At 41.7% G+C, this 56196-nt stretch carries 63 protein-coding genes and 2 riboswitches (1 of these 65 only partly in view); of the genes, 24 read left to right on the top strand and 39 right to left on the bottom strand.

Annotated features, from left to right (window positions below; all coding sequences use genetic code 11):
• Nucleotides 1-156: 156 nt before the first annotated feature.
• The 4 genes from ACQKL6_RS17890 to hemE form a co-directional block, all read right to left on the bottom strand.
• Nucleotides 157-732, bottom strand: coding sequence for a TetR/AcrR family transcriptional regulator (locus tag ACQKL6_RS17890; protein ID WP_402955787.1), 576 nt, complete (start codon nucleotides 730-732; stop codon nucleotides 157-159).
• Between the two features lie 142 nt (nucleotides 733-874).
• On the bottom strand, nucleotides 875-2314 hold the full coding sequence (hemY, locus tag ACQKL6_RS17895) for a protoporphyrinogen oxidase (RefSeq protein ID WP_402955784.1): 1440 nt from the start codon (nucleotides 2312-2314) through the stop codon (nucleotides 875-877).
• Between the two features lie 21 nt (nucleotides 2315-2335).
• Nucleotides 2336-3268, bottom strand: coding sequence for a ferrochelatase (hemH, locus tag ACQKL6_RS17900; protein WP_402955781.1), 933 nt, complete (start codon nucleotides 3266-3268; stop codon nucleotides 2336-2338).
• Nucleotides 3269-3342: 74 nt separating this feature from the next.
• On the bottom strand, nucleotides 3343-4392 hold the full coding sequence (gene hemE, locus ACQKL6_RS17905; RefSeq protein ID WP_427651652.1) for a uroporphyrinogen decarboxylase: 1050 nt from the start codon (nucleotides 4390-4392) through the stop codon (nucleotides 3343-3345).
• 275 nt (nucleotides 4393-4667) lie between these two features.
• Between hemE and ACQKL6_RS17910 the strand changes: the two genes are divergently transcribed.
• Complete coding sequence (locus ACQKL6_RS17910) at nucleotides 4668-5186, top strand: antibiotic biosynthesis monooxygenase family protein (RefSeq protein ID WP_427651653.1); 519 nt, start codon at nucleotides 4668-4670, stop codon at nucleotides 5184-5186.
• A 97-nt stretch (nucleotides 5187-5283) separates the two neighbouring features.
• On the opposite strand, the gene ACQKL6_RS17915 is transcribed toward ACQKL6_RS17910, so the two are convergent.
• Complete coding sequence (locus ACQKL6_RS17915) at nucleotides 5284-5925, bottom strand: phosphatase PAP2 family protein (protein WP_427651654.1); 642 nt, start codon at nucleotides 5923-5925, stop codon at nucleotides 5284-5286.
• 94 nt (nucleotides 5926-6019) lie between these two features.
• Between ACQKL6_RS17915 and ACQKL6_RS17920 the strand changes: the two genes are divergently transcribed.
• A complete protein-coding gene (locus ACQKL6_RS17920; RefSeq protein ID WP_427651656.1) occupies nucleotides 6020-7234 on the top strand; it encodes a M20 family metallopeptidase in 1215 nt (404 codons plus the stop codon).
• 124 nt (nucleotides 7235-7358) lie between these two features.
• Here ACQKL6_RS17920 and ACQKL6_RS17925 read toward each other — a convergent pair whose 3' ends face one another.
• The 4 genes from ACQKL6_RS17925 to ACQKL6_RS17940 all read right to left on the bottom strand — a co-directional run bounded on the left by ACQKL6_RS17925 (nucleotide 7359) and on the right by ACQKL6_RS17940 (nucleotide 10656).
• Nucleotides 7359-7799: a cell wall hydrolase gene (locus ACQKL6_RS17925; RefSeq protein WP_402867719.1), complete on the bottom strand. Its 441-nt coding sequence runs from the start codon at nucleotides 7797-7799 to the stop codon at nucleotides 7359-7361.
• A 96-nt stretch (nucleotides 7800-7895) separates the two neighbouring features.
• Complete coding sequence (locus ACQKL6_RS17930) at nucleotides 7896-8606, bottom strand: EcsC family protein (RefSeq protein ID WP_427651658.1); 711 nt, start codon at nucleotides 8604-8606, stop codon at nucleotides 7896-7898.
• 105 nt (nucleotides 8607-8711) lie between these two features.
• Entirely contained in the window at nucleotides 8712-9920 is a 1209-nt protein-coding gene (locus ACQKL6_RS17935) for an ABC transporter permease (protein WP_427651659.1), read from the bottom strand.
• Nucleotides 9913-10656: an ABC transporter ATP-binding protein gene (locus ACQKL6_RS17940; RefSeq protein ID WP_402990130.1), complete on the bottom strand. Its 744-nt coding sequence runs from the start codon at nucleotides 10654-10656 to the stop codon at nucleotides 9913-9915. Before ACQKL6_RS17940 ends, ACQKL6_RS17935 begins: the two co-directional genes overlap by 8 nt.
• A gap of 661 nt (nucleotides 10657-11317) precedes the next feature.
• On the opposite strand from ACQKL6_RS17940, the gene ACQKL6_RS17945 reads away from it, so the two are divergent.
• The 5 genes from ACQKL6_RS17945 (at nucleotide 11318) to ACQKL6_RS17965 (ending at nucleotide 15440) form a co-directional block, all read left to right on the top strand.
• Complete coding sequence (locus ACQKL6_RS17945; RefSeq protein WP_402955763.1) at nucleotides 11318-11740, top strand: HIT family protein; 423 nt, start codon at nucleotides 11318-11320, stop codon at nucleotides 11738-11740.
• A 202-nt stretch (nucleotides 11741-11942) separates the two neighbouring features.
• Nucleotides 11943-13046: a 3-phosphoserine/phosphohydroxythreonine transaminase gene (gene serC, locus ACQKL6_RS17950; RefSeq protein ID WP_402867714.1), complete on the top strand. Its 1104-nt coding sequence runs from the start codon at nucleotides 11943-11945 to the stop codon at nucleotides 13044-13046.
• Nucleotides 13047-13170: 124 nt separating this feature from the next.
• Complete coding sequence (locus tag ACQKL6_RS17955; protein WP_402867713.1) at nucleotides 13171-13689, top strand: tryptophan transporter; 519 nt, start codon at nucleotides 13171-13173, stop codon at nucleotides 13687-13689.
• A gap of 621 nt (nucleotides 13690-14310) precedes the next feature.
• Nucleotides 14311-14673: a YtxH domain-containing protein gene (locus tag ACQKL6_RS17960; RefSeq protein ID WP_402867712.1), complete on the top strand. Its 363-nt coding sequence runs from the start codon at nucleotides 14311-14313 to the stop codon at nucleotides 14671-14673.
• Nucleotides 14674-14861: 188 nt separating this feature from the next.
• A complete protein-coding gene (locus ACQKL6_RS17965) occupies nucleotides 14862-15440 on the top strand; it encodes an HTH-type transcriptional regulator Hpr (protein WP_402867711.1) in 579 nt (192 codons plus the stop codon).
• 2 nt (nucleotides 15441-15442) lie between these two features.
• Here ACQKL6_RS17965 and ACQKL6_RS17970 read toward each other — a convergent pair whose 3' ends face one another.
• Entirely contained in the window at nucleotides 15443-15769 is a 327-nt protein-coding gene (locus tag ACQKL6_RS17970) for a DUF1878 family protein (RefSeq protein ID WP_402867710.1), read from the bottom strand.
• Between the two features lie 375 nt (nucleotides 15770-16144).
• On the opposite strand from ACQKL6_RS17970, the gene ACQKL6_RS17975 reads away from it, so the two are divergent.
• Together ACQKL6_RS17975 and ACQKL6_RS17980 are read left to right on the top strand one after the other, a co-directional pair.
• Nucleotides 16145-16531, top strand: a complete 387-nt coding sequence (locus ACQKL6_RS17975) for a DUF3267 domain-containing protein (RefSeq protein ID WP_402990353.1) — start codon at nucleotides 16145-16147, stop codon at nucleotides 16529-16531.
• 98 nt (nucleotides 16532-16629) lie between these two features.
• A complete protein-coding gene (locus ACQKL6_RS17980) occupies nucleotides 16630-16812 on the top strand; it encodes a hypothetical protein (RefSeq protein WP_402867708.1) in 183 nt (60 codons plus the stop codon).
• Nucleotides 16813-16935: 123 nt separating this feature from the next.
• On the opposite strand, the gene ACQKL6_RS17985 is transcribed toward ACQKL6_RS17980, so the two are convergent.
• The gene (locus ACQKL6_RS17985; protein WP_402868526.1) at nucleotides 16936-17019 is read right to left on the bottom strand and encodes a YjcZ family sporulation protein; all 84 of its coding nucleotides are present in this window, start codon (nucleotides 17017-17019) and stop codon (nucleotides 16936-16938) included.
• Between the two features lie 179 nt (nucleotides 17020-17198).
• On the bottom strand, nucleotides 17199-17282 hold the full coding sequence (locus ACQKL6_RS17990) for a YjcZ family sporulation protein (protein WP_402868524.1): 84 nt from the start codon (nucleotides 17280-17282) through the stop codon (nucleotides 17199-17201).
• Nucleotides 17283-17485: 203 nt separating this feature from the next.
• Between ACQKL6_RS17990 and ACQKL6_RS17995 the strand changes: the two genes are divergently transcribed.
• Nucleotides 17486-18346 carry a peptidylprolyl isomerase gene (locus tag ACQKL6_RS17995; protein WP_427651660.1) on the top strand — a complete coding sequence of 287 codons (861 nt, stop codon included), beginning with the start codon at nucleotides 17486-17488 and terminating at the stop codon, nucleotides 18344-18346.
• A 53-nt stretch (nucleotides 18347-18399) separates the two neighbouring features.
• On the opposite strand, the gene ACQKL6_RS18000 is transcribed toward ACQKL6_RS17995, so the two are convergent.
• The 5 genes from ACQKL6_RS18000 to ACQKL6_RS18020 all read right to left on the bottom strand — a co-directional run bounded on the left by ACQKL6_RS18000 (nucleotide 18400) and on the right by ACQKL6_RS18020 (nucleotide 22350).
• On the bottom strand, nucleotides 18400-18567 hold the full coding sequence (locus ACQKL6_RS18000) for a sporulation YhaL family protein (protein ID WP_402867706.1): 168 nt from the start codon (nucleotides 18565-18567) through the stop codon (nucleotides 18400-18402).
• Between the two features lie 97 nt (nucleotides 18568-18664).
• Entirely contained in the window at nucleotides 18665-19606 is a 942-nt protein-coding gene (yhaM, locus tag ACQKL6_RS18005) for a 3'-5' exoribonuclease YhaM (protein ID WP_402867705.1), read from the bottom strand.
• 127 nt (nucleotides 19607-19733) lie between these two features.
• Nucleotides 19734-20432, bottom strand: coding sequence for a (2Fe-2S)-binding protein (locus ACQKL6_RS18010; protein ID WP_402990138.1), 699 nt, complete (start codon nucleotides 20430-20432; stop codon nucleotides 19734-19736).
• On the bottom strand, nucleotides 20425-21249 hold the full coding sequence (locus tag ACQKL6_RS18015) for an ABC transporter ATP-binding protein (protein ID WP_427651661.1): 825 nt from the start codon (nucleotides 21247-21249) through the stop codon (nucleotides 20425-20427). The genes ACQKL6_RS18010 and ACQKL6_RS18015 overlap by 8 nt, the downstream gene beginning before the upstream one ends.
• Nucleotides 21250-21372: 123 nt before the next feature.
• Nucleotides 21373-22350, bottom strand: a complete 978-nt coding sequence (locus ACQKL6_RS18020; protein WP_402990143.1) for an ABC transporter substrate-binding protein — start codon at nucleotides 22348-22350, stop codon at nucleotides 21373-21375.
• A 197-nt stretch (nucleotides 22351-22547) separates the two neighbouring features.
• Between ACQKL6_RS18020 and ACQKL6_RS18025 the strand changes: the two genes are divergently transcribed.
• Entirely contained in the window at nucleotides 22548-23552 is a 1005-nt protein-coding gene (locus ACQKL6_RS18025) for a FecCD family ABC transporter permease (RefSeq protein ID WP_402990146.1), read from the top strand.
• Complete coding sequence (locus ACQKL6_RS18030; RefSeq protein WP_402990150.1) at nucleotides 23549-24604, top strand: FecCD family ABC transporter permease; 1056 nt, start codon at nucleotides 23549-23551, stop codon at nucleotides 24602-24604. Before ACQKL6_RS18025 ends, ACQKL6_RS18030 begins: the two co-directional genes overlap by 4 nt.
• 25 nt (nucleotides 24605-24629) lie before the next feature.
• Here ACQKL6_RS18030 and ACQKL6_RS18035 read toward each other — a convergent pair whose 3' ends face one another.
• From ACQKL6_RS18035 to cysK, 4 genes are all read right to left on the bottom strand, one after another.
• Complete coding sequence (locus ACQKL6_RS18035; protein ID WP_427651664.1) at nucleotides 24630-25025, bottom strand: hypothetical protein; 396 nt, start codon at nucleotides 25023-25025, stop codon at nucleotides 24630-24632.
• A gap of 78 nt (nucleotides 25026-25103) precedes the next feature.
• Nucleotides 25104-28100 (bottom strand): AAA family ATPase, encoded by a 2997-nt coding sequence (locus tag ACQKL6_RS18040; RefSeq protein ID WP_427651665.1) that lies wholly within the window; start codon nucleotides 28098-28100, stop codon nucleotides 25104-25106.
• Nucleotides 28101-28125: 25 nt separating this feature from the next.
• Nucleotides 28126-29355 (bottom strand): metallophosphoesterase family protein, encoded by a 1230-nt coding sequence (locus tag ACQKL6_RS18045; protein ID WP_427651666.1) that lies wholly within the window; start codon nucleotides 29353-29355, stop codon nucleotides 28126-28128.
• Between the two features lie 157 nt (nucleotides 29356-29512).
• Nucleotides 29513-30436: a cysteine synthase A gene (gene cysK, locus ACQKL6_RS18050; RefSeq protein WP_402955726.1), complete on the bottom strand. Its 924-nt coding sequence runs from the start codon at nucleotides 30434-30436 to the stop codon at nucleotides 29513-29515.
• A gap of 296 nt (nucleotides 30437-30732) precedes the next feature.
• On the opposite strand from cysK, the gene ACQKL6_RS18055 reads away from it, so the two are divergent.
• A complete protein-coding gene (locus tag ACQKL6_RS18055; RefSeq protein WP_427651667.1) occupies nucleotides 30733-30921 on the top strand; it encodes a YhzD family protein in 189 nt (62 codons plus the stop codon).
• Between the two features lie 93 nt (nucleotides 30922-31014).
• Here ACQKL6_RS18055 and ACQKL6_RS18060 read toward each other — a convergent pair whose 3' ends face one another.
• Together ACQKL6_RS18060 and ACQKL6_RS18065 are read right to left on the bottom strand one after the other, a co-directional pair.
• Nucleotides 31015-31806 carry an enoyl-CoA hydratase gene (locus tag ACQKL6_RS18060; RefSeq protein ID WP_402868522.1) on the bottom strand — a complete coding sequence of 264 codons (792 nt, stop codon included), beginning with the start codon at nucleotides 31804-31806 and terminating at the stop codon, nucleotides 31015-31017.
• A gap of 65 nt (nucleotides 31807-31871) precedes the next feature.
• Nucleotides 31872-33488, bottom strand: a complete 1617-nt coding sequence (locus ACQKL6_RS18065) for a long-chain fatty acid--CoA ligase (RefSeq protein WP_407407740.1) — start codon at nucleotides 33486-33488, stop codon at nucleotides 31872-31874.
• 177 nt (nucleotides 33489-33665) lie between these two features.
• On the opposite strand from ACQKL6_RS18065, the gene ACQKL6_RS18070 reads away from it, so the two are divergent.
• Nucleotides 33666-34544, top strand: a complete 879-nt coding sequence (locus ACQKL6_RS18070) for a dimethylarginine dimethylaminohydrolase family protein (RefSeq protein WP_427651668.1) — start codon at nucleotides 33666-33668, stop codon at nucleotides 34542-34544.
• A 43-nt stretch (nucleotides 34545-34587) separates the two neighbouring features.
• Here the strand turns inward: ACQKL6_RS18070 and ACQKL6_RS18075 are convergent, their stop codons facing one another.
• From ACQKL6_RS18075 to ACQKL6_RS18120, 10 genes are all read right to left on the bottom strand, one after another.
• Nucleotides 34588-35091, bottom strand: a complete 504-nt coding sequence (locus ACQKL6_RS18075; protein ID WP_402867696.1) for a DUF1648 domain-containing protein — start codon at nucleotides 35089-35091, stop codon at nucleotides 34588-34590.
• 31 nt (nucleotides 35092-35122) lie between these two features.
• Nucleotides 35123-35521 (bottom strand): hypothetical protein, encoded by a 399-nt coding sequence (locus ACQKL6_RS18080; protein WP_402955717.1) that lies wholly within the window; start codon nucleotides 35519-35521, stop codon nucleotides 35123-35125.
• A gap of 145 nt (nucleotides 35522-35666) precedes the next feature.
• Nucleotides 35667-36311 carry a sulfite exporter TauE/SafE family protein gene (locus ACQKL6_RS18085; RefSeq protein WP_427651669.1) on the bottom strand — a complete coding sequence of 215 codons (645 nt, stop codon included), beginning with the start codon at nucleotides 36309-36311 and terminating at the stop codon, nucleotides 35667-35669.
• Between the two features lie 26 nt (nucleotides 36312-36337).
• Nucleotides 36338-37153: an urease accessory protein UreD gene (locus ACQKL6_RS18090; RefSeq protein WP_402990169.1), complete on the bottom strand. Its 816-nt coding sequence runs from the start codon at nucleotides 37151-37153 to the stop codon at nucleotides 36338-36340.
• On the bottom strand, nucleotides 37150-37770 hold the full coding sequence (gene ureG / locus ACQKL6_RS18095) for an urease accessory protein UreG (RefSeq protein WP_402955708.1): 621 nt from the start codon (nucleotides 37768-37770) through the stop codon (nucleotides 37150-37152). The genes ACQKL6_RS18090 and ureG overlap by 4 nt, the downstream gene beginning before the upstream one ends.
• Before the next feature lie 46 nt (nucleotides 37771-37816).
• A complete protein-coding gene (locus tag ACQKL6_RS18100; RefSeq protein ID WP_402990172.1) occupies nucleotides 37817-38503 on the bottom strand; it encodes an urease accessory protein UreF in 687 nt (228 codons plus the stop codon).
• Nucleotides 38496-38942 (bottom strand): urease accessory protein UreE, encoded by a 447-nt coding sequence (gene ureE, locus ACQKL6_RS18105; protein WP_402867690.1) that lies wholly within the window; start codon nucleotides 38940-38942, stop codon nucleotides 38496-38498. Before ureE ends, ACQKL6_RS18100 begins: the two co-directional genes overlap by 8 nt.
• A gap of 10 nt (nucleotides 38943-38952) precedes the next feature.
• Nucleotides 38953-40662: an urease subunit alpha gene (gene ureC / locus ACQKL6_RS18110; protein WP_427651670.1), complete on the bottom strand. Its 1710-nt coding sequence runs from the start codon at nucleotides 40660-40662 to the stop codon at nucleotides 38953-38955.
• The gene (locus tag ACQKL6_RS18115; RefSeq protein ID WP_402867688.1) at nucleotides 40659-40982 is read right to left on the bottom strand and encodes an urease subunit beta; all 324 of its coding nucleotides are present in this window, start codon (nucleotides 40980-40982) and stop codon (nucleotides 40659-40661) included. Before ACQKL6_RS18115 ends, ureC begins: the two co-directional genes overlap by 4 nt.
• A 12-nt stretch (nucleotides 40983-40994) precedes the next feature.
• Complete coding sequence (locus ACQKL6_RS18120) at nucleotides 40995-41297, bottom strand: urease subunit gamma (protein ID WP_402867687.1); 303 nt, start codon at nucleotides 41295-41297, stop codon at nucleotides 40995-40997.
• 235 nt (nucleotides 41298-41532) lie between these two features.
• Here ACQKL6_RS18120 and ACQKL6_RS18125 point away from each other — a divergent pair, with 235 nt between their 5' ends.
• The 3 genes from ACQKL6_RS18125 (at nucleotide 41533) to ACQKL6_RS18135 (ending at nucleotide 45037) form a co-directional block, all read left to right on the top strand.
• Nucleotides 41533-41988, top strand: a complete 456-nt coding sequence (locus ACQKL6_RS18125; RefSeq protein WP_427651671.1) for a DinB family protein — start codon at nucleotides 41533-41535, stop codon at nucleotides 41986-41988.
• Between the two features lie 419 nt (nucleotides 41989-42407).
• Nucleotides 42408-44312, top strand: a complete 1905-nt coding sequence (asnB, locus tag ACQKL6_RS18130; RefSeq protein WP_403123529.1) for an asparagine synthase (glutamine-hydrolyzing) — start codon at nucleotides 42408-42410, stop codon at nucleotides 44310-44312.
• A gap of 266 nt (nucleotides 44313-44578) precedes the next feature.
• Nucleotides 44579-45037, top strand: a complete 459-nt coding sequence (locus ACQKL6_RS18135) for a DinB family protein (RefSeq protein WP_402955670.1) — start codon at nucleotides 44579-44581, stop codon at nucleotides 45035-45037.
• A 47-nt stretch (nucleotides 45038-45084) separates the two neighbouring features.
• Here ACQKL6_RS18135 and ACQKL6_RS18140 read toward each other — a convergent pair whose 3' ends face one another.
• From ACQKL6_RS18140 to ACQKL6_RS18155, 4 genes are all read right to left on the bottom strand, one after another.
• Nucleotides 45085-45333, bottom strand: a complete 249-nt coding sequence (locus ACQKL6_RS18140; protein ID WP_402867683.1) for a transcriptional regulator SplA domain-containing protein — start codon at nucleotides 45331-45333, stop codon at nucleotides 45085-45087.
• A gap of 122 nt (nucleotides 45334-45455) precedes the next feature.
• Entirely contained in the window at nucleotides 45456-46322 is an 867-nt protein-coding gene (locus ACQKL6_RS18145) for a Cof-type HAD-IIB family hydrolase (protein WP_427651672.1), read from the bottom strand.
• A gap of 130 nt (nucleotides 46323-46452) precedes the next feature.
• On the bottom strand, nucleotides 46453-46806 hold the full coding sequence (locus ACQKL6_RS18150; protein WP_402867681.1) for a YlbF family regulator: 354 nt from the start codon (nucleotides 46804-46806) through the stop codon (nucleotides 46453-46455).
• A 75-nt stretch (nucleotides 46807-46881) separates the two neighbouring features.
• A complete protein-coding gene (locus ACQKL6_RS18155; protein WP_402867680.1) occupies nucleotides 46882-48021 on the bottom strand; it encodes a DUF445 domain-containing protein in 1140 nt (379 codons plus the stop codon).
• A 138-nt stretch (nucleotides 48022-48159) separates the two neighbouring features.
• Between ACQKL6_RS18155 and ACQKL6_RS18160 the strand changes: the two genes are divergently transcribed.
• The 6 genes from ACQKL6_RS18160 to ACQKL6_RS18185 are packed head-to-tail and all read left to right on the top strand — an operon-like array spanning nucleotide 48160 to nucleotide 53687.
• On the top strand, nucleotides 48160-49509 hold the full coding sequence (locus tag ACQKL6_RS18160; protein WP_427651674.1) for a YheC/YheD family protein: 1350 nt from the start codon (nucleotides 48160-48162) through the stop codon (nucleotides 49507-49509).
• 29 nt (nucleotides 49510-49538) lie between these two features.
• Nucleotides 49539-50609: a YheC/YheD family protein gene (locus tag ACQKL6_RS18165; protein ID WP_402867678.1), complete on the top strand. Its 1071-nt coding sequence runs from the start codon at nucleotides 49539-49541 to the stop codon at nucleotides 50607-50609.
• Nucleotides 50610-50612: 3 nt separating this feature from the next.
• On the top strand, nucleotides 50613-51980 hold the full coding sequence (locus tag ACQKL6_RS18170) for a YheC/YheD family protein (RefSeq protein WP_402867677.1): 1368 nt from the start codon (nucleotides 50613-50615) through the stop codon (nucleotides 51978-51980).
• The gene (locus ACQKL6_RS18175) at nucleotides 51977-53173 is read left to right on the top strand and encodes a YheC/YheD family protein (RefSeq protein ID WP_427651675.1); all 1197 of its coding nucleotides are present in this window, start codon (nucleotides 51977-51979) and stop codon (nucleotides 53171-53173) included. Before ACQKL6_RS18170 ends, ACQKL6_RS18175 begins: the two co-directional genes overlap by 4 nt.
• Nucleotides 53174-53233: 60 nt before the next feature.
• Nucleotides 53234-53437: a YheE family protein gene (locus ACQKL6_RS18180; protein WP_402867675.1), complete on the top strand. Its 204-nt coding sequence runs from the start codon at nucleotides 53234-53236 to the stop codon at nucleotides 53435-53437.
• Nucleotides 53438-53495: 58 nt separating this feature from the next.
• A complete protein-coding gene (locus ACQKL6_RS18185) occupies nucleotides 53496-53687 on the top strand; it encodes a hypothetical protein (RefSeq protein WP_402867674.1) in 192 nt (63 codons plus the stop codon).
• Between the two features lie 29 nt (nucleotides 53688-53716).
• Here ACQKL6_RS18185 and ACQKL6_RS18190 read toward each other — a convergent pair whose 3' ends face one another.
• Complete coding sequence (locus tag ACQKL6_RS18190) at nucleotides 53717-53941, bottom strand: hypothetical protein (protein ID WP_402867673.1); 225 nt, start codon at nucleotides 53939-53941, stop codon at nucleotides 53717-53719.
• 228 nt (nucleotides 53942-54169) lie between these two features.
• Nucleotides 54170-54371, bottom strand: a riboswitch (cobalamin riboswitch).
• Between the two features lie 95 nt (nucleotides 54372-54466).
• Nucleotides 54467-55288, bottom strand: coding sequence for an MBL fold metallo-hydrolase (locus ACQKL6_RS18195; protein ID WP_427651677.1), 822 nt, complete (start codon nucleotides 55286-55288; stop codon nucleotides 54467-54469).
• Between the two features lie 326 nt (nucleotides 55289-55614).
• Nucleotides 55615-55724: riboswitch (SAM riboswitch) on the top strand.
• A 69-nt stretch (nucleotides 55725-55793) separates the two neighbouring features.
• Here ACQKL6_RS18195 and ACQKL6_RS18200 point away from each other — a divergent pair.
• Nucleotides 55794-56196, top strand: the beginning of a protein-coding gene (locus ACQKL6_RS18200) for a methionine ABC transporter ATP-binding protein (protein WP_427651678.1). It continues 614 nt past the right edge of the window; only the first 403 of its 1017 coding nucleotides appear in the window; the start codon lies at nucleotides 55794-55796; the stop codon falls past the right edge of the window.

Raw genomic sequence — 56196 nt, forward strand, 5'->3', positions numbered from 1 at the left:
TTTTACTAAAAAGGGCGATTTTTTTGTGCATAAATTTCATAAAAAAAGGGTTGCCCTAAAAGTCATTTTCCTGACTTTTGGGACAGCCCCTTTTTATCTGTTCTTTTACAACAGATGAACACAGGTATGAAGGTCAAAAGACAAAAAAAAGAATTATCAAGTAACTGATAACCCTTTGAATAAATACACTTTGAATAACTCGGCAATTTCTTCTTTCCCTAATGGTTCATGATACCGTTCCCAATCAAAAATGAGGGCAAGATACATTTTTAACATGAGGAAAGCGGTTATCTCCGGGTCACAGTCCTGAATGTAACCCTTTTTAATCGCCGCTATTAGTTTTTCTTTAATATACGACACTATGGCTTCTTCCATTTCATTCACCATATCCTGAACAGCCGGCGTCCCAATTTCCCTTTCTTCCTGAAGAAGTTTCAAGGATAATTGATGTTCCTGCCTGAATTCCAGAATACGATACACAGCTCTATGCAGATTCTCGAAGAAGGGTAATTCTTGATCGAAGGATTGTTCAGCTTCATACTTCATTTCCTCTATCATCCGTTGGACAATTTCTTTGAACAGCTCTTCTTTATTCTTATAAAAGGTATAGATCGTACCTTTACCTACATTGGCAATTTTAGCTACTTGATCCATCGTCGTTGCCTTGTATCCAAAGAGAGAAAAGGATTTAGTAGCAGCTTCTAAAATCAATTTTTTACGATCAACAGACATTCCTCACCCCAAATCTGACCAAAATAAAGAAACGGTCAATAAGTTCTATTATATCTTACCAAAACATCTCTTGTAATTCAATCGATTTACCAATATATGATTCACTGGCCTTCCCGTTTATCAATAAAACAGTGACTACCCATCAATGGACAGACACTGTTTTTATGGGAGTGGCATCGACTTGTTGAATGAAGTCAAAGACCTCCTTCACCACTTTCTCGGATTGACCGATGCAGTCTGGCAAACTGAAACCATCATAAGAACTGCCGGCAAGAAAGACACCGGGTAGTTCAGTTCTGATGCTTTTCTTTAACTGTTCAACCTTTTCTTTATGACCGACCGTATACTGCGGCATGGTCTTTTTCCATCGACTGATCAATGCAAAGTCAGGTTCCTTGGTTATCGACATCGTTTTGTTCAGATCATCCAATACAATCCTTATGATTTCTTCATCTGATAAGTCTACCACCGTTTCGTCACCGGAGCGTCCGATGTAACAGCGAAGTAGAATTTTTCCGGCCGGTGTCATATGTGGCCACTTCTTATGAGTGTATGAACAGCAAGTAACTGTATAATCACTGTTTCGGGACACCACAAAACCGCTACCCACTAATTCCACATTAAATGCGTCTTCATCGAATGCCAAAGAGATTGTAGCCACACTGATGGCTGACATTTCCCTTAGCATATCAAAGTAGGGGTAATTCGCAAACATGTTATAGCTAGCCTGATGGGGCGTTGCCACAATGACTGAGGCGGCATGAACCGTAGAATTATTATTCAATTGAATGACGTATTCATCGTTCACTTTGTCAATTTCCCTTACCCTTACGCCCTTAAGGAAAGTTTCAGGGGCCAGTTTTCCTTCTATTGCCTGAATGAACGACTCCATCCCTGCCTTAAACGTTTGCTGGTCACTTCTTGTCGTGGAATGTTCCTTGGAAGCGGTATTTTTCTTCAAGCCCATGATGAGACTACGATGTTTTTGCTGGGTTTCGTAGAAATCAGGAAACGTGGAAATTAGACTGATTCCGTCCAGATCCCCCGCAACAATGTTCGATAACACCGGTTCTGTTAGGTTCTCAAATACCTCATCACCCAGTCGCCTTCTGATGAAACCGCCAAACGACTGATCCTTCTTTTCTTTAGAACGAGGCAGGATTAAATCAGCCACAGCTCTCAACTTTCCGAAAAGACTGATGGATTGGGTCCTTAAAAAGGGAGCAAGTTTCATCGGAATTCCTATTAAAGTACCCTTTGGTAAAGGATAGAGCGTTTCCCGTACTAACACGGAAAGACTGCCATCCTTCATGCTTACAAGCTGTTCCTCCATACCTACTTCTCTCGCTAGGCGGACTACATGTGAATTCTGGGCTGGAAATGATTCTGGTCCTCTTTCGATGATAAAGCCATCCTTTACGGTGGTCTTTATTTTCCCGCCCAAGCGAGGGTCAGCTTCTATTAAAAGCACTTCATGAGGAAGACCTTCCTGCCTCAACCTTTTTTGAAGATAATAAGCTGAAGCAAGTCCGGTTATCCCTCCGCCGATTATGGCAATCGTTTTTATAGGCTGATCCACCATTCATCGCCCTCTTTTTAAAAATTATTTCTCATCCAGCTTATTTAAAACAATGGTAGCCAAGGCATCGATAAATGCCGGTTTTACATTTGGCATATCCGGACGGTAATATCCAGCCCCGATTTCCTCAGTAACCACTTTACACTCATAATCATTATCGTATAGGACTTCAAGATGCTCCGCTACAAATCCTACAGGAATGTAAATGAAAGCCTTAAATCCTTTTTCATGATAAAGGTCTCTTGTAAGATCTTGAACGTCAGGGCCAAGCCAAGGTTCTGGCGTCTGTCCAGCACTTTGCCAACCTACCGCATAATTGGAGACACCTGCACCCTCGGCAATCAATTTTGCCGTTTCTTCAAGCTGCTTCGGATATGGGTCCCCCAATTGTAGAATCTTTTCCGGAAGACTGTGTGCCGAAACGATCAACGCATAATTATCACGTTCTTCTGAAGTCATTTTCCCGATTACGCCTTTTAATTGATCGACCCAATACTGGATGAATTTCGGCTCATCGTACCAGCTTTCAACGGATTGAATGCTCATGCCATATTTGGCCGCTTCATCCTGTGCCCGTCCATTGTAGGACTTCACACTGAAAGTTGAAAAATGGGGTGCCAATACGATACTGACAGCCTCCGTGATGCCGTCATCATGCATTTGTTTAACCGCGTCCTCGACGAATGGCTCGATATGCTTAAGGCCCAAATAAGCCTTGAATTCAATGTCGTCCTGGATGGAGTTCAATTGTTTTTCAAGCGCTTCAGCTTGTCCTGCTGTAATCTTTGCAAGGGGGGACAAACCTCCAATTGCTTTATATCTCCCTTTAAGGTCATCCATTAATTCATCACTCGGTCTTCTTCCGTGACGGATATGCGTATAGTATCTTTCAATATCTTCTTCTGTGTACGGAGTTCCATAAGCCATGACTAAAAGGCCCATTTTTTTCGTTGTCATGAAATTACACCTCTTTAGAAAATTTCGATCAATCTATTTTGCATCTTTTAGCCATTACGTTTCAAATGATTCGCTCAGCCTTTTTTCATGCTTGATGAATATTCATGTATAAAAGCGGTCAACTTCTTCAATGTTTCCGGGTTCACATCAGGAAATACTCCATGTCCCAAATTGAAGATATAGCCATCCTGCTGCATGCCTTGATCAAGGATTTGTTTAGCCCGTTCCTCTATGATATCCCATGATGATAATAAAATGGCAGGATCCAGGTTCCCCTGAACCGTTTTCTGAATGCCCATTTCCCTTGCTTGTGAAATAGGTAATCTCCAATCCAGTCCTACTACATCGATAGGAAGGTCATTCCATTCCAATGCCAAGTGGCTTGCCCCGACACCGAACATGATTAGCGGTACATTTTCCTCACGTAACGAAGTGAATATACGATTCATGATAGGTTTGATGAACACCCTATAATCCTCGACATTTAAAGCACCTACCCATGAGTCGAAGATTTGCACGGCTTTAACGCCAGCTTTAATCTGTGCCTTCACATAGACAATGATCATTTCCGCTAACTTGTCCATTAACGCAAACCATGCTTTTGGCTCGGAATACATGAATGCTTTCGTCTTATTATAGTTTTTCGATGGGCCGCCCTCAATCATATATGAAGCGATCGTAAACGGTGCACCAGAAAACCCTATCAATGGGACAGTCAATTGTTCGTTCGTCAATAATTTAATCGTATCCAGTACATAAGGAATATCTTCTTCCGGAGTCAATTCCCCTAACTTTTCAACATCTTTCAATGATTGTATTGGATTGGAAATGACCGGACCAATTCCTGACTTGATTTCTACATCCACGCCCAATGCTGGTAGCGGTGTCATAATATCTTTATATAAAATCGCTGCGTCCACATCATATTGTTCAACAGGCAATCTTGTTACAAAAGCGCATAATTCCGGCTGATGTGTAATTTCAAAAAGAGAATACTTTTCCTTCAATTTACGGTATTCCGGCTGTGAACGACCTGCCTGACGCATATACCAAACTGGCACATGATCCGTTTTCTCTCCTCTAGCAGCTTTTAAAAATGTATCATTCTTAATATCCATACTCATTAATATCCACCTTTCACACACTCAACGTTCCTTTTTTTATGTATCACTTACATAGAATATCAGATGGTAGTTGAATTTCAAATTGAATCTCCTTAAACTATAGCTTTTTCTAATATAGAAGTATAGCCAACCTATGTATTTGTCAGAAATTCGACCTTTTTCGAAAAAAACCTGAGCAAACGAAGTGACAAAACCAGTTGAAGGAACATGGTAAAAACATTACCTGTTGGGTAAAATGGGTATAGAGAATACTATTAACTACCGGAGGGGAAAATATGAATATATACATCACATCAGGCACATTCAATTTCATGAAAATAAAAAAAGATAAGCATCCAGCTGAAAAAATATTGCTCATGCAAAATGCGGAAACTACCGTTCTCTTACATGAGACAACAAGTAAAACCATTTTTGCCTCGCCACGTAAATACGAAGTCGTGGGTGGCACGGGCGAACTTCCTGAAAGCGGGTATGTCGTCATGAACAATATCCCTGTCAGCGAAGAGGGCCGTCCTGTATTCGAGCATCGCTTTAAAAATATTTCTGGTTTCATTGAAAAGGAACCTGGCCTTGTCGCCCTTCGTATCCTAAGGCCGATCCATTCCGAAACATACGTCATCTTGACCATTTGGGAAAAACAAACGAATTTTTTAAGTTGGAAGAACTCAAGCTCCTTCGAACAGGCCTTCCATAATAATGGATCAAATTCCCCGGTAACCAATTCAAGCCAGAAAATGTTCTCAGGCGAAGCCTATATGACCCAATACACTCTAGTGAAGGATACCGATGAATAGGCATCAACCATATATGAAAAGGCCACCCATTTTTGGGTATCGGCCTTTTCTTTTTTAAAACTGGCAAAAAACGGACGAATCACCCTTGCCCCTGGTTTCAAGGCCCCTCATTTCCCCTAACCTCTTTCCTCTTAAACCATTGATATATGGATAGACAACCTACGCTATACGCCACCCCGAGGGCAAAGCCAGCCAAGACATCGGTAGGAAAATGGACTCTAAGGGCGATCCTGCTCATTCCGATGAGAAGGATTAGCAAAAGAAATCCAATGCCGGCTACCCATTTCAGTGATTTGGACTTTATTGCTTTAATGGTGAAATAAGCAACCATACAGTAAAAGATCATCCCTACCATGGAATGCCCGCTTGGAAAACTGAAACCTGGAGCATCCACCAAGCTATATTCAGGACGATCTCTTTGGATCCATTTCTTTATCAATCTCTTTAAGAGGTCGCCTCCAGCTACTCCTATCGAGACGACTGCCATCGCCGTGTAATCCTTCTTTCCAAACCATAAATATAGGACGAGAACAAGACTGCCACAACCTATAAAAATGGATGAGCCTAGATAAGTGATTGTTTTAAAAAAAGGAAACCAATATGTAGTATCCACCCCTGTAAAGATTCTCGAAATAGTACTGTCAAAGGGTAATATGACTCCTTTTTCTACTTCGTTCATGATTATAATGAAAATGAACAAGCATATTAGTATGGCAGCAAGCTTCGAATATTTAATCATGATAAATGCTCCTTTATGTATGACCGATTTCCCTTTTACTCCCTCCAATTATGATATACTATTTACAAATAATCCAATGATTAGGAGGTTTGTGATGGTTGAACAATTAGATGTTCTTCTCGAGGAGTCCTACGGGGAGATGGTATCGATCCGACGATACCTTCACCAATATCCTGAGCTCTCCTTTCATGAAACCAAAACAGCTGCCTTTATCGCCGAGTTTTATCGGAAACTAGGGATAGATGTTCGAACCAACGTCGGGGGAAACGGAGTAGTGGCAAAGATCTATGGTAGTAAACCCGGTAAGACCATTGCATTGCGAGCCGATTTTGACGGACTTCCCATTCAGGATGAAAAGGAAGTTCCTTATAAGTCCACCGTTCCTGGCGTCATGCATGCCTGTGGACATGATGGCCATACCGCGACTCTTCTGGTTCTTGCCAAGACCCTTTATGCACTGAAGGATGAATTGGAAGGTGAATATGTCTTTATCCATCAGCATGCAGAGGAGTATGCTCCAGGCGGGGCTAAACCAATGATCGAAGCAGGCTGTTTAAATGGGGTGGACGTGATTTTCGGCACCCATTTATGGGCAACGGTCCCGACAGGAACCATTCAATACGCATATGGACCGCTAATGGCGGCAGCCGACCGTTTTGAAATCCTGGTACAAGGTCAAGGAGGACATGGTGCACAACCTCATAATACACGGGATGCCATCGTGACTGCCTCCCAGCTCGTGGTCGCTTTACAGCAAATCGTCAGTCGTCGCATTAACCCATTGGATTCAGCCGTCATCACCATCGGTTCCTTCGTCGCGGATAATGCCTTTAACGTCATTGCAGACAAAGCAAAGATAGTTGGGACAGTCCGAACTTTCAAAGAAGGTGTCCGTTCTTTCATTCGTGAAGAAATAGAAAGGGTCGTTAAAGGGATTTGCCTTTCTGCCGATTGCACCTATGACTACCAATTCCATCAAGGCTATCCAGCGGTCGTCACCCATGAAGAGGAGACCAGGTTCCTTATCGATTGCACCAGCTCAATCAAAGAAGTCCAATTCCTAGAGGAAGTTGAGCCAAATATGACAGGTGAAGACTTTTCTTATTATTTACAGAATGTTAAAGGAACATTCTTCTTTACTGGTGCCCAACCACGAAAAGACCCTACTTATCCACACCATCATCCCCTATTCGACTTTGATGAACGGGCCATGCTTATAGCTGCCAAAACATTAGGTAACGCGGCAATCACTTATCATAAGAAAAAACAACCCCACCAAGAACAAGACACCATTATGAATAAAGGATAGGCATTGACTTACCGGGAACAGCAAAAGGGAACCCCATTAATTCCAGGGGTTCCCTTTTGCACGAAATGAAGCACCTACAAGGGTGTTCTTTAAAAAACTGTAACATGGACGGAACATCCAAAAACTATCCCATATAAACACTTTCACATGTTCCAGGTTTTGGTTCATAAAAACAGTGATTTTTAAATTGGCCGGTGAAAGGCTGGTCATACCATGTTGGAGGGCACGCAGCATATGGATTAAAGTACCAAAGAGCATATTTCGCTGGGTGTTCTCTCCAACTTTCCAAATTCCTTTTTGCTAATCTTCTTTCAGCCTCTCTCGATCTTTGATAAAATACATTTCCTTTTTGAACCGCTTCGAAAGAATAATTCCCTCCTTGAACCTGATAGACGACTTCAGGGATTGTTCTAACATTTTTAAAGTCCAAACAATCTGCTACAGCACGATTCACAATGACATTCCCGACATATAACATCCCCTGGAGCCCTTCACCTTCGGCCTCTGCCCTCATCATCCTTGCCATTAAATCTACATCCGAACTTCGGTAAGTTACTCTTGGCATGTTTTCACCTCAATATATAGTATGAAAAATAACTATATTCATGTCTGTTCATAAAAGTGAAACGAAGTTTTAAATAGAAACCGACGGGTACTCTAATCATTCTTTACTGGATAAAAGACGAATCCGATAACAATTGATCGCCGTCTCCCCAAGCTGTCCAAGTAAATGGTGGTTTGCATAGGCACCGACGGCCGCGCCAAACCCCGGAACAAGCTGGAACATTTTGACCACATCAATATAATCGCGATATTCTTGCTGAAAATCCTGCCAATTGATTTCCGGGTGATTTCCCCTATTCCATTCCTGAATGACCCTTAAAGTCTCCATTTTCTTTTTCTCGCTTGAAAAAGCCATTTGGAAGACATGAAGGATGAACAAGCGTTCTTCATATTCGTTTGGGTCGAATCCATATAGGCGGGAAATCTCGAATAACAGCTTCATTTTTATGCTTAACAGCAGGGGGAAATCGACCATCCCAACCAATAGGCCTGCAGCACCCGTCCCCACCCCTTCAATGACCGCCGTTCTTCGATGGCTCGTGACCTTTTCTTTTACCCACTCTTCCTTTTGTTGCAAAGATAACAGCATGACGTTTTTTTCTTTGGATATATACTTAGATCCTGACAACACAGCCCCCACCATGCTTCTAATGCTCTCGGAAATCACTTTATGAACCCTTGACGGAATATAACTGTTCACTTTGAGTTGAACCTGTTTGGAAACCCTCTCAAACTTGCCTGACTTCTTATTGACTTTCTTTATCCATGAGGCGAGTTCAGATAGCGCCTTTTGCTCGTATGCATCCATATTTCCCACCTCCATATTTCATGTATATACCGTCCATACAAGTTTTAGCTTTCATTTCACAAAAAAAATGAAGCTGACTTTTCAAAAGAAAAATCAGCTTCGCGTTTAAAAGTTCTTGATTTTTTTGGTGGCGTACTTTTTGAATCCCAGAATGAAGATGATCCCTAGAACCAATACGGCTAAAGTGGAAAACCATTCTCCTTTTATTAAAAGGATGAGGGAAAACAGTACAGCCTCAAATAAAAGGAAATAGGATATAAGTTTAATGACTGCGGCTTCCCTCATTTTTGCGGGCAATGGATATAAGGATACCCAGACTTTCCATTCATGCACCTTCCAAACTGGTAAAAGCTGAAGGGCTGTCATGAATAGGAATAGGAAAGTGACGATTAAGTGCGCCCAGAGGTTTGTAAACACCATCAGAATGACGGCGCCTATTACCGTTAACCGTAAGCATAGACCTACATAATCATTCGATCTAAGCAATGTGCGGGCATACAGGTAATTGTAGGTGGATTTTTCACCGTATGGGATGAGGGCTAAAAGCCAGTCCATCCACTTCCTGCGTGCTACCTTCCCTTTCAAGTGAGGAACGTCCGTGAACATATTCGCGATTCTGTAAAAGGATGTCATCCGTTTGTTTTCAAGTTCCACCAAACGTTCCCACTTCAAAACAAGGCTTTTGGTGGCACTGCGGTAATACAGATATAGGCCAAACAGTAATACGAAGGTGACCAGTACATATAGGATATGGGCTCTGGAACATACAAAGTAAAGTATGACGCCATTAAGTACCAGGCGGAGAATCGAATCCCAGTGGCTCACTGATACATCCTGGTACTTCAGCACATGCCAGCGCATGGACAAATTCAGATACTTCAATACGAGTAACACAACGAGTATGAACCCTAGCTGCTTACCGCTTGCACCCGTAACTTTTGCATACAATGGTACGAATACGATTAACATGATTAATAGCAAAAATCCTTGCATGACCCAACTGACCATCAGAGAATTTTTGAAGTAGCTTTTCATCTTCGTTTCAAGCGGCAGTAAAAACACGGTATCCGGTTCTTTTAAGAATGTATTGATGGGACTTCTAGTTACAAGGATGCCCAACACAAAGGCCATGATCAGTTCAGCCGGAAAATCACCATCCAGTGTTTTCACCCAGTCACTGTAATAATAAGCCAAACCGCCTAAAACCAACACCATCACGAAAACGAGATGGCCGTTAAAAATGTAACGAAGGTATTTTTGCATTTCCTGGATGTAGAGAATATACCGTTCCTTCCAGAGACCTTGACTATTCATGACCGTTCTCTTCCTTCGTTAACTGGATGTATAAATCGTCAAGCGTGGCTCCAGGCATGGAGAATTGTTCGCGAAGCTGCTCCAAATTACCTTTTGCCCGTATTTCTCCGTTGTGCAGGATGATGAAAGAATCGCAATAACGTTCCGCAGTAGCCAGGATATGCGTCGACATCAATATACCTGCCCCACTCTCCTTCATTTTCCTCATCAAATCAAGCAAAGACTGAATGCCTAGTGGATCCAGTCCAACAAATGGCTCATCGATGATATATAATGATGGTTGTATTAAAAAGGCGCACATAATCATGACTTTCTGTTTCATGCCCTTAGAAAAATGGGCCGGAAACCATTTAAGCCTTTTCTCCATGCGGAATTCCTTCAAGAGACCGGTCATTCTCTCTTTATACTCGGATTCTTCCAGACCATGAGCCATGGCCGTTAGTTTCAAATGTTCCTCAAGTGTCAATTCATCATATAAAATAGGCGTTTCCGGAATATATGTAAATTGTTTCCGATATGTATCAGGATCTTGGGCAAGTGTTTTTCCATGAATCGAGACACTTCCACCTTTAGGCTCCATGAGTCCAATAATGTGTTTTATCGTCGTACTTTTCCCAGCACCGTTGAGTCCGATTAACCCAACAAGCTCATTAGGCTGAATATCGAAACTTATTCCTTTCAGTACGGGTAATTTCGTGTATCCCCCAACTAGTTGCTTAATTTCCAATAAGGACATATAAACGATCCTTTCTATATAAACGTTCTTTTTACCATTTTACCAAATTCTCCTGTTTTTATATAGTCGAGTGCACCCAATTTAAAATTTCCTGAAATAACCAATTATATTTTTCTTACTTCTGGGCCATCATAATTAAGGAAGAAGGGGCTAGTCATTGCAAGTGATTCACGTCATATTGTAAATGAGGTGTCAGTTAAAGACGTATAACACTGAAATACCCAGAAGTTCCATTACAATTTATTCACATTCAAAATTGTAAATGAGGTGTCAGTCAAAGACGTATAACTGAACGATACCAGAAGCTTCATTATTAAAATCGTTTCGAGCAAGGAGATGGTTCTCTTGCACGTAAAAGCTGAAAAATCATTCATTCATTATCGAATATACTTTGGAAGTTGAAAAAACTTTAAAGATATAGGAGATGGTTGGTTTGAATGCAGAATCTCTAATCAGATGACCAAAATTTTACTCTATTGTAGATGAGGTGTTTGTCGCAGAGAATTTAGATGCTAATGCGAATATATAATCGAAGCCCACTTCCCCTTTTTCAAACAGGCAGGGTGCAACGTTTTCGTTGCATCCTGTTTTTATGTTTTTTCTTTTCCTGGGGAATCATGCTATGGTACGATTAACCAAAATAGTGAATGGAGTGTTTTATATGAGCGATTGCATTTTCTGCAAAATCATCAATGGAGAGATTCCAAGTACGAAAGTATATGAAAATGAACATGTACTTGCCTTTCTTGATATCAGCCAAGTAACAAAAGGACATACACTGGTGATTCCGAAAGTACATAAGGAAAACATTTATGAGTTAACACCTGAGATCGCCAAGAATCTGTTTGAAGTCGTACCGGAAATTGCCCGTGCCATGAAACAGGAATTCGAGCCTGTAGGATTGAATATCCTAAACAACAACGGAGAGGCCGCCGGACAATCCGTCTTCCATTTCCATATGCACTTGATTCCACGCCATGGTGAGCATGATGGATTCGGTGCCGTTTGGAAAACCCATACAAGCGAGTATACTCCTGAAGCTTTAAAAGGAATTGCCGATTCCATTTCGCAACACATCAAATAACATTTCCCTTTTATGTTCATATTAGGAAAAACCAAGACCAAACAGGTCCCTGATTCCTTCAGGGGCCTGTTTTTTACATGTTTTCACATAACGATTTCCCACACTAAAAATTCTAAATTTTCCTCCTATTTAAATTCGTTTTCTGTTAGGATATATATAGTCTTACATACTTTCACACATTACTGTATAGGAGGAACACACATTGAAACGTGCACGTAATTTTAACGCGGGGCCTGCTGCCCTTCCATTGGAAGTTTTACAAAGAGCTCAAAATGAATGGTTGAATATCGAGGATTCTGGCATGTCTGTCATGGAATTAAGTCATAGAAGCGCAGAATTCGAAAAAATCCACAATCACGCGATCCAAACGCTGAAAGAAATCATGGAAATTCCGGACAATTACGAAATCTTGCTTTTACAAGGTGGAGCCAGCCTCCAATTTTCCATGATTCCCATGAACATATTGAAAGATGGGAAGCGTGCAGATTACGTCCTGACTGGTTCTTGGTCGGAAAAGGCTTTAAAGGAAGCGAAGAAAGTTGGGGAAACAGCGGTCGTTGCCTCTTCTAAAGATGATACATATACGTTCATTCCCAAAGTTACTGATATCGAAATGAATGAAGATGCTGCCTATTTGCACATTACAAGCAACAATACCATCTACGGCACGCAGTGGAAGGAATTTCCTGAAACAGGGAGCGTCCCACTCGTGGCAGATATGTCGAGCGATATCCTTAGCAGAAAAATTGATGTTAGTAAGTTCGGCATCATTTATGCGGGAGCACAAAAAAACTTGGGACCATCAGGAATCACGGTCGTGATTATCCGTAAAGACTTAATAACTGATAATGACAAGATTCCTTCCATGCTTAATTATTCTATTCATTCAAAAAATAACTCTTTATACAACACACCACCAACATTGGCCATATACTTATTATCCCTTGTATTGGATTGGGCAAAAGAACAAGGCGGTGTAGAAAAACTCGCACAAATCAATGAAGAAAAGGCTAAAGCCATCTACGATACCATTGATAACAGCAATGGCTTCTATAAAGGACACGCCCTTTCTGATAGCCGTTCACATATGAATGTAACGTTCACACTTCCAACAGAAGAAGCTGAAAAGCAGTTCCTTAAGGAAGTAAAAGAAGCTGGATTCGTAGGCCTTAACGGACATCGCTCCATCGGAGGTTGCAGGGCATCCATTTATAATGCCGTTCCACTTTCCCATTGTCTGGAACTTGCTGCGTTCATGAAAAAGTTCCAAGAATCTTACAGCGCAAAAGAAACTCAAGCCCTTTGATATGTAGGTAATTTTGACTTCTAAAAGGCTAGGTCCTATGATATAATATTTAAAACTTCTTGCAACAAGCAATAGTGCATTGTTGAAGAAATTTAGTTGAGATGAGAATAGGAGAGATGAATAAATGAAAACGAAAACCCTTGTGTCGATGTCCCTATTAATTGGGATTGGAGCAGCCCTCCATTTTATCATTCCTGGATTCTTCTTAGGAATGAAGCCTGACATGATGTTGCTGATGATGTTTTTGGCGATTGTACTGTTTCCCGAGAAAAAGAATGTATTCATCGTCGCCCTGGCTGCTGGAGCCATTTCTGCCATGACAACGACATTCCCTGGAGGACAAATCCCCAATATCATCGATAAGTTGGTCACAGCCTTTTTGTTTTACCTTTTATTCATCGGGATTAGGAAGTTTTCAACTTCCGTTATCAGCGTGAGTATCCTGACTGCCTTAGGAACCATCATATCTGGTGCTGTCTTCCTTGGTTCGGCTTATTACATCGTTTCCTTGCCAGGACCTTTCGTTGCACTATTCGGAGCTGTCGTACTTCCTGCCGTACTGCTTAACACAGTGGCAATCATCGTTATTTATCCAATTGTGAATGGCATTGTAAAAAAAACAAAGATACCCGTTCATGCTTAATCAGCAGGATTAACATACTTTAAAAAGCACCGGATGCCCGGTGCTTTTTTTTACACTCCTATATGGATTCGAACCAACACCCACTAGATTTCGCCAACTCATCCTAAAACCACTCGGGCGCTTAATGAACAAGCACCCATAATAACCAGACCAAAAGCAGAAAGGCACCTGGGACCCCCAGCATGACTGCATTGGACTGAAGCACCCTCTTAGGGGGATAACTCCCTGGATGTTTTGCTCTTGCTAAAAAATACCCCATCCCGCACAGGCATATTAGACCTAATAAAAATATCATTTTCATTGTAAACCCACCAATGCCATCAACAGAGCCGACAGCATGTTTTTTTATTATCTATATGCTGAACTTCCCTTTATATGTAAACTTCCAGAGTCTTCACGCTTGGTTTCCCTATCATTATTGAAAGAAAGAAGTTTAAAAAAATATTTTTGTGATATAAAGATAAAATGGTAGATCCTCTTCCATAAGGAAGAAAATTATGGTATTTTGTTATCAATAGCATTTATATCCCTATATAACATAATTTCCAATTGATGTTTTTCCTAGCAGGGATTTAGGCCATGTTAAGCGAAATGAATAATTATAAAATGAGGTGATTCTAAATGAAGGCAAAATCATTATTGATCGGCTTTATTACCGGAACAGTTGTAGCGGGTGCAGCCACATTACTTTCTACACCAACTTCAGGGAAAGACCTACGGAGTCGCATTAAAACAAATTCCGATGAAATTAAAACAACGATTGAAGAGTTGAAGGTTAAATTGCTGAATATTAAAGAGGACACGATGGAAGCGACTCAAATTAGCAAAGAAACGGTGAAAACTTTCATTTCGGATGTACAAGTCGTCATAGAGAACTGGAAGCAGGACATCGAACCGAATAAAACGGAGTTATTGAGGAATGTTCAAGAAATAGAGGAATCTTTAAGAGAATTGGAAACAACCATACCCTCTTCTAAAAACTGAAGGCAAAAGGAAGCACATTGTCGAATCTCCATTTTTACCATAAAAATACATCGTATTTTAGGGAAAAATGGAGAATTCATTGGCGATTATTAAATTTTCTAAAAATTTTGCTAATATTCTCTTTATTAATTTTTATTTTATTGTCATAATAATATATACAGAATCTGATAAGTAGGTGAGCCCATAAGATGCAGAATAAAAATTATTCTATGAAAGAAGCAATGATATTCAGTCAGCGAATCGCTCAATTAAGTAAAGCTTTATGGAAATCAATTGAAAAAGACTGGCAACAATGGATTAAGCCTCATGATTTAAACATTAATGAGCACCACATTCTATGGATTGCCTATCATCTTAATGGCTCTTCCATTTCCGATGTGGCCAAGTTTGGGGTCATGCATGTTTCTACTGCCTTTAACTTTTCCAAGAAATTGGAAGAACGTGGATTCTTGACATTCTCAAAAAAAGAGAATGATAAAAGAAACACGTATATCGAAATCACCGATGAGGGAGAAAAAGTCATACTTGATTTAATGGAGACTTATGAACCAAGTAATAACTCCGCTTTCTCCGGAGCGATGCCCCTTCGTGAACTTTACGGTAAGTTCCCCGAAATGATTGAGATGATGGCTGTCATCCGTAATATCTATGGGGAAGATTTCATGGAAATATTCGAAAAATCCTTTGCTAACATCGATCGGGACTTTACTGACGTGGAGGGCAAAATTACAAAAAAAAAGATAGAGAAAGAAACTGAGGCCGTTTAATCTCACATTTTAGCCATTTCCTTCATGAACGATACATATATACCTTGTGAGAGGCAAGCCTCAATGCATTCTTTTATAGTTGTTTTGGGATTCAAATTTTTCTCCAGTTGACTAAAAAGCGGTCGAAAATTCATGTACCCTTCCGCTTTTTCTATTTCAAAGCGTTTGCTCAATACATCACATAAGGCATGTAATTCTTCGGCTTCCCTCTTCGTAAAATTTTTTTCCACGAAAAGATAATCCAATTTTGCCTGTGGATTATGAATTAACTTTAGTAGCAGTCGCTGGTGAAAACGGAGTATTTCGATTTCCTCATTTACACTTCTCATTCTATAGTCCCCAATCAATCATTATTTAGCATATGCATACAAAATCCATTATTATTTTTTCAGTTAATTTTCGTTACTCCACGAAATGCCCCACCAATCCTGAGCCTGGAAACTCCATCCTTTTTTATCTAAAAACAAAATCCATAAAACCTATTGCTTTTTCCATTCATTCATCGTAATGTATGTAAGTAAATTTAAGGGTCTATGGAGGCTGATTTCAACATGAATTCATGGAAAACAATTGACCTTTCAAAACAGTATGGGAGTTGCCGTCTACTCCTATTTACAGTTTTCACTATAATGATGTCATTTGTTTTAATATATACATTATTAAGCGTATTTTCACCCCATGTCATTTTGTATGACGATCAAACGATGGGATTTTTTAGCTTATTGCTCTTATTATATCCTGTTCACAAATTATTACACTACTTACCTATGAGATTAATATGTAAAAAGGTAAAAACATCATGGTCCCTCAGGTGGCATCTCGTACTTACATGCAAAGTATACGTGCATCATCCGATTCGGAAAAATCTCTATCTTATCACCTTGGTTCTACCCTTTTTCATCATGTCCTTTATTTTTATCGGTTGCGCCGTGGCTTTCCCACACTACACCCATTATTTCACCATTTTACTATCTTTGCATACAGGTTTGTGCGTGTCGGATTTCATTTATGTCAAGAACCTGATAGGATCACCCGGGCGATCCTTCATTGAGGAGCACGGAGAAGGATACGATATCCTAGTCCAAAAATGAATATTGCCTCCTTCCGACGCTACCAAGATTTTTAGGTATCTTTTTTCATTAATATTTGGTATCGTATTTATACATGATGTTATGCAAGGAGGGATTTTTTGATCTCGTTCTGGTTTATTATTTTTGCTATTGTGATTCTTTATAATATTAATAGAATGACAAACTCTTTATGTATTCAAAAGGAAATCTCTGAAGAAAAGCAACCTAAAGTATTCAGGACCATTAATGTGTTGATCACTATTTTGTTATTATCCTCCTATATTGAAGTTTTATATGTGTAAAGGGAAGCCCTTGCGTATATACTGATAATAATCATTACATACCTGCATTAATGTGGTATTCCAACGCTTCTATCCACATAAAGAAAAAGGCGAAGCACACGGCTTCGTCTTTTTTGTCTTTTCTTATAACCAGGATGCGCCAATGATTACTAATAGGATGAAAAGAACGACTATTAGGGCAAAGCCCCCACCAACTCCTCCAGACATTGATCTTCCTCCTTCCCATTCCAGATTAAGATTACTTTCATGCACACTCTTATAACCCGTAAAAAAAATACATTTCATCAGGTTTATTCACCATGTGTAAATTTCATGAGCGGCTACCCTATCCTATTCATCTCCATTCCAAAAGGAGTGGGCACTTTTCATATTAATGTTGTGTTCGGCTAACAATATGCGACCGCAGCAATCATTAATAAGACGAATAAAACAACCAATAAAGCAAACCCACTGCCATATCGATTACCCATAAAACTACCTCCATTGTTGTCTTCGATTTATCATATGTAGGGATTCAGGATATGGGTGGGCATACACCCAGTTTTTTTGAAATTCTTAAAGGTACATCAATATATTATTTTTTGTAAAACAGCCAAAATATGTTATAGTTAGTTTTGTGGATAATCGAATAATTACAAAAAAAAGAAACTTAAAAATTAGGAGTTGTTACTAAATGAAGAAGTGGGCATTATCGGTTGCCGTAGCTGCTGGACTGATCGGACTTACAGCATGCAACAGCGACAAAGAAGCAGTAGTGGAATCAAAAGCTGGAGATATATCAAAAGAAGAGTTTTACAATGTGATGAAAGACAGATACGGTGACCAAGTCCTTCAGGAAATGGTATACGAAAAGGTTCTTTCAGATAAATACACGGTAACGGATAAAGAAGTTAAAGCTAAAGTAAAAGAGCTTAAAGATCAAATGGGCGAAAACTTCGACTCGGCTTTAGCTTCATCTGGATATAATAGTGAAGCAGATCTTAAGCGTGCACTTAGAATCGGCATGCTTCAAGAAAAAGCGGCCATCGCGGACATTAACGTGAAGGAAGCGGAAGTGAAAGAAGCTTACGAAAACTACAAACCAGACCTTAAAGCCAGACATATTCTTGTGAAAGACAAGAAAACGGCTGAAGAAGTCAAAGCTAAATTGGACAAGGGTGGAGACTTCGCCGCACTTGCGAAAGAATATTCCACTGATACAGGAACGGCTGCAAAGGGTGGAGATCTTGGTTGGTTCAGTACAGGTGAAATGGTTCCGGAATTCGAAACAGCTGCAGCTAAGCTGAAAAAAGACGAAATCTCCAAGCCAATAAAATCTGAATTTGGCTACCATATCATCCAATTGCAGGATAAGAAAGAAAAAGAATCGTATAAAGATATGAAAAAGGATCTTGAATATAAACTAAAAGTGGCTAAAATTGACCAAACTAAAGTTCAAAATATTTTAGATTCCGAAATTAAAAAAGCAGACGTGAAGGTCAAGGATAAAGAATTGAAAGATTCCATCACATCCGAAACTGCTACAGAAAAATAATAGTCACACTAAAAAGCGACAGGGACCACCCCCTGTCGCTTTTTACTATTATCTTAGGCCTCTTTTCGTTTCTCTCTTTCCTCTATCATACGGTCTATATATTTCTGCCCTTCCTTTTCAATCCACGCTTCGTCTATCATGCGTTCTTTCCTCGCTGTCCATATTGACATAACGGCACTGACAATGATTCCAATAAACACGAACCAGATCCATATTGGCATGTCCATTCTCCTTTCAAGATCCCCCATTGTTTTACTAGAGCATATGCAGGAGATAAAAAAATATGCTTCTTTCCAGGTTAGGAAAGAAGCATATTCATTATTTAAAGGTTGGTTTATAGAATGAACGATTATCCAGTGCAAAGACTCTTTCGGTGAATTCCCCTGGTTTCACTTTTTCAAGGGCCCGATCCATCATATTGATTTTGGCATCCATGTTATCTATATAATGAAGGACTTCCGCTTCCCTCACCATTGGCGGTTTCGGACTTCCCCATTCCGCTTTTCCATGATGACTCAAAACTAAATGTTTCAAAATCATTATTTCTTCGGTATCGATTCCAAGTTCTTCCGCAGCTTTGCCCACTTCATTCACCATGATCGTGATATGGCCAAGCAGGTTCCCTTCAACCGTATAAACAGTCGACACAGGACCCGATAGCTCATGGACTTTACCTAAATCATGTAAAATGACCCCGGCATATAGAAGGTCCTTATCAAGGGATGGATATAAGCCTGAAATGGCCTTTGCAAGCCCCAGCATGGACACGACATGGTAAGCTAGGCCCGACATGTACTCATGATGGTTCTTAGTGGCAGCAGGGAATGTTAAGAGTTCTTCCTGATACTTCTTGACCAGATGCCTAGTCACTCTTTGGATATTCGGATTTCTCATTTCAAAGATGAATTGGGTGATGGTCTCCATCATTTCTTCCTGACTTAGAGGTGCCGTTTGAATCAAATCGCCTTTTGTGACGCCATCAGCATCCGTAGTCAGTCTAAGATGACGAATCTTCAATTGACTCCGACCGCGATAATTCTGAACCTCTCCTTGTACCTTCACCGTAGCCTCGGCACTGTACGTTTTTTCATCAGCCTCTGATACATCCCAGAGTTTAGCCTCGATTTCACCCGTTTTATCAGACAAAATCAGCGTCAAAAATGGCTTGCCATTACTCGCAACCGCCTTTGTACTCGTTTTGATGTACATATATATATCTACTACTTCACCAATTCCATAATGAATGATCCCATTGTTCATGCGACTGCCTCCGTTCAATTAAATATCAACATTATAACATACCAATTTGGTTAGTGCGTTTAGTTTCTATTAAAGTGCACATAAGAAAACCAGGCTTTACTTACAGCCTGGTTCCTAGACAAATCATTCAACAGTTACTATTGGGACAATAAGGGCATTTCATTTGACCTTCGATTTGATAATATAAACAGCATGTCACACGCTTATAAGAATTCATGGATTCAGGTACCGTCTTTTCCCCGATGAAGCGTTTGAATGGTGACCGCTTTTCCATCCCCAGCCAGATTTCATCATCCAGCAGATTTTCGATATCGGCTTCCACTCTTTCTTTGATATCACATTGCTTCAACAACTCTGAATACATCCAGACCGTATACCCCCATATATTTTCCCAAAGTATAAGTCTTGATACTTTAGTAGATTTGGAAAGTGGGACAATGACATCAGCGCCAAATTTATTTAATACAGTATGTAATGCTTGTTGGCTTTCCTTCTCCGGAACATCGCTCCAACTATTTTCTTTCAGCCAGAATTTTGGAAACCATTGCACATCTGCAGGATCATCCAGAATGGCCAAATCAGAAAGCGAACCATTCCAAACAAGCCGATGCTTACTGATCATGTACAATTGTGCCGTAATAAAAAATGCATAACGCCTGAACCACATGGAAGCGGCAACCCTAGGAGTATCTGCTCCAGAGCGGATTATTGCATAACCAATCAATTCTTCGATATCCTCCACGTTTCTTGGATTGTTTATCTCCTCTTTAAAGGAAATCCGATACGTTTGCAGCTCTTCTTCGATTGAAGGTGACACCTCATGCATGGGCCAATACCTCCGCCGATTTTTTAGCATAACGGCCCTTTCCAAACGGGATACATATCGGGCTTCCAAAAATCGGATCCCTTGCAATTTGACACTTCATCCCGAACACTTGATAAACCATCTCAGGAGTGATGATATCTTCTGGACGTCCTTGGGCAAATATCTTCCCATCTTTAAGGGAGACCAGATTATCTGCATAACGGCAAGCTAAATTCAAATCATGGAGCACCATGACAATTGTCCTTTTTTCAGAATCATTCAATTCGAATAATAAATCCAGAATATCAATCTGATGGGCCATATCAAGATAGGTCGTCGGCTCATCCAATAAAATGATATCGGTATCTTGAGCCAGGGTCATCGCTATCCATGCCCTTTGCTTCTGACCGCCGGATAATTCATCAACAACCTGATCCTTCAAACCTGTAAGATTCGTAGATTCAATCGCCTTTTGGACTTTTTCCTCATCGAGAGAGCTCCACTGCTTCAACCAGCTCTGATAGGGATATCTTCCTTGCTTGACAAGTTGATAAACTGTCAGTCCTTCAGGAGCTTGAGGCGCTTGTGGCAGAATAGCCATCTTTCTTGCTATGTCCTTCGATGCCATTGAAGAAATGGCCTTTCCTTCAAGCAATACGGAACCGGAATGGGGCTTTAATAGACGGGCTACTGAACGAAGTAGCGTTGACTTCCCACATCCATTAGCTCCGATGAACACTGTAATCTTTCCATGAGGAATTTCGATATTCATTTCATTTATAATTAATTTATCACCATAGCCGAGCGCTAAAGACTGGGTGCTAATAGCTGGACGCATTATACTACTCCCCTTATTAGTCTAATAATCCTAGTTTAATGAAAATGATTCTCAATGTCAATTCAAAAAAAGACCTAAGCCTATCTTTTTGGCTCAGGTCTTTTTACCTTATTGAGTGAATGATTACTTCACTAACATCTTTTCAATGTCATCTAATACTTTGTGTGCAGCAAGAACGCCGCCTGCTGTATTCCAGATGGCATCGCTCACTTCATGGGCATTGCCCTCTTTCACAACATTTAATTTTTTCCATAATGGATCATTCGTCCATTCTTCAGCTGTTTTCACAGCCTCCTTATCGCCTTCAGGTGCATAGGTGAAATGGAAGAGTATATCAGCATTCATTGAAGGAATGACTTCTTTACCGACTTCTATCGCTAGCTTATTATCTTCAGTGAATAGCTTTTCTTGCCCTTCAACACGTTTAAACCCTAGTTGGTCAAGGATGACTCCCGAGAAGGAATCTGTATAGTAAAGACGTGAAGTCCCGGCCAAGAAACGCACAACAGAAACTTCTTGATTCACTTTATCTCCTAATTTACCTTTTAATTCTTCAACCTGGGTATCGAATTCACCAAGAACTTCATTTCCTTTTTCCTCAAGGTTTAAAGCCTTTGAATATAATTTGAAGTTTTCTTTCCAATCTCCCGTTAAATTCTCTGCGAATACAGTTGGAGCGATGGCGTTAAGTTTATCATATTGAGCCTCTTGACGGATTTTGTTGCCGATGATTAAGTCAGGTGCCAGTTCCGCAATTTTCTCTAAGTTTACTTCGGATTCTGTACCTACCACTTCTACTCCTTCCATATCAGCTGTAATATGCTCGTACCATGGATTCCCTAACCAAGATTGAACCGCCCCCACAGGCTTGACGCCTAAAGCAAGTAACGCTTCCGTTCCTTCATTAGTTAGAATGACGACTTTTTTTGGTGTACTTTTCATTTCAGCTGTACCCATAGCATGTTTAACAGTATAGCTTGTATCTTCTTTTGTCTTATCGTCTTTTTCATTTCCTGCAGTTTCTTTATCACTGCCACACGCCGCGAGCAACAGAATAGCGAATAATGAAAAAATTCCAAAAAGTAATTTAGAGCGTTTCATCCAAAAGTCCTCCAAAAATAAGCGATACTTAGTGATTGATAACTATTCTCACTAGCAAATCTATCATAATTAGTTTTTATTTTCCTGTCAATACTAATTGATAATGATTTTCAGAATCATTGACAATTTCATGCAATTGAAATTAAAATAGATTTGGATAAATTTTCTTAAATACTATTTTCTGAAAGGTTACTAATATGCTGTTGAAAAATAAAGTCCATAGGTGGACCGGATTATGGGCTGCCATTCTATTATTGCTTCTTTTTTTATGTTTTAGCCTGGTATATGGATATACAAGCACTACATGGAAAATGACCTTAGAGTCCTTCACTCATTTCGATTATTCCAATGAGCATATGATTATTCAAAGCGTGAGATTGCCCCGTGCTTTCATTGCAGCGGCAGTGGGTGCAAGTCTAGCTGTCTCTGGGGTTTTGATGCAGACGCTGACAAAGAATCCGCTTGCCTCACCCGATATACTCGGAGTGAATGCCGGAGCAAGCATGGCAATCGTTCTAGCTGTTACCTTCATAGGAATAAATAATCTTCAAGCCTTTACTTGGATTGCCTTTTTAGGGGCGGCCATAGCTGCCATTGGCGTGTATGCGATTGGATCGGCTGGTGGGGAAGGACTAACCCCCATGAAGCTAACACTGGCAGGTGCAGCCACGGCCGCACTTTTCGCTTCATTGACGCAGGGACTACTAGTTTCCAATGAGACAGCTTTGGAACAAGTATTATTTTGGTTGGCGGGATCCGTTTCAGGAAGAAAACTGGAGAATCTGACGGCTGTTTTGCCTTATTTAGTAGTTGGATGGATACTAGCCCAGCTGTTATCAGGAAAAATGAACGTCTTTTCGATGGGGGAAGATGTTGCAAAGGGACTCGGTTTAAAAACTATCCTTCTAAAACTAGTGATGGGCCTAGTTGTGATTCTGCTTGCAGGCGGTTCAGTTGCCATTGCCGGACCCATTGGTTTCATAGGGATTGTCATTCCCCATCTAACGCGTTATCTAGTTGGAACTGATCATCGGTGGGCGGTTCCTTTTGCTGCTCTCCTCGGTGCTATATTGCTCCTTGCTTCAGATATAGCTTCCAGATACATAATGATGCCAAGGGAAGTTCCAGTCGGAATCATGACGGCTATTATTGGGACCCCATTTTTCATTTACATCGCTAGAAAGGGGTTCAATGGTAAATGAAGAAATATAAAAGCGTCCGTTATTTTAACAATAGAGTGTCCTTTTTATTAAACTATCATTCTATATTCGTATTTATAGCGCTGTTAGTCCTTACCGTAGCAGTTTTCATTATCAGCATCGGCTTGGGTGAACTGAAAATCAACCCTTTACGTGTTCTACAGGTGATTTTTGGTGGGGGAAGTGATAGAGACAGACTCATTATCCAGTCTTTTCGTATGCCCAGAAGTCTAATCGCTTTATTGGTGGGCATGGGACTTGCTGTTGCTGGTGGAATATTACAGGGAATTATACGGAATCCGCTTGCCTCTCCCGATATTATCGGAATTACCGGGGGTGCATCTGTTGCTGTTGTATGTTTTTTAGCAATTTTCAGTGATGCCTCCCATTCTTTGACCGTCAGCATTAAATGGATGCCTATCGCAGCTTTTCTCGGGGCAACCTTGACAGCCTACCTCGTTTATTTTTTATCTTGGAAAAAAGGTGTATCACCCATCAGGCTCGTTCTGATTGGAATCGGGATTGCGACACTGATGAAATCTCTTACGACGTTAATGATTACGTTAGGACCCATCTATCATGCGACCCAGGTGAACATTTGGATTACCGGGAGTGTTTCTGCTAGCACTTGGGAAAATGTATCGATTTTAGCTCCATGGATTTCCTTATTTATACTCATTGTCATTATTTATGCCCGGAATATTAATATCCAGGAACTCGGAGATGACGTTGCGACAGGTCTTGGCGGAAGTGTACAAAAACAACGGTTTACTTTGTTGACGATCAGTACCGCTCTCATTGGAGGCTCAGTTGCTTTCTCCGGAGGGATATCCTTTGTAGGTTTAATGGCCCCTCATATGGCAAGAAGGCTTGTCGGTTCCTCATATGGAGCATTGCTTCCCGTATCGGCCCTCTTAGGCGGTATTCTAGTTATGCTAGCTGATTTGTTTGGTCGCACCTTCTTTTCACCACTTGAAATTCCTGCAGGTGTATTCACTGCAAGCATCGGTGCTCCATACTTTATTTATTTACTAGTAAAATCGCGAAAAAAATAAAAAACCCTCCAATTCCGAAGGGTTTTCAACCAACAAGTACGTCTTTTGTACAATAGCTCAGCGACTCATCCCTAACTCTACTAAATAAGCCTTGATCGATAAACGGAATCAATTCACCTGCAATGTTCCAGGCATTGAGTTCTATTTGATAGAGCGTTTCCCGTTTACTCGGACCAACTAATTCCATGCTCAACATGGAAAGGTCCGGGTCCAATGCATGGCCCATCTCATGGGCAAAGATGATCCATACATATTCCTCAAGCCTTTCGAGGGAACCGAGTAAACGTTTCACTTGGATTTCGATATCTTTTTTATATAACGTGATGGTATGATTCGAAACCGAATACTTTCCGCCAATACACCGTCTGTCAGGAAATTCATCCTCGATGAGTAACTGTAGCGAAGCATCATATCGTTTCAAAAAATCGTGCATGTCCAAATTCGTTCACTCTCTTTATTATAGTTTTTTTCATTTTATGTCGGGGAGGGTAAAATATGATCATTTTGGAGTCAAAACTTGCTTTGACAGATGAATCACGTCATTTCCCTCGAAATGGTGCAAATTATGCTCATGACACGTAAAAAATAAAACTTGACGCCTTTGGGATACCTTATTCAAAAGCTCAAGCATCCGTTTTGTCCTCTTCGCATCAAAATTAACAAAACTGTCATCGATGATAAGGGGAAAAGGATCTTCCGCAAAAGTATGATCGGCAAGTGCTAGCCTTAAGGACACATAAATCTGTTCAGCCGTTCCCCGGCTGACTTCCTCGGCCTCGAAATTCAAGCCATCGCTCCGCTCTACACGTAACCCTTCACCTTTTGGCTCCAGGATGATTCTTTGGTAGCGACCATTCGTTAAAAAAACTAAATGTTGCTCCGCTTCCACGATGACCTTTGGAAGCCTTTCCCTTTTATATCGGTGTAGGGTTTTATTTAATAAGCCTTTAGCCAATGCCAATTTTGCCCATTCCTTTGCTTCCTCGTTAAAAGCGGTTTTTGCTTCATGGAAACGATGCAGCAACTCCTCATAAACGCCATTTGCCTCCAACTGTTTGATCTTATATCGGGTATCAGCTTGGTTTTCCAGTAAAACTGTTTTTTCCTTTACTAGATCCTTCCGTCTTTGTTCCAAGTTTTCAACCGAATACACGCTGATTCCTTGTTCGGAAAATGTTTGGATTCGTTCCGGTGGCATATCCGCTTGCTCCAATTGAATGTTGAGTAACTCCCATTGCTTTTGCAACATGATTCTTTCATCGGCCAAAATGGCTTTTTCACGATATGCTTCTTCACTATCCACCTCAGCTTTCGTAAATAGCTGGGCCTTCTCCTTTTCAAGATAGTCTTTTTCCAGCATCAGGCTTTCTTTTTCACTCATTAAATCTCTGAGTACCTGCTTCCATTGCACCAACTTGGCTGTTTGTTCCGCCAGGAGCTGGACTTCCTTTTTCAACGTTAGGATGGCTTCCCTCCATGTGGATGGTTCTTTGCCTATCTGTAAGGCGTAATCAAATAATGCATCCGATATACTATGGAAATCGGCTTTTAATAAGCGATGGGTCTCGATATATTCATTCTTTCTTTCAACTGCTTCCTTCCACTTCACCAACTCGTCAAAGGTAGACTCCAGATTGACGTCCGAACCTGGATGCGGGAAGCCCCAAGAAGTCATGATGGCATTCACGGCTTCTTGTAGCTGTGCCTTTCTCTCCTCCCATGCGGCATATTCCTGGATGGTGGATTCGAAGGCATCCTCCCGTTCTTTATATTTAAACATTTCATGGTCCAGCTGTTTTTGAAGGTCATCATCTTGGTTGATGAGCCGCTCCATCGCCTCTGCACTCATGTCTCCGTGAGACTTATCGACCCGATCCAACGCTGCTCGTTTCCTTTTCGCTTGCTCAAGTTGCGCAGACTGTCCAACCAGACTATCGTCACCTTTGGAAAGGAACCGAGAAACAGCCAATACAATGGCTGCACTCAGTAAAATAAAGCCGCCTAGGCTCTGGCCTTTGACGAAGCTTCCTATCGCAATCACACATATGAGGACAATCAACCCGCCAGTTAGTAAGTGGAAGCGCTTACGATGATCCTGTCGCTTCTTCCGGGAGTCTAATTGGTCCTCCAGCTCTGAAATTTGCTCATCAAGAAATTGCCTTTTCACTTCGTCAAAGTTGGAATCCTGTCGTTTGTTGACGATGGCTTCCAACTCGTTTCTTTTTTCCGAAGGCATAAGTTTTGCCTTTAATTCCTTCATCCGTGCTTCCGTCGTGTCCAGGCCCACTTTTTGCCGACTGTATTTTTCATCAAGCAGATTTTCATTTTGGTGCAAATGATGCTTTTCCCTTTCCGCTCTCTTTATTTTTTCTTTCATGAACGTACTGGTATCAAGCTTACTGATATCTTGATCAGCAGCATCCCAAAATAAATCCTGCTTAATCCTTTCGATTTTTTTTGCTTCAGCCTGAATTTCATGTTCTACTTTCCTTATATCCAGCTCTAGCTTATCCAGCAGCGCCCCTTGTTCGATGGCAAATTCGACCTTTTCTTTATGCTCCCTAAGGAACGAACCACTTTCATTTTGCATAAGGTCCCTTTCGATTTGCCGCACCTTCTCATTCAAGGCCGCCAGTTGAGCATTTAATGGAACTTCAACGGCTTGCAGCTGCTCTAACCGCCTCAAACCATCCGAAGGAAAATTCATGTCCCCGATGTCATTCAATCTTGCTTCAATTTCCCGGCGTTCCTCGAATAATGGCTTAATTCGTAAAAAAGAACTCGATTCAACAAGTTTTCTCTCCATCTCTTGGATTTGTTCCAGACAGCTGGCCAGTTGACTATTCAGCTCTATTTCATCTTGGCACAAAACAGTATAAGACTGTTGTTCCACTTCGGCAGCTTTGACTTGTTTCTCCAATTCCTTAAGCTCTTTTATTTTCACGTTTAATAGTGGTTTCTGCCCGGAAGGTTTGAACCGGAAATCCATCTCCTTCTGTAGCTTCGTTTCCGCCTCCAGCAACCGATCATTTCCTATCAGGCCTGCCGAAAGTAAATATTTACTCATGTCCCCTTCACTAAGGGAAGACAAGCCTTGTAACCCCTGAAGGTCAAAAGAAAAGATGGACTGATAATAGTTTTTATCCATGCCATGAAGAATTTCATTGAGCTCTTCTTCGCCTCCGGTTCTCCCATCCTGGAATGTGATTTTCACATCTCCCGTTGCCTTCCCCTTCACCCGTTCAATGATGACTTCACCATCTTTTTTTGTAATAAGCGTGAGTCTCCCGCCATACTTGGCATGAAGTTTAGGCTCATATCGCCGAACATTTTGAACCTTTGTCGGAAAACCAAATAAAAGACTGTGTATGAATGACATGATTGTGGATTTACCTGACTCATTCTCCCCAAAGAAGACCTGCAGCTGCCCCATTTCTAAGAACCTCTGGTTTTCCAGTTTCCCATAGCCATAAACATGGAGGTCTTTAATTTTCAAATCGGTTTCCTCCTTCAATTGACCATTATGATTCAAATACCTGCAACAGCCATCTTTCAGCCTCATTCATGAGCTCTTGCTCCTCTTCCTGACTCAAGGCATCGAGAAATCTCCTTGATGCAGCCTGTTTATAAAGTGGCGCTAGGACCTTTTCTATATCGGCAAAATCAGCAGTCAATTTGGATATTTCATTTGTAAAAGGTGTCAGCCTTTTTCCCGCTTTACGTAAGGAAGATGGCTGAAGGGTGATCTTATGTACCCACACGAATGATTGCTCCTGCTCTTCCTCTTCCTGTAAAAGCCGGGTTAAATCTTCTAGTAATTCACGTGAGAAGACAAAAGGATCCTCGACATCCAGCTGGATGTCTATGAGATAACCCTTATCATCCGAACGTTTTTGCCCGATCATCTCCTTGCACTGCTTATAAAGATCATCAAAGCCAGCGGTTGCCGGGACCTTAAAGAGTACACTTTCCCATATCAGCTCGGATGTTTCGATAAAGGAGTGCCTTTTTTCTTCTCCGTCCATTTCGACCAACACACAGCCCTTTACACCCGACTCCTTCCGATTCCTCCCTTGTATATTTCCCGGATAGATGACAAGTGGATATTCTGAAACGACCTGGCGCTTATGTATATGACCTAATGCCCAATAATCAAAGTCCTTTTCAGTAAGCTCATTCAATGAAAAGGGAGCATAGTTTCCATGATCCGAATTTCCTTCTAAATTCCCGTGAAGAAGGCCGATATGATAATCGGCAGCTTCTGATTTTTCATACGATTCTATCATTCGTTCCGTTACATGCCTCCGTGGATAACTGAAGCCATATAAATGGACTGTTGTTCCGTCCATCTTGTCAAACCGCTTGACTTCCATTTCGTCTGAAAAAATATGCACATTTTCAGGAAAGTCCACCTTAATCCAAGAGCCATTAAGGTGATCATGGTTCCCATGAACGATGAAAACCGGAATCCCATGTTGCTGAAGTCTTTCCATTTCACTCCGAAAACGGACCTGTGTCCGAAGATTCCGATTTTCCCCATCAAACAAATCACCTGATATCACCATGAAGTCGACATGACGACAGATCGCATTCTCCACAATTCTTTGAAAAGACTTAAATGGACTTTCCCTGATGTCTTTTAATATGGATGCCGGCAAATCCCTCAATCCTGAAAAAGGGCTGTCCAAATGAAGATCTGCCGCATGAATGAACGTAACGGCACTCACCATAACCACCTCGTCCCCTAACATTTATTTACTTTTATTTTATCATATCCAGAACATACTTTCCCATTTTAATAACAGGAATGATTCCAGTTAGTTTAGGTGAAAACAGTATAGACCATTTTATAAATAAAAAGACCGAATCGCAGGCACTTTTTAGATGCACTCCATTCGGTCTTTGTTTTTATTTGAAGATATCCATGCTTAAATATCGCTCGCCATTATCCGGTGCAATACACAGTACGCGTTTTCCTTTTCCAAGGCGGCGTGCTTCCTGAAGGGCACCCCAGACAGCGGCCCCACCTGAAGGCCCAATTAAAATACCTTCCTTCGCAGCCATGTCCTTCATTGTCGATATGGCATTTTCATCCGTTGCTTGAAGGATTTCATCGAAGACATCCGTATTTAAAATGCTTGGAACAAAACCTGGGCTTGTTCCGACAAGCTTATGAGGACCTGGCTTTCCTCCTGAAAGAACAGGTGAGCCTTGAGGCTCGACGACAACAACCTTTAGCTCAGGCAGCGCTTCTTTCAAAGCTTCACCTGTTCCTGTAATTGTTCCACCTGTACCAGCAGTTGCGATAAACACATCGAGATTCCGATCCATTTGGTCCAATATCTCGACTGCAGTCGTAACCCGGTGAATATCTGGATTAGCCTTGTTTTCAAATTGCTGTGGGATAAAGCTATTAGGAATCTCTGCGGCTAGCTCCTCCGCTTTTCGAATCGCACCTGGCATCCGGTCTGCCGCTGGAGTAAGGACCACTTCCGCTCCATAGGCTTTCAGTATATTGATTCTCTCTTTTGACATATTATCCGGCATGACCATGATCGCGCGGTAGCCTTTGGCAGCAGCATTCATGGCAAGACCAATTCCCGTATTCCCTGAAGTCGGCTCGATGATCGTTGCCCCAGGTTGGATTAGCCCGTCCAGCTCAGCCTGACGGATCAAATTAAAGGCTGCCCGGTCTTTTACACTTCGGCTTGGATTGAAATATTCCAGTTTGACATATACATCCGCATCGCCTTCCGCGGTTAAACGATTAAGTTTTACGACTGGTGTATCCCCAATCAATTCAGTAACATTATTTACGATTCTTACAGTCATTTCTTAAAAATCCCCTTTCAACTCATTCACATTCATCATTTACTTACTTCTTCATTATTATATCATTTATAAATTTTTGTTTAGTAAAGGAAATACTTCATATTCTATAGGATTAATTTAGTTACCCAAGATATTCACATAAATTGGTACATTTACTTGCCTTCTCGGGAAAGATTCCACGTCCTTATATAATAATGGTCAAAAATGACATAAAATGATAAAATTTTCATTAACAGGTTATATGCTATACAGAAAAATGATTGAACGGTCATTGATGAGAAAAGGGGAGTTTTAACATGAGTAAAGTATACAAATTAACCGTTTTTGAACCGACAGGGGAAAAGCTTTTAGACGAATCATTCACTGCTGAAAGTGATCAACAGGCAAAAGAAATCGGTCAAAAAATTCTAAATGAAAAAAATTATCAAGATCAAACGCACCGCTGCACCTCACCTGCAGGGGCACTATTACTCTTTCATCGTTAAACGGTTGAAAAGTGGAAGCGCTTTTTTATATTTTGGATATTCTAAGAATGGGATAAAAATAGAGAGACCGTCATCCTGACGGTCTCTCTGATTTCATTTCCCGATAAAAACGGGTTTCCTTTTCTCGACAAAAGCACGGATTCCCTCTTTATGATCTTCTGTTTGACGCATTTTCATTTGGGCCGCTTTTTCAATTTCAAGCATTTTTATTAACAAGGGACGATTTTTTTCACTGAGAATCTTTTTCGTTTTAATCATCGCCTGTACCGGACTTTTCAGCCAGATCTGCACTTTTTTCTCGACCGCCTGTTCCAAGGACCCTTCCACCACTTCATGAATGAGGCCTTTTTCTTTTGCCTCATGGGCGGTAAGGACTTTTCCTTCCCAAATCAATTCCTTCGCCCCCACTTCACCAAGACGGCGTTCAAGGAAGAAGTGCCCTCCGCCATCTGGGATCAGTCCGATACCAATAAAGTTCATGGCCACCTTGCTTTGTGAGTCCGCAATGAGGTAATCCGTTGCAAGGGCAATGCTTAAGCCAAGACCTGCCACTGCACCGTGGATTTCACTGATGGTCAATTTAGGCATGAAATATAAGGTTGTAACCAATTCACTTATTCCATCCATGAGGCTATCAAAACCATTTTCCTCATCGGATCCAAGCATCATCTTGATATCTCCACCTGAAGAGAATGCCTTCCCATTCCCTTTTAAAATGACGACGTCAATATCTTCATTCTCGCCCACTTCCTTAAGGGCATAAATAAAGTCGTTTAGCATGGCTGGATTTATTGCATTCATGGACTCCGGGCGATTCAAAGTGACCGTCGCCGTTCTCTCCGTGCATGTAACTAAAACAGTACCTGTAGATGAAGTCGATTCAATATTCACTAATTTTCCTCCTCTTTTTCATTCCTTCATTTTTTTCCTATCCATGGTTCTCTTAGCGTTCAACTTTGCAGGTATGTATCCTTAAGCTGTTCACGAAGCGCCCTTTTCAAGAACTTTCCTACACCCGTTTTTGGGATTTCATCCATAAAAATGATTTCATCCGGTAGCCACCATTTCGCAAACTGTGGTTTTAAAAATTCAAGGATGTCTTCCTGCGTCACTTGGTCTTTGTACCCGTCTTTTAAAACGACACAGGCGACTGGCCGTTCCTGCCATTTTTCGTGCGGCATGGCAACGACAGCTGCTTCGAAAACCCCTTCATGGGCCATTAAGGTGTTTTCTATATCAACCGAGGAAATCCATTCGCCTCCACTTTTGATTAAGTCCTTCGTCCGATCGACAATTTTGACAAACCCTTCGTCATCGATTGTGACGACATCACCGGTATAGAGCCAGCCATCTTTAAAGGTTTCCTCTGATCGTTCATCCTTAAAATACTCATTGGCAATCCAAGGTCCTCTTATAAGTAACTCACCCATCTCTTTTCCATCGGGCTTCACTTCACCATCTTGGCCTACGACTTTAATTTCAATCATGGGCGCGACAAGTCCCTGTTTGGCCTTCAGGTCATAAAGTTCTTCCTCAGGCAGGTCATCCTGGTAGCTCTTCGGTTTCGCAACGAATACAAGCGGGCTTGTTTCAGTCATTCCATAGGCATGAAGGAATGGGATATTGTATTTTTGCTCGAATGTCCTGATCATGCTTTTGGGGGCAGCCGACCCACCGCATAAAATGGTGCGCATACTACTTGTGTCATGATTTCCCGTCTCAAGCTCCTTCAACAGCCCAAGCCAGATTGTCGGAACGCCGGCCGCAATTGTGACCTTCTGGGTTTCAATGAGCTCCGCCAAAATTTTCGGTGTGAAGTTCGGTCCCGGCAAGACCATCTTCGTTCCGAACCAAACACTTGCAAATGGCATGCCCCACGCATTTACATGAAACATCGGCACGACCGGAAGCGCTACATCCCGCTCGCTTATTGCCGTCGAATCAGCCAGGCCCAATGCAATCGCGTGCAATAAAATCCCTCGATGTGAATAAAGGACTCCTTTTGGGTTCCCTGTTGTGGCCGATGTGTAACACAAACCTGCTGGAGCATTTTCATCCAAATCCTTAATGAATGGCTGTGCTGGATTTCCTTCAGCCAATAATGTTTCATAATGATAGACGGGTGATAAAGTAGTCTCGGGAAGCGCCTCTTCATCGGTCATGATGATGTATCCTTCAACCGTAGTCAGCTCATCCTTGATCATTTCCAGTAATGGAATCACATCTGGATCTATAAGTAAAAGGCGATCTTCCGCACTATTGACGATATAAGAAATATGCTGAGGAGATAGACGCATATTGATTGTATGGAGGACTGCTCCATGACAAGGGATGGCAAAGTAAGCTTCCAGGTGTCGGTGATGATTCCATGCCAGTGTTCCAATTTTGTCACCGGTCTTGATGCCCATTTTTTCGAAAACGCTTGTGAGCCTTCTTGTCCGCTGGGCAGTTTCTGCATACGTAAATGTATGGACCCCGCCGTCCGTACGGGAAACCACTTCTTTTTTCGGAAAATACTTTTCAGCTCTCTCAATGATTTGCGTCATAATCAATGGAGTGTCCATCATAATAATCTCCCCCTTATATAGAAAACGCTTCCATTTATATATTCGACCACATCAAAAATAATCCTTTTTCAATTGATCAGGATTTTACATTTTATTTTATAAATCGACTTCTATTTTGTTTTTTTTATAGAAAATAGAGGTAAAGTATAGATAAATGATATGTAGAGGAGTTAATCCATGGCAAACAATCTTAATGAGGAACTCGATGCTTCCTGTACAAGTGAATACTCTATCCTTTCTCAGGTAATCGTCTGTGAACCAAGGTATATGGAAATACGCGAAGTCATCAATGAAACTCAAAAAGAATTTAAAGAGGAAAACATAGATAGGATACTAGCGATGAAACAGCATGCAAATTTTGTGACGGCACTTAGGAATGAAGGAGTGGACGTCATAAAACTACCACCCCAATCTACATATCCAGAACAGGTCTTCACAAGGGATATCGGCTTTACCATAGGTAATACTGTTTATGTTGCCGAAATGGCAAATGCGATACGTTCAGGAGAAGAACTATTATTGAAACTGTGGCTTGAATTAAATGAAATCCGTTATTTCAATGTAAGTAAAGGGAATATTGAGGGTGGTGATGTTATTCTTGATGGAAAAACGGTATATATAGGAATTAGCGATAGAACCAATGAGAAGGCCATTAATGAACTACAAGGCCTATTACCCGAATACGAGGTCATACCGGTTCCTTTCGTTGAAAAGTATCTCCACTTGGACTGCATATTCAATATTCTTTCACCGACCGAGGCTCTCGTTTTCCCTGATGCCCTTACCAAGAAGGAACTAGACTTTTTAGGTTCACGTTACGATCTGATCGAAGTGAACGGAGATGAACAATTCACAATGGGCACGAATGTTCTTTCCATCGGAAATAAGAAATTGTTCAGTCTTCCTTGCAATAAAAAGGTCAACAATCAGCTTCGAGAACGGGGATATGAAGTAATTGAAGTCGATATAAGTGAAATCATCAAATCCGGTGGCTCTTTCCGCTGCTGTACGATGCCACTTTTACGTTCAAAAAGTAAGGTCACTGAACTCAGTTAAAAACAGGGTGTTTAAACCGGGTCTTCATCAAGGCAGACCCGGTTTATTTTGCATTACGGACCGATTGGGTTACAAAGAAAGCGACGGAACCTAAAAGCAAGATCAGGAAAATGGACAGAGCTAATGTTCCGAGGCCTTCTTCCTTCCCCATCGCCACATGAACCGATTCCCAACTCGTATACAGGAAAAAGAGGATGATCTCCACCTTCAAAAACAAACTCATCATTCGAGCATTTCTATATTGAAATGCAGCATTTTTTTCGGTTATTTCGATTGGGTAATTAAAAAGGTGCGGGACCCTCTCCAACAACGTCAAGCCAACCCATAAAAAAAGGCTGATGGTAGGAAGGAGCCAAATCAACGCTCTTCCTCCCCATCCATCCACTTCTCCTTTTCCATTAAAGTGAATCGGGACTTCGGCGGGTAATGTGTTCCATACACTGATTAAATAAACCAGGTTGATTACGATGAAGAGAAGTGAAACGATATCCATCATTTTCTCAACGCCCGTCTTGGGAAAATGTAAAACCGGATGTTTACTTTTCATGTTTTTCTCCCCCATTTCTTATAAGAATCGGTTATTGTAGTAAGTCCAAGATGACAGCAGAGTCTTCTTCGTTTAATTGCACATACTTGTTTTGATCATCTTTCGTAACTTCCAGCGCATGTTCACCGGAACCCAACCACACAAAGTAAACAGGGATTTCATCCCCAAAGTTGCGATCATTAAAGTAGAAGATGAAGTCTGCTTTCCGGTCATCTTTCTCCATGGGATTTTCCTTCCACGTCACATTTTCCAAAATTTCTTTTGTTTTTACAGTCTTTTTCATATTTATGTTTTCTTTATAGGCTTCAAATCTATATGTATCTTTTCCTATTCGTTTTTGGATTGAAATACGTTCTTCCCTATCAGAACAACCCGAAGCAAACGTTAATGATACTAGGCATAGTGCAAATAACATTAATCTCCACTTCATTACCTCCACCCCCTATGCAAACTACTTTCCCATATAGTCATTATACTCGTTAACTTATGGAAAATAATAGGATTATTTAAGCTAAAAGAGGAAAAAACCCCCAAGCTGATTGCCTGAAAGTTTCCGACTCGAATATTTGAGTAAATCAACCAAACCAAATCGTAAATAGCTGTTCATTCACACCAAGGTTATACATATAATAAATTCCGAAAACCGTACTGACGACACCCGTCAACCGAACGAGAGAGCGATTCGTTTTTTTTGAGGAAGCGCTAGTCACAAACGGAATGCTCAATATGGTCGTAAACAAGAGCATGCCTAAACAGGTCCCCACCCCAAAAATAATGATATATAAAGCTCCCTGCCAGGCAAAATCTATCGTACTCATCGTAAGAAGGACCATGGCTGCACTTCCGGCAAGTCCATGGACGACCCCTATGAACATCGATTTCAGGTAGGTATTTCTTTCCGAATGGTCATGTTCATGAGCATTCTTCCAGGAAAAAATCGTGGTCATTCCTAGATACACCAACATGATTCCCACAAGAAACTCGAGCGACATTGCCCAGGCTTCCGGTATCTCATCTTTCAACAGGATCAGGACGACACCGAAAACCAGTAGCGTCAGAGTATGACCAATTCCCCAAAACACCCCGGCGAGCGACGACTTCCAGATTTTCTTGCTTCGGCTGGCAATGGTCGAAACAGCGATCACGTGATCCGGTTCAAGAGCATGCTTGATGCCTAATAAAAATCCGATTCCTAAAACTAGCAATAAACTCATTTCCATACCACTCAATCCCGTCTATTAATAAGTTAGTATTTACGATAAAACACAACATCTTTCTGCAATGCAAGGCTCCGTAAAAGATTCTCGGAAACGGCGAATATTTTCTCGATTAACTGAGTTTGATTCGCCAATACCCTTACCATCAGTCCTCGTATAGGCAATCTCGAAAAACCGATTCTTGCCTTTTGTCCGAAATCAGATAGCGATTCTTCTAATTGCGTTATCATGTCCTCACTTAGCCCATCATGTATGAACAATAATGAACCAAAATGGCTGTATCCTTCCAATAACAAAATGGATTCCATCTGATCGGATGGTTGCAATAATACATGATCCATAATCAGCCTTTTCCGATCATAAAACACATTCATTTTCGAACGAATCCAATCGTATGTAAAATCCTTGCCGCTCTTGGACCATCCCGGGGTGAAGATATCCGTGAGTAGTAGCCCTGACCCTTTATCCATATGTATGTTCGTATCTTGTATATATCGTGCACCTTCATATGCAATCAAGGGGTCCTGAACATAGGTGAGGAAGCTTCCCTTCCTTAATACCATTTCAGTCTCCTGCCTTGCCGGTTCTCCCGTAGTCTTATATACCTTTGTCGCAGACTGGGTCGTCAACGTCAAATGTGCCCCTTCTTCTAAACAGAAATGCTGTTGGTAGCAATCACCCCCGACATAACCACCCCCGACATGAATGAGAAAGTAGGTGGGTGAAGTTTCATCCAGAAAAACAGGACGGGACAGTTTGAAAGCACCCTCATGATAACTGTCCTTCACAATCGTCCGCCCCTTTTTAAGTACTGACGTCAAGCGGATGCTACCGGTCCAATTCATTGCTCTAACCCTATGAAAAAGGCCTCGGATTTAATCCAGTTCACCACATCCTCTAATCCTTTTTCATCTTTTAAATTCGTAAAAAAGAAGGGCTTATTTCCGCGTGTTGCCAATGTATCTCGTTCCATCACTTCAAGACTAGCTCCAACGTAAGGGGCCAAATCCGTTTTATTAATGATGAACAAATCCGATTTGATCATCCCCTGTCCGCCTTTTCGCGGGATTTTCTCCCCTTGGGCCACATCTATGATATAAATCGAAAAATCAACGAGCTCCGGACTAAATGTGGCTGCTAAATTATCACCGCCGCTTTCAACGAAAATTAAATCAAGATCAGGATGAAGGTCCTCCAATTCATCAATCGCCGCGAAGTTCATCGAAGCATCTTCCCGAATCGCCGTATGCGGACAGCCTCCCGTTTCCACCCCAATGATCCGATTTTCAGGCAACACACCGTTTTTCATGAGAAAAAGAGCGTCTTCCTTCGTATAAATATCATTCGTGACGACGGCCATGCTGAAATCATTTGCCATTGCCCTTGTCAACTTTTCGACGAGCATCGTTTTCCCGGCACCAACCGGGCCACCTACACCAATTTTCACAACCTGCTTCATCATAATCGGTTTGTCCCTTCTAGGAGCAAACCTGTCACCTCTTTTCTATTCAACTCATAAATAGCCTTACATGCAATTGCTCATGCCTCATTTGGGAGATTTCCAAACCCGGTAATGTCCTCCCAAGCTCATCCTCTGTCATTTCCTTAATTACCACCACCGCTGATTGTATGATGCCATGTGTCCATAACAACAATGATTGTCCAGCGGTCTGTCCTAACGGGATTCCTCTGACTGCATTTTGAATAAGGGAAGAAACGGCCGCATACAGGCAAGATGTGATGGCCATGTCCACGGAAATGCCAAGCTCCGTACAGACAAGTGCAAAGACGATTGCCGGATGACCGTAACATTTCTTTTCTTTGATTTTGATTAGATAGATTGACAACATATCGGATGGGTACAGTGTCATACAAAGCTTTGCCATCTGCTGCCCAATCCTTCTTGAAGCTTCCCTTGATTCTTTGGCAGAACAGCTCGCAAATAGCTTTTCATCCAAATCCCAAATCCCTTCCTCATCTTGATCCAGAATGAGTGCATATGCGATACGGCACCCCAGGCCATCGGTATAAGATAAGGACTTCAAAATATATACCTTTAAAAATTCTTCAAAAGAGTGCGCATCATGAATCTTCTCTTCCTGTATATAGGTCTCCATCCCAAAGGAGTGGGAAAACGAACCGGACGGAAAATTCGAATCACAAAGCTGGATGAGCGGAAACAACCGTTCATTCATGAGAATGTCCGATATGACGGAATGCCTGCTTTACCTTTCTTTTCTCACGGCGAAAGGGAATGCCTTGCTCTGCAAGCAGCTCTTCAACCAGATAATCATATTGAACCAGCATTTCATCCCCCTCAAATTGTGCCGGCAAATGGCGATTCCCCAATTGATGTGCGATATTGCCCATCTGCCCGACGGATGTAGGCGCGATGGTTAAGATATCGTCATCAATCGTCTGAACCACGATCATATTCTTTTCATCCATATACAAAATATCGCCATCCATTAACTCTTTGTTTTCCTTGAGCCTTATTCCAATCTCATTGCCATGATCCGTTTTCACACGTTGAATTCTTTTTCTTAAAGCATCGCTTTCTAGAAAAACCCGTTCCGTATGTTTTGGTTTATTTTGAATGGACTCAACGTTTCCTATCACCTTTTCGACAATCATGCTATTCACCTCAGAATAAAAAGTATCGCTGCGCCATTGGCAGGTCTTCTGCCGGCTCACACGTAATTAAATCACCGTCGACCGTCACTTCATATGTTTGTGGATCCACTTCGATGACGGGTGTTTCCCCGTTTAACTTCATGTCTTTCTTTGTAAGATTCCGGATATTCGAGACGGTTTTCACAATTTTCTTCAACCCGATTTCCTTATGGATTCCCGCTTCATAAGCAGCCTTAGATAGAAAGGTGATGGATGTACCAGAAACGGCTTGCCCAAAACTCGCAAACATCGGACGATACAAAACCGGTTGTGGGGTCGGAATGGAGGCATTGGGGTCTCCCATGATGCTGTGCGCAATCATGCCCCCTTTTACGATCATATCCGGTTTCACTCCAAAAAAGGCCGGGTCCCACACGACCAAATCTGCAAATTTCCCTTCTTCCAATGATCCGACGACATCGGAGATTCCATGGGTGATGGCTGGATTAATCGTATACTTGGCGACATATCGCTTCACACGGAAATTATCGCCATCCCCTTTCTCCTCCATCATCTTTCCCCGTTGTTTTTTCATTTTATCCGCCGTCTGCCATGTCCGCAGGATGACTTCTCCCACCCGGCCCATTGCCTGAGAATCCGAACTGATCATGCTGAAGACGCCTAAATCATGGAGAATGTCTTCAGCAGCTATCGTTTCCTTCCTTATCCGGGAATCGGCAAAGGCGATATCCTCCGGTACGGAGGGATCCAAATGATGGCATACCATCAACATGTCTAAATGCTCTTCCAGCGTATTGATGGTATACGGGCGTGTCGGGTTCGTCGAAGAAGGCAAAATATTCAGATAACTCGCCACCTTAATAATGTCCGGGGCATGTCCGCCACCCGCTCCCTCGGTATGATAGGTATGAATCACACGGCCCTTGATGGCTTCAATCGTATCCTCGACAAAGCCCCCTTCATTAAGGGTATCGGAATGGATGGCTACCTGGACATCATATTCATCCGCAACGGACAAGCTTGTATCGATGGCAGCTGCCGTGGTCCCCCAATCTTCATGCAATTTCAGCCCGATGGCCCCAGCCTTGACCTGCTCGATGAGTGGTTCTTTTGCCGAGGCATTGCCTTTTCCCAAAAACCCGAAATTCATGGGGAAATGTTCAGCCGCCTCAAGCATTTTATGGATATTCCAGGCTCCCGGTGTACACGTCGTGGCATTCGTTCCGGTTGCCGGTCCTGTTCCTCCGCCAATCATCGTCGTGATTCCACTCGATAACGCCGTCTCAATTTGCTGGGGTGCAATGAAATGAATATGTGCGTCAATGCCTCCCGCGGTCACGATCTTTCCTTCGGCGGCGATGATTTCAGTCGCCGCACCAATCGTCATGGTCACCCCATCCATCAATAGGGGATTTCCTGCTTTACCGATTGCCGCAATCTGCCCATCCTTCACCCCGATATCCGCTTTATAGATGCCCGTATAATCGACGATGATTGCATTCGTGAAGACAAGGTCCATGACCCCTTCCCTTTCAGCTGTTGGATGCTGTCCCATCCCATCACGTATGACCTTTCCCCCGCCGAACTTCACTTCATCTCCATATCTAGTGAAATCTTTTTCTATTTCTATGAAAAGCTCTGTATCTGCCAGTCTGACTAAATCCCCGGTCGTCGGACCGAACATGTCGGCATATTGCCTCCGTGACATTTCATGACTCATCCTTCACCCTCCACATCAAGCGGTCCGTTCGTTCGATTGCTTAATCCGTACACTTCCCTTTTGCCGCCAAAAGGAATCAGCTCCACTTCCTTTTCATCGCCTGGTTCAAAGCGGACCGCCGTTCCCGCAGGAATGTTCAACCGTTTCCCATAGGCTTCTTCACGAGTAAATTCCAACCCGTTGTTCACTTCATAAAAATGAAAATGGGAGCCAATCTGAATCGGTCGATCTCCCCGATTGATGACAGAAATGCCTGTCGCAAGCTTCCCTTCATTGCACACAATCGAATCTCTTTTCAAGATATATTCACCTGGTATCATGCCCCAGCCTCCTTACTGAATTGGATTATGGACCGTCACAAGCTTTGTTCCATCCGGAAACGTCGCTTCCACTTGAATATCGTGGATCATCTCCGGGATCCCCTCCATTACATCCTCACTGGATAGAATCATCCGGCCAAATTGCATAAGCTCCGCAACAGAGCGTCCATCCCGTGCCCCTTCCATGATTTCATACGTGATCAAGGCAATGGACTCCGGATAATTCAATTTCACTCCTCTCTCTTTTCTTCTTCTAGCTAAATCCGCTGCAACCACGACCATTAATTTCTCCTGTTCCCTTGCCGTTAAACGCATGACTTCTCTCCTTCTATCATTCTAAAAGAACTGATTTACAAACGAGTCAACCCACATATATAACACAGAAATGTAAGATTTTATAACATATTCTCATTATAAATAATTTTCTGACAATTTCAAGAAGAAAAATGAAAAACGTAAAAACCCTTTCACTCAAACTTGGTGAATATCCATAACCTTGTTATACTTTTATTTAGAAGAAATTTTCTAACAAGATGTGGAGGAATATAAATTGAATTACATAAAAAACCAGTTAAAAGTCACCCGGAGCAGTTTACTAAGTGAAATCAAGGGATTATCGCCAGAGTTTATGGATGTCCAGCCTTCAGGATTCAACAATACGATCCATTGGCACCTTGGTCATGTATTGAGTGCAGCGGAAAAATTCTTATTGGACTCTCCAAATGGCAGTAACCTACCTGACAACTATGGACAACTATTCGGATATGGTTCAAAGCCAGCTGACTGGCCAGAGGATGTCCCATCCACTGAAACACTGAAGCTACAGTTAGAGGAGCAACTCGATCGCCTTCTTGCGATTCCAGAAGAAAAATATGCTGATAAAGTAGAAACTCCATTCAAGGGGATGGAAACAGTGGAGGACTTCATTAGCTTTATCGTCTTACACGAAACGAATCATATCGGACAAATTCATGCGATGAAGCTTCTCGTTCAAGCTTCTAACTGATAACTCAAAAGCCAGGCACACCGATTTTCCAGAAAATCCGGGTGCCTGGCTTTTTTATGTTATGGTCATCAAAGCAAATCGATGGATCCACTCCCTCCGACCATCCACTTACTCCTCGTTACGTTTCCTTCATATTCCAGACATAAAGAGCCAAAAGTATACACCAAAACGAAATTTATCCAGCACGTGATGTATAAAAAATGGTGAAACGGTTGAAAAATGTAATTTCTTCCATTATAATGATGAGATTGTTTGTAATAATATTTAATATCAGGATAAAAATGTATGGATTTTCAATTTTCTTCAATCTCCTCTTCCCTCGAATGTAATGTAGATGAACTACTGTCAGTCATGGATCATTCCTAAAAAAAAACGAGAATCAGAGATTAATACTATTAAGTAGGTAGGTGACCCCCAAAATGTGTGGATTTGTTGGTTGTATGCATCAAAAACCCAATCAAATGAATATAGACATGAAAGATCAAATAAATAAAATGAATACGCTTATTACACATAGAGGTCCGGATGATGAAGGTTATTATAATGATGCGTATGTCAATTTTGGTTTCAGACGACTCAGTATCATAGGAATCGAAAGTGGACACCAGCCCCTTTCTTATGAAAATGATCGGTATTGGATCATCTTCAATGGTGAAATCTATAACTATATAGAATTACGCGAAGAACTAATCCAAAAAGGTTATGAATTTACTACCGAATCGGACACAGAAGTCATCATTGCCCTGTTCAGTGACCAAAAGGAACGTATGGTGAGCAAATTAAGAGGCATGTTTGCTTTTGTCATCTGGGATAAAGTGGAGCAATCGATATTCGGGGCCAGAGATCAGTTTGGCATCAAGCCCTTCTTTTACTCAGAACAAGAGGAACTAACTTATTTTGCTTCAGAAAAGAAGAGTATTCTTCTAGCGATGGAAGGAAAGATAGATTCCGACTCCTTACAGCACTATCTTAGCTTTCAATATGTACCTGAACCCGATACGATGACAAGCCAAATTAAAAAACTAGCGCCAGGCCATTGCTTCACGAAAAAGCAAGGTGGCAAGATGAATATAAGCCGATATTGGGCACCGACTTTCAAACCGATGGACCTATCCGAAACACAACTTTCCAAGGAAATTCGTGATGTTTTAATAGATTCGGTGAATGTGCATATGCGAAGTGATGTACCGGTGGGATCGTTCCTATCCGGAGGCATTGATTCTTCGATCATCGTTTCCCTTGCCAAGGAGGTCAACCCCAAACTAAAAACGTTCTCTGTCGGTTTTGAACGGGATGGATTCAGTGAAGTCGACGTGGCGAAAGAAACAGCCCACGCCCTTAATCTAGAGAATATCAGCTATATCATTTCGCCTGAGGAATATCTTGCTGAACTCCCTAAAATCATTTGGCACATGGATGACCCACTGGCAGACCCAGCGGCCGTCCCTTTATATTTCGTGGCTCGTGAAGCCAGAAAACATGTAAAAGTGGTATTATCCGGTGAAGGGGCGGACGAGCTTTTCGGTGGTTATAATATCTATAGGGAACCTCAATCATTGAAAATGTTCAACCATATCCCGAATCCGATCAAACACCTGTTAAAAGTGATGAGTAGGATTTTACCGGATGGAGTGAAGGGGAAAAACTTCATTGAACGTGGTGTCACCCCTTTGCAAGAGAGGTACATCGGTAATGCAAAAATATTTGAAGAACGTGAAAAGAAATCATTGCTTTCGGAATATAAACCAAACTTGGGCTATACGACCGTGACTGATCCCATTTACAATCAATCCAGATCATATGATGCCGTTACGAAAATGCAGCATTTAGATATTCTTACTTGGCTGCAAGGAGACATTCTGTTGAAGGCCGACAAAATGACGATGGCTCACTCTCTTGAACTACGCGTTCCTTTCTTGGATAAAGAAGTGTTTAATGTCGCGACAAAGATTCATTCAGAGCAAAAGATCAAAAACAATACGACTAAATATATACTTCGTAAAGCAGCCGAGGGGATCGTCCCTGACCATGTATTAAATCGGAAGAAATTAGGATTCCCTGTGCCTATCCGCCATTGGTTAAAGGATGAAATGTATGATTGGGCCAACAATTTGATTCGTACTAGCCCCACAGATTATCTTTTAAATAAAAAAGCGATTTTTGACTTGATGCAGGAACATGTCGCTGGCAAAAAGGATAATAGCAGGAAGTTATGGACCATCATTGTATTTATGATTTGGCATCAAATTTATATAGAATATGCTTATGATTTTAACGATTTAGGTGAGAAACAAGAAAACAAAAAACAAGTTGTACTTACTTAATCGTTCATTCATAGCTATTCAACCTATCCCTATCAAGGCTTCGTCCGAGCCTTGATAGGGATATTTTCATTTATATTGATGCACGATAACAAAACGCGGCGCCCCACCTTTTATCAGAAATAAGAAAAGCACGCTAATGCATCACTTGATTTAATTCATAAATAGATTATCATTAGAAAGACTGAAATCTCATTACAAGCTGACAAGCGTACCATTGTCGTTGGCGGTGGACGTTTTTATTGCGACAACTAGAAGGAGCTACTAACATGAACCCATTACAAAAACGTTTTTCCCTAATTAGAGGTAAGTTCTTCGAGAGGGTCATCGACCGGATTACCCCTGAACTGACAGATATTCAACCCGAAGGATTTAATAATAATATTCACTGGCATCTTGGCCATACATTATTTGTAACGGAAAAGTTCTTGCTTGACCATCCGGCAGCAGGTAACTTGCCCGCCAATTACGCTGAATTCTTTGCTCAAGGAACCAGTCCTGCTGATTGGACGGATGAAGTCCCTTCTGTTGAAGTATTAATTGAGCAATTTAAAGAACAGCTTGATCGTCTTCTTGCCATTCCTGAAGAGCGTTTGGCCGAAAAACTCGAAGAACCATTCAAAGGGTTCGAAACATATGGGGAAATGGTGAACCTTGCCCTCTTCCATGAAACTTACCATATGGGCCAAATTCATGCGATGCTACGTGTGATTCACGCTGCAAAATGACATAAACAGAAGCCCCCGCTATCCTAAGCGGGGGCTTCTTACTTTTCTCATGTCAATTGATCATTAATGAAATTACTATAGGCTTGTTCCGCAGCCGCTTCTGATGAAAATAATGCATCATCATCTTCAATCGTATGAAAGGTATCGTTCAGGAATAAAGCGACTGCATTAGGATCTTTCGGATGCTGCACAATTTCTGCAGCCCTTACGTTTGAAACTGAGGGAACGTGCGGATTATTATAAATGACAAACACCTCATCGCCAACTTGTACTTCTTTTGCATTAATAACGTCCATTACATTCTTCCTTTCCTTAGGGATTTACTTAGTTTATGGATAATGAACGAAATTATTTATTGGAAAGATAAACCTGATCATACAAAAAAAGAACCCTCCATGATGGAAGGGAGCAGCATCTTTCACTTGAGCATATTCATCTTCTGTAAGAATCCAATCGGGTGCTGCTTGCGGAAGAACTCTTTCAACATATAGGCAATCCCGTCATCATCGTTCGAGCGGGTGACCCATTTGGCAGCTTTTTTGACTTCAGGGTCCGCATTTCCCATGGCAACACCCAAACCTGATCCCGCGATCATCTCTATATCATCCAGTCCGTCCCCAATCGATACGATTTCGGTCCGCTTCACGCCTAAATGATCCGCTAAATACAAAACGCCACTCCATTTTGAAACACCTCTCGGAACGATTGTCAGCCTGTGCCCAGGATTTGTAGTCACTTCAACTTCCGGAAACATGTCTTTTACCAGTTTGTGCATTTCCACTTGATCTTTCTGCTCAGTAAATATGATATCAACTTTTGTCGGGGACATAGGATGATCCATAAGCTCTTCGCTTATGTCATCCACATAGTTTTGGGCATAAATGTTTTGGTCATTCGTATACATGACCGTTTTACCGAGTAAGTTTTCCGGGAGATTAACTCGATTGCCAAGGGAGTACTTTTCATGATGGAGCATTATTTGGGAATTGGTCTTCTCCAGCATTTGCACGAGTTCCACGGTCAATTCTTCTGACATTCTTTTTACCATGATGGGTTTCTCGATGGATTCACCGACAAAAGCTCCGTGTTGGGCAACGATCATTGGATTTATTTTTAGGGCTTTGGCCACTTTTTTTGCAGAATGGTAGTTTCTTGACGTTACAAGTGCAACATGGACACCCTTATCGTGAACATACTCAATGGCCTCTTTGGTCGATTTATTTAAACGGCCATTGGACTGAAGCAATGTTCCATCAATGTTAACCGCTAATAGACGATATACCATGTAGATCTCCCCCATCTGTAATATCCTCTTTCAAATTTATGACTAAAATTTGTAGAGTAGAACAGGATCAGTTTGTCTTTCTTTTTCAAAAAAACTCCTTCGCCATAAGGCAAAGGAGTTTTTTTTGGTATTATTGCTGTTCAGCTGGGCCGTATAAATCTTCTAGTGGCTTCATGATGATTTTGTTAAGGTCGGCAATGACCATGCTCATCCGTTGTTCCGCTTCCATCAATTGAGAAATCGTTGGGTTCTGTTGAACAAGTTGCACAGTTTTTTGAGCTTGTGCCACTTCTTCGGGATCAATTTCCTGCCCCATCATTTGCTTTTGTTGCAATGTCATCTGCAAGTTACGGAAGTTTTCGAACATCCCTTTCGTAGCTGGGTCTGAATTGACTAAATCATATAACCGTTGCAAGTCTGCATATTCATTGCTTGATCGAATCGCTTTTTCCATTTCATATGCTGCATCATACACGTTACTCATAAAATTTTCCCCTCCCGGTAATCATTGTATTCCTACACCTTTCCCACTATAACAAATCCCTTTACTAATTACACGTCATCCTAATAAAACGGTCACAAATCCTTGGAATAGACCGATGATTCCACCAAGCAGGGCACCTAGATATGTGATCATCGATAATTCCTTCTTAGTGATGGAGACAACCATTTGCTCCAAGCGTGAAACGGAAAAGGAAGATACCTGTTCCTCCACGATATCATCCAAATGCAGTCGTTGGAAGAGTGGCTGGAAATGGACAATTAAATAGTCCGCGGCTTTTTCAACAAAAATCGGAACACCTTTGTTGACGATGGTATCCGCAAAACTAGCCGTCAGTTCACGAACCGGTTTTTCCATGATGGAAGCGACCGGAATCCATTCTCCCGTTTTTTCTGTAATCAGCGTGCGGATCGTGTCTTTTCCAATTAATCCTTCCACTTTCTCCATATCCCATTTTTCAAGGTTTCTCAACTCTTTTTCCATCATGACCGATAATAAGTCGACCGTCCGGGATTGATCAAAGAATTTAATGATCTCCGGCTGAATCTTATCGATCAACTTTTCATTTCCGATAAACATTTGAATCAAGTTAATCATTTTTCCTCGCTCTTTGAAAAAATCATCAAGCATTTCTTCGAGTCGTCCCTTGCCATCGGCACTGTTGAAGTATTCTTTCCCCTTCGTTACGATATATTTCGAAATGTCCGGGATTGATTTCACCGCTTTTTGCTGGATATTCAAAGGAATGATGTCTTGTAGACTCTTTCCTCGGTTTTCCGCTGCCCATGTTTCGTATTTACCAAGGACGAATGTCTGTAAACGCTGTTCCATTGTCAGGGAAGAATTCTTCATCCCCAATTGGTCCAACAGTTGTGCCGTACTTTTTTCCGTGGACAACGCCTTCTTCACTTCTGACTGTACGAAAATCTTCATATTCTTTATAGAGGCATCATTAATAACCTTACTTTGAATGCTCTCGGGTGTGATTAAATGTTCGACGACCAATTTCCCTAACTGCTTGGCTAACTCATCCTGCCGCTTCGGAATTAAACCCGGTGTCAACGGCACCTGCTTTCCAAAAATAAATATGGGCTTATAGGGTCTGAACAGCATGCGGATTGCCAATAAATTGGTGAACCCTCCTATGACTGCACCGACAACGACCATAAACAGTATTTTTACCCACAACTCATCCATGATGTTTTTCTCCTTTTATTGCTTGAAATAGGGGCTATATGACACGTTCTACTTTGAAAAACATAGAATGTGATATCCACTTTTGCCCATCATTTAATTATAAAAGGATATCAAACTTAGTGCAAACGGGGAATTATTATGACCTTGAAATACCAAAAAGTTTTTATTACGGTAAATTCAGCTGCTACAAGAAAGAAGGCACTGTTGTTTGTCGAAGAAAAACTATTTCAGGAATGGGACCTTCAATATGGAGAACCTCTTACGCTCATTGCCGGACGGCGTTCTGTCCCGGTACTTGTCCAAACATTCGCCTCACCGGAATCCACCATAAAGATCTCACATGATACGAACCAATTCTTATCTCTGCCTCCCTTCTCGGGGCCGGTCTCCGTTTCCTTTCATGCAGAGGAGAGAACGTTGCAAATAGCGCCTTTCCTTGCCGTCCTCATTAACCAGGGGCCCTTGCAGAGCGGCACATTCGGTGAAATGGAACCATTTTATCAGGAGATGATAGCCTATTGTAATCAAAAAGGCTTTCCTTTCTTTTTGGCAAAACCACAGCCACTTGCGGACGGGATCCTTACAGGATATTGGCCAGGGGCGAATGGGTGGGAGACCCTTGAGCTCCCCATTCCTGATGTGTTTTACAATCGGATCCACTCCCGGAAGGTGGAAGGAACACCACTATTCGAAAACTTTTCAACGGAATTGAAATCCCTTGCCATTCCCATGTTCAACGGGCGGTTCCTTTCCAAGCATGATGTGCATGAGCTTCTGCTCTCAGATTATACCCTGCTTCCACATTTACCCGAGACGGTGATGTTTAATGAACAGGAACCCTTCATGACATTTTTAGATAAGCATCCAGTAAGCTATCTAAAGCCCTCGACAGGCAGTCAGGGGCGGAATATCTGCAAGCTGACCGAATCATCGGGCAGATGGGTAATCGAGCATGCTGGAACAGAAAACAATATCCATACTATCGAAACGAAGGAGAAATTATTCTCGGCCTTGAAAAAGTTTTGCCGGAATCAAGCTTACATCCTTCAAAAGGGGATTTCCTTATTCGAGATCGATCAGAAATTAGTGGATTTCCGCATCCTGCTTCATAAAAACGGACAGCATCAATGGAAGGTCACCTCCATGGTTGCACGAATCGGGGATTCGGGAAATATCGTTTCTAACCTCGCACAAGGTGGTGTCATGAAGAACGGTTCCGACTTTTTAAAAGAGATCGTGGATCACCAAGAAGCCAAACGTTTATATCAAAGCCTCATCCGTTTAGCCAAGAAGACGGCAGTTGCGCTTGATGACAACCATCCGGAATTATTTGGGGAGCTGGGTATCGATTTAGCCCTTGATAGTAACAAGCATCCTTGGATCATAGAAGTGAATTCGAAGCCCTCAAAAAAATTCCAAGGTACCTATGAAACATTCCGGCCATCTGTAAAGTCGATTATTGAGTTTATGTATGCGATAAATGAGTGAAGACCATCCATAAAAGGAGTTGCTGGCACGTGTTAATAGGGCTAATGTCCACGAAAGATACACAAGAAAATCATTATTTCACCGAGCTAGCCAAGACGGCTAAAACCCTTGGCATGAATGTTTGTAAGTTCGTACCGGAAAATATGGACGTTGATTCGAAGAAAATCAAGGGCGAGCGCTTTGATGGGGAAAAAGAAGTTTGGCTTCCTGCTTCACTTGACCTTCCTGATTTTGTATATGACCGTTGTTTTCATGGCATTTCCCGTGAGCATAATGATATACGTGAGAAAATAAATTGGTTAAAAGAAAACTCGAATTTTCTTGGGCTTGGCCTCCCTGGCAAATGGGATGTTTACCGAACATTGAAAACCAATCCCCTGCTTCAAGCCTTTTTCCCAGAGACGGAGCGGGTCACGACACCTGAGCAAATAATCGAGCACATGGAACGCCTGGAAAAAATCATCATTAAGCCCGAGTTTGGATCAGGCGGTCTTGGCATTTACCTTCTGACGAAAACTAAGGAAGGCACAACCGTCTCCATGACCAAAAAAGGAACGAAATATGACCGCCAATTCGAATCAAAATCGCAACTGAATAAATGGCTACAGCACTTATTAACTCGCTATAGTTACCTATGTCAACCTTATTTAGAATTGAGCAACCAGAAGAACGAACCATTCGACTTACGGATTTTGCTTCAGAAAAACGAAAAAAACCAGTGGCTGGAACGGGGGCGGGGCATTCGTCTTGGGAAACAAGATCATATCACTTCCAATCTGACGACTGGCGGAGAAGCCTTATCGCTTGAAGACTTCATGAAAAAGAATCCTGATTCCATCCCGGTAACCGTCGAACAAACCATCCAGCATATCCTCCGGACTCTCCCTGTGGAGACGGAAGGCGCTTTTCAAAGGCTATTCGAACTTGGAATCGATTTAGGCATCGATAAGGCGGGGAAAATTTGGATTTTGGACATTAACTCCAAGCCCGGAAGAAAGATCATCCAAACACTCCAACCAGAGTCCATGAAAGAAATTTATCAAGCCCCGTTCAAATATTGCCAATATTTATCCGAACATCTTCTGAAAGCAGGTGAATGACCCATGCGAAAGACATACCCTGCAGAGATTGCCAACATCCCCGGCCACGTCCTTTTTTATCCGTCTGACCTTGGGGAACTGGGGGATATCGAATTAATTTATTTTGGGCAGCATTCCTGCCCTGCAGCCGTCAAGCCAAATCCAGCCATCAAGCAATCAATCGTACTCTCGAATAGTCTTGCAGATTCTTTGATGTTCAACGAGATCGATACTCCCCTTCATTTATTTATATACGGGAAGAGCCTTCATATCGGCCCGCTCATTGGAATTTTCTCATCAGGCTTCACAGGCATTTCCAATAAACCGCTTGGGGAACGTTCCGGCTTTTTTTCGAAATTACTTTCTCTCAGTCAAACAACCGGTTGTATCCCCTTTGTTTTCGGTGAGAATGTCATCAATTGGGATCAAGAAACGATTAAAGGATATGTATATGAGAAGGAAAACTGGCAGATCAATGAATTCCCTTTTCCCAACGTCGTATATGACCGGCTTCCCAACCGAATGACGGAAAACCGTGAGGGGCCAAAGGAAGTGAAGCAAAAGTTCCAAAAGGAATATAAGATTCCTTGGTACAATCCTGGTTTCTTCAATAAATGGGATGTTTACGAACGGTTGAATGCGGATGATCGGGCTTTGCCATTTTTACCGGAGACCTACCCTTTTCAATCTCTATCCGTCGTCGAGACGCTTCTGTCGCATTATCGCCAAGTCTATATCAAACCCATTCATGGTAGCCTTGGCCTCGGCATTCATCAAATTCTGTATGATAAGCATGAAAATGTCTACTATTGCCGGTATAAAAATGAGGAACAGGAAAACAAATTACAAAAGTTTTCCACACTCGAATCCATCCTCAAACATGTATTTCATAATCGACCGCTTGAGAACCTGATCGTTCAACAAGGCATCCCGTTAATCCGCTCTTCAAAGCGGCCAGTGGATTTCAGGGTCCATACGAACAAGGACAGCAATGGGGTTTGGCAAGTGACGGCCATCGCCGCAAAAGTTTCCGGGGCTGGCAGTGTGACGACCCATATTAAAAGCGGCGGGGTCATCAAGACGGTTGCCGAACTATACGGAGATGACGAAGAAGCTAAACGGATCGAGGAAAAGCTATCAGAAGCCGCTCTTATATTAAGTGAAAGCATCGAGGAGCACCTAGATGGCATCATAGGAGAAATCGGCTTCGATTTCGGATTGGATAAAAAAGGGCAAGTATGGATGTTCGAAGCTAATTCTAAACCAGGCCGTTCTATCTTTTCCCATCCAAAGTTAAAGGAATTTGAACTTTTAACCAGGAAGCTCAGCCTTGATTATGCCATTTATCTTACCGAACAGACGATTTCACAAACGATTGGTACACAGAAATGAACATTTTTTATGATGTTCCCTCTGAGAGATGGAGCCATAACGAGGAAGATATGCAGCTATATGCGGGAGCCGCGAATGAGGAAATCCCTTTTAAGCAGGACACCCAGGATCAGACACTTTTTCCGATTACTTTATTTCCGGGAAACCGGGTGCTAGTCGTTGGTATCTTGACCTCTCTAGATCCAAAGAAGGAATCAGGTATAGGGGGGAATTTGACACTTTTTCAGAATTTATCTCAATATTTATCGAATCATGGGATATTGGCCTATGTATTCACGGTTGAATCCTTGCTTTCCAACTACATGAAAGGCTTCATCTTTTCTCCACAAACGAACACATGGAATGAGGTAAAATTACCACTGCCCGATATCGTTTATAATCGCATTCCCAAAAGGGGATTCGAAGCATCGGAAAGTTTTCAAGAACTCCTTTCCTTTTTTAAAGAACATCGTATCACTTTATTCAACCCTCATTTTTTAGATAAGTACTTGATGTACGAAGCATTGACGGAAGATGGATCTCTAGCCCGCCATCTTCCATCGACCATAGACCTATCCGACCCTACCCAACTAGCGGACTTCTTACATTTCCACAAACATATTTATTTGAAACCATGCAAAGGAAGCCAAGGTAAGGGCATCTACACCCTGCTAGAAAAACCTGATGGCACCCTCCAATTCAATAGCCTGAAACATCAGGAATTGTATTCTGATTTCTCCGCGTTTTGGGAAGCCAATAAGGCGTCGCTCAAAAAGAGGGGGTATCTGGCCCAACGAGCGGTCATTCCAAAGAAACTGAATGGACACCGATACGATTACCGTATTCTTGTTCATTATGAAAATGGGTTTTATAAAGTGACCGGCAAGGGCGTGAGGATGTCGCAAACCCAGGAAATCACAACCCATACACCAAGGGGGGGAAAGCTTTTTCCCTATCAGCAGCTACAAACGAGGCCGTTAAACAGGAAGTTGGCGAACATTGCGCAAAGATGTGGAATCATCCTCTCCAGGAAGTTTGGCTTTCTTGGGGAATTCTCCATTGATATCGGGGAAGATACATCCGGTGCTCTATTCATTTATGAAGTCAATTCAAAACCCATGCAATTTGATGAAGAGGAAATTGAAGCGAGCCGCCTACTACATTTAAAAAACCTGTTCATTGAATTAACTTTTCCGAATCACATAAGAAAATAACCTCCATCCTGCTTTTTCCATTATAATGAAATGAGAAACAGCGATATGGAGGTTATACATATGATTACGCATTTTCAATGGAAGCCGTTGCACAAGAATTTACCTGGCTGGAAGATTTCCTTTTACTTCAATAAATTGGCCGTCCAAGCCCTCTATCATAAAGATGGGTCCATTGAGTGGTTAACCAATCCGCCTGTAGAGTCAGAGGAAGAAAAACTCAAGGGCATGATTCATGATTTAATGGTGTACCACGTGTACGACTAAATAGAATAAAGAATCCCTCTTTGGCTAACACTAATAAAAAGCCAAGGAGGGATTTCATTTGGATAAAGAAAAGATTACATTTCTGAAGGATACCGAGTATGACGGTAAGGATTCTGTATATCTCGATATCGATCGTATCATCAATGAAGGACTTGCTGGCGGAAACGTCTATGAAGCCGCGGACACCTTGAACATTGAGGAAGCCCATGACTTTCATGATGAAACGGAACCGAACATCAATAAAGATTGAAAACAAGGGCTTCCCTTATGGGCGGCTCTTTACTTGATTTCTTGATAGCCGAATATTTCTAGATTCACTTGGCTAAAGGCTCTTTCAAGATTTGCTTCGTATTCTTTCCTATCTTCTACGTTTTTGCCATGAACCTGGATTTCCTCAATCAAGCTTGCTCGGCAATCATCTAAAGATATCATTTCTTCCACACAAAAGTTACGCATGATTTGCGCTTTTAAATAGTCCGTAAAATGCTCAACTGTACCAAACAATGATATGGCCCCCTATGATAGCTGTCCTGTCTAATTAACAGGATTCTTTTTGAATATTGTCCAATATGGACTTGTAAAAAACAAAAAACAACTTCCCATTCAGAAGTTGTTAGAGTGCAAACGAAACATAACAAAAATGACCATGATTCCCCATTTTTCTACAAAAATAAGAAAGCATGTTCTTGCTAATTTTTCGCACTTAACACCCCCTATCCTCGTAGGTTTCTGGCGTTGTGCTAAAAACGGGCAGGTCTCCTGGCTCATGATCATCGCTTTTCGAACCTTCCCATCTTTTCTTGCAAAAAAGACAGTGGCATTCCTTCGAATCGCTCTCATTTACAGTTGCGGGACAGCGTCGGATTCTAACCGACTTCCCTTTTAAGCAGATAAGCTACACTTTCTTATCTGCACCCATTTCTAGACGAAATACTATTTTTCAGTTTAACTGTATCAAATTTTCACTAGGATTACAATGAGGCTCCTGCCTTGTTCTTGGGCCCTATCTATCCTCTTTCCTCTTATTCATCATTTCTTCCTGTCCTCTGAATACACCCTACTCTCTTTCAGGATCGATGTAATGATATGCTCCGAATCCCATTCATGACCGGATATCTCGATAAGCGGATACCGATTAGGCAACACGTTTTGCTGAATTTCATGGACTTCCAATCCTTGATCATGCAAACGCAGAATTTCACCGCGCAGATTTTCCAAGTAACTGAGCTTTCTTTCAAACATTTCCTTTCCGTTCGGGACATATCCGGCATGGCAGCAAAAGACCTCTTTAAAATCATACTGAAGCAGTTTCTTGATGGATTCCATGATGACCGGGATAGATTCTTCCCTTAAAACTAGCTTCGTTTTCGGCGTTACAAACAGGTCACCCGAAAACAGCATGCCATTACTATGGTTCAGGTAAACCATATGGTCCCTCGAATGCCCTGGCGTAAAGATTGGCTCCCATGTTTGAGTGCGTGAATGGACGACCCCTCCTAATGGTTCTGCCTTGAAGGCATCCCTATCTCCCCAAAAAACTCTACGGTAAACGGGATATTCTGCATCCTTTGCACAAATATCGAGGGACATCGGATGAATATAGATGGGAACGTTCCTATGTTCCTGTATCCATGCGGCCCCACCCGTATGGTCCTCATGATAATGCGTCAGCGCAACCATATCGTAATCAGCGGTTTCAAAGAATGGAGTAAGTTCCTTCAACAAGATTTTTGCACCCGTATCAACTAACATGCCATCGGTTAAGAACACATTCACGCTCATGCCTGATTTGTTTCCTTCCGGTGTCCCTTTTACGCAAACCACATCGTTTATCGTTTTCATTTCCAGCATGACTTTCCACCCCAATCATTTTTTTGGAAAAACTCATCATCCTTTATTTACTAATTTACTTACAATAAATGTATTATCTCTCCATACTTTTTACAAGTATAATATTTTTTCTAATGATGGGAGTGATCAAAGTCCATATTCTTACGCAGACAGGCCATGTAAGATCCGGGACGTTCCGTGTAACTTAGCAAATGGCCACTATAATCTGGGCAAGTAGATCGTTTGATTCATAATCTTGATAAAATTCAAAAAATAATTGACATTACTGTATTTAACAAATAATATAGATTATATTAAAAAAATAATAAAATACTAAAATAGTAATTAACTTATCAAGAGTGACTGAGGGACCAGGCCCTATGACGTCCGGCAACCGCCCCACATCGGGAATGGTGCCCCTTCCTGCAGAATGAAATACCATTCTGAAAGATAAGACGGGATATAATTTCGCTGCCTCTTTCTGAATGATAGAGGTAGCTTTTTTATGTATAAGGAGGATAGCATCATGATTGAAATTCGTTCAGTTCGAAAGGAATATATCTCGAAGAATACCCGAGTTATCGGAGTGGATAATGTATCTTTAACCATTCAAACGGGAGAGGTTTATGGGATTGTCGGGTATAGCGGCGCGGGAAAGAGTTCATTGATTCGCTGTCTGAATCTTCTTGAGCGTCCGACCAATGGTAGCATCATCATCGATGGCGTCGACTTAACAACCTTATCAAGCCAGGAGCTTCGCAAACAACGCCAGAAAATCGGCATGATATTTCAGCATTTTTCCCTAGTCAGTTCCAAAACGGTTTTTGACAATATCTCCTTCGCCTTGAAAGCCGCCCATCAACCAAAGGAGGTCATTACTAACCGCGTTCTGGAACTTTTGGATATCGTTGGCCTTCGGGATAAAAAAG

The sequence above is a fragment of the Peribacillus sp. NPDC097197 genome (genome assembly GCF_050278025.1).
In the GTDB taxonomy this organism is placed as follows: domain Bacteria; phylum Bacillota; class Bacilli; order Bacillales; family DSM-1321; genus Peribacillus.

Excerpts from the sequence above, each read along its gene's own strand:
- ACQKL6_RS17890 (WP_402955787.1), bottom strand. The coding sequence starts at position 732 with ATGTCTGTTGATCGTAAAAAATTGATTTTAGAAGCTGCTACTAAATCC.
- hemY (WP_402955784.1), bottom strand. The coding sequence starts at position 2,314 with ATGGTGGATCAGCCTATAAAAACGATTGCCATAATCGGCGGAGGGATA.
- hemH (WP_402955781.1), bottom strand. The coding sequence starts at position 3,268 with ATGACAACGAAAAAAATGGGCCTTTTAGTCATGGCTTATGGAACTCCG.
- hemE (WP_427651652.1), bottom strand. The coding sequence starts at position 4,392 with ATGAGTATGGATATTAAGAATGATACATTTTTAAAAGCTGCTAGAGGA.
- ACQKL6_RS17910 (WP_427651653.1), top strand. The coding sequence starts at position 4,668 with ATGAATATATACATCACATCAGGCACATTCAATTTCATGAAAATAAAA.
- ACQKL6_RS17915 (WP_427651654.1), bottom strand. The coding sequence starts at position 5,925 with ATGATTAAATATTCGAAGCTTGCTGCCATACTAATATGCTTGTTCATT.
- ACQKL6_RS17920 (WP_427651656.1), top strand. The coding sequence starts at position 6,020 with ATGGTTGAACAATTAGATGTTCTTCTCGAGGAGTCCTACGGGGAGATG.
- ACQKL6_RS17925 (WP_402867719.1), bottom strand. The coding sequence starts at position 7,799 with ATGCCAAGAGTAACTTACCGAAGTTCGGATGTAGATTTAATGGCAAGG.
- ACQKL6_RS17930 (WP_427651658.1), bottom strand. The coding sequence starts at position 8,606 with ATGGATGCATACGAGCAAAAGGCGCTATCTGAACTCGCCTCATGGATA.
- ACQKL6_RS17935 (WP_427651659.1), bottom strand. The coding sequence starts at position 9,920 with ATGAATAGTCAAGGTCTCTGGAAGGAACGGTATATTCTCTACATCCAG.
- ACQKL6_RS17940 (WP_402990130.1), bottom strand. The coding sequence starts at position 10,656 with ATGTCCTTATTGGAAATTAAGCAACTAGTTGGGGGATACACGAAATTA.
- ACQKL6_RS17945 (WP_402955763.1), top strand. The coding sequence starts at position 11,318 with ATGAGCGATTGCATTTTCTGCAAAATCATCAATGGAGAGATTCCAAGT.
- ACQKL6_RS17955 (WP_402867713.1), top strand. The coding sequence starts at position 13,171 with ATGAAAACGAAAACCCTTGTGTCGATGTCCCTATTAATTGGGATTGGA.
- ACQKL6_RS17960 (WP_402867712.1), top strand. The coding sequence starts at position 14,311 with ATGAAGGCAAAATCATTATTGATCGGCTTTATTACCGGAACAGTTGTA.
- ACQKL6_RS17965 (WP_402867711.1), top strand. The coding sequence starts at position 14,862 with ATGCAGAATAAAAATTATTCTATGAAAGAAGCAATGATATTCAGTCAG.
- ACQKL6_RS17970 (WP_402867710.1), bottom strand. The coding sequence starts at position 15,769 with ATGAGAAGTGTAAATGAGGAAATCGAAATACTCCGTTTTCACCAGCGA.
- ACQKL6_RS17975 (WP_402990353.1), top strand. The coding sequence starts at position 16,145 with ATGGGATTTTTTAGCTTATTGCTCTTATTATATCCTGTTCACAAATTA.
- ACQKL6_RS17985 (WP_402868526.1), bottom strand. The coding sequence starts at position 17,019 with ATGTCTGGAGGAGTTGGTGGGGGCTTTGCCCTAATAGTCGTTCTTTTC.
- ACQKL6_RS17990 (WP_402868524.1), bottom strand. The coding sequence starts at position 17,282 with ATGGGTAATCGATATGGCAGTGGGTTTGCTTTATTGGTTGTTTTATTC.
- ACQKL6_RS17995 (WP_427651660.1), top strand. The coding sequence starts at position 17,486 with ATGAAGAAGTGGGCATTATCGGTTGCCGTAGCTGCTGGACTGATCGGA.
- ACQKL6_RS18000 (WP_402867706.1), bottom strand. The coding sequence starts at position 18,567 with ATGCCAATATGGATCTGGTTCGTGTTTATTGGAATCATTGTCAGTGCC.
- yhaM (WP_402867705.1), bottom strand. The coding sequence starts at position 19,606 with ATGAACAATGGGATCATTCATTATGGAATTGGTGAAGTAGTAGATATA.
- ACQKL6_RS18010 (WP_402990138.1), bottom strand. The coding sequence starts at position 20,432 with ATGCATGAGGTGTCACCTTCAATCGAAGAAGAGCTGCAAACGTATCGG.
- ACQKL6_RS18015 (WP_427651661.1), bottom strand. The coding sequence starts at position 21,249 with ATGCGTCCAGCTATTAGCACCCAGTCTTTAGCGCTCGGCTATGGTGAT.
- ACQKL6_RS18020 (WP_402990143.1), bottom strand. The coding sequence starts at position 22,350 with ATGAAACGCTCTAAATTACTTTTTGGAATTTTTTCATTATTCGCTATT.
- ACQKL6_RS18025 (WP_402990146.1), top strand. The coding sequence starts at position 22,548 with ATGCTGTTGAAAAATAAAGTCCATAGGTGGACCGGATTATGGGCTGCC.
- ACQKL6_RS18030 (WP_402990150.1), top strand. The coding sequence starts at position 23,549 with ATGAAGAAATATAAAAGCGTCCGTTATTTTAACAATAGAGTGTCCTTT.
- ACQKL6_RS18045 (WP_427651666.1), bottom strand. The coding sequence starts at position 29,355 with ATGTTAGGGGACGAGGTGGTTATGGTGAGTGCCGTTACGTTCATTCAT.
- cysK (WP_402955726.1), bottom strand. The coding sequence starts at position 30,436 with ATGACTGTAAGAATCGTAAATAATGTTACTGAATTGATTGGGGATACA.
- ACQKL6_RS18055 (WP_427651667.1), top strand. The coding sequence starts at position 30,733 with ATGAGTAAAGTATACAAATTAACCGTTTTTGAACCGACAGGGGAAAAG.
- ACQKL6_RS18065 (WP_407407740.1), bottom strand. The coding sequence starts at position 33,488 with ATGATGGACACTCCATTGATTATGACGCAAATCATTGAGAGAGCTGAA.
- ACQKL6_RS18070 (WP_427651668.1), top strand. The coding sequence starts at position 33,666 with ATGGCAAACAATCTTAATGAGGAACTCGATGCTTCCTGTACAAGTGAA.
- ACQKL6_RS18075 (WP_402867696.1), bottom strand. The coding sequence starts at position 35,091 with ATGAAAAGTAAACATCCGGTTTTACATTTTCCCAAGACGGGCGTTGAG.
- ACQKL6_RS18080 (WP_402955717.1), bottom strand. The coding sequence starts at position 35,521 with ATGAAGTGGAGATTAATGTTATTTGCACTATGCCTAGTATCATTAACG.
- ACQKL6_RS18085 (WP_427651669.1), bottom strand. The coding sequence starts at position 36,311 with ATGGAAATGAGTTTATTGCTAGTTTTAGGAATCGGATTTTTATTAGGC.
- ACQKL6_RS18090 (WP_402990169.1), bottom strand. The coding sequence starts at position 37,153 with ATGAATTGGACCGGTAGCATCCGCTTGACGTCAGTACTTAAAAAGGGG.
- ureG (WP_402955708.1), bottom strand. The coding sequence starts at position 37,770 with ATGATGAAGCAGGTTGTGAAAATTGGTGTAGGTGGCCCGGTTGGTGCC.
- ACQKL6_RS18100 (WP_402990172.1), bottom strand. The coding sequence starts at position 38,503 with ATGAATGAACGGTTGTTTCCGCTCATCCAGCTTTGTGATTCGAATTTT.
- ureE (WP_402867690.1), bottom strand. The coding sequence starts at position 38,942 with ATGATTGTCGAAAAGGTGATAGGAAACGTTGAGTCCATTCAAAATAAA.
- ureC (WP_427651670.1), bottom strand. The coding sequence starts at position 40,662 with ATGAGTCATGAAATGTCACGGAGGCAATATGCCGACATGTTCGGTCCG.
- ACQKL6_RS18115 (WP_402867688.1), bottom strand. The coding sequence starts at position 40,982 with ATGATACCAGGTGAATATATCTTGAAAAGAGATTCGATTGTGTGCAAT.
- ACQKL6_RS18120 (WP_402867687.1), bottom strand. The coding sequence starts at position 41,297 with ATGCGTTTAACGGCAAGGGAACAGGAGAAATTAATGGTCGTGGTTGCA.
- asnB (WP_403123529.1), top strand. The coding sequence starts at position 42,408 with ATGTGTGGATTTGTTGGTTGTATGCATCAAAAACCCAATCAAATGAAT.
- ACQKL6_RS18135 (WP_402955670.1), top strand. The coding sequence starts at position 44,579 with ATGAACCCATTACAAAAACGTTTTTCCCTAATTAGAGGTAAGTTCTTC.
- ACQKL6_RS18140 (WP_402867683.1), bottom strand. The coding sequence starts at position 45,333 with ATGGACGTTATTAATGCAAAAGAAGTACAAGTTGGCGATGAGGTGTTT.
- ACQKL6_RS18145 (WP_427651672.1), bottom strand. The coding sequence starts at position 46,322 with ATGGTATATCGTCTATTAGCGGTTAACATTGATGGAACATTGCTTCAG.
- ACQKL6_RS18150 (WP_402867681.1), bottom strand. The coding sequence starts at position 46,806 with ATGAGTAACGTGTATGATGCAGCATATGAAATGGAAAAAGCGATTCGA.
- ACQKL6_RS18155 (WP_402867680.1), bottom strand. The coding sequence starts at position 48,021 with ATGGATGAGTTGTGGGTAAAAATACTGTTTATGGTCGTTGTCGGTGCA.
- ACQKL6_RS18160 (WP_427651674.1), top strand. The coding sequence starts at position 48,160 with ATGACCTTGAAATACCAAAAAGTTTTTATTACGGTAAATTCAGCTGCT.
- ACQKL6_RS18170 (WP_402867677.1), top strand. The coding sequence starts at position 50,613 with ATGCGAAAGACATACCCTGCAGAGATTGCCAACATCCCCGGCCACGTC.
- ACQKL6_RS18175 (WP_427651675.1), top strand. The coding sequence starts at position 51,977 with ATGAACATTTTTTATGATGTTCCCTCTGAGAGATGGAGCCATAACGAG.
- ACQKL6_RS18180 (WP_402867675.1), top strand. The coding sequence starts at position 53,234 with ATGATTACGCATTTTCAATGGAAGCCGTTGCACAAGAATTTACCTGGC.
- ACQKL6_RS18195 (WP_427651677.1), bottom strand. The coding sequence starts at position 55,288 with ATGCTGGAAATGAAAACGATAAACGATGTGGTTTGCGTAAAAGGGACA.